The organism is Mesorhizobium sp. B3-2-1 (assembly GCF_006439515.1).
Taxonomy (GTDB): Bacteria; Pseudomonadota; Alphaproteobacteria; order Rhizobiales; family Rhizobiaceae; genus Mesorhizobium.
In genome coordinates, this window is record NZ_VFTI01000045.1 from 1 (window position 1) to 45643 (window position 45643).

The following is a 45643-nucleotide window of genomic DNA, read 5'->3' on the forward strand; positions in this document are numbered from 1 at the left end:
TGCCGACAACATCGCGCGGAGGCGCAACGAAGCCGCCTGTCCGCATCCATCCCGGCGCTTCCCGGCGACGGTCGCGCTATCGCCGACATCAGCCGCAAATCGAAATCCCCATAGACATCGACTGTGGCCCGCGGGTTCCTGCATGAGAGGCTTTCGTACGCCTGACGGCACCCGAAACCCTTCCCATGTCGGCCGTTTTCCGGCGTGTTGGACTTTGTCCAAGAGCGGACGTCCGTGGCAAGCTATGCGTCGATGCCAGAAATGTCGTGCCCCATCTCGCCCCTGATGAGGATAGGCGCAGCGTTTTTGTCGGAACCTCCATATGAATCTCCTAACGCTGTGCTGTAATCTTTGCTCTAAATATTCTCCCGCGTGTATATCTCGAACGGCAAGATGGCGGTCAAATTGCCACCATCGTTCGGGGCGGCAACGGCGCGGACCATACCGGTCAGCGCTTCGAGCGCGATTCGGGCGAGCGGGTGCGAGATGATGAAGGTCAGCGTGCCGTCAAGCAGCGCCGGGCGGGTCGACTCCATCAACTCATAGCCGACGACGACGATGCTGCCGGCGCGGCCGGTGGAGCGCAGGGCCGCGATAGTGCCGGTGATGCCACCACCGGCGACATAGAGGCCGGACAGATCCGGATTTTCGTTCAGTAGCTTCTCGGTCATCTCCTGTGCGATGGCGCTCGATTCGAAGGTCAGCAGCGGCTCCAGCAGCGTGAAATCAGGGGCGTGCTCGCGGAAATAGGAGCGGAAGCCGCTCTCGTTCATTTCCTGGCAGCGATAGCGGTGATTGCCGACAAGGATGCCGAGCTTGCCGGGCGCCCTGCAGACATGCTCGAACACCCAGGCTGCGGTGCGGCCGACCTTCCAGCCGTCCAGTCCGACGTAATGAATCTGACCCGTCGCCGATATCTGCGAGATCAGCGCAAACACCGGAACGTTGCGGGCCTGCAGCGCATCGACCGCCTGGGTGACAAGCGGATGGACGGCGGCGACGACGCCGACGGCGTCGCATTCGGCGCCGAGCGCCAGCAGGCGCGCTCCGACATTCTGCGGCGACAGGTCGTCGAGAAACTCGATTCGCAGCTCTATCTCGCAGTCGGGCATGGTCGGCGCCACCGCGCGCAGCGCCTCGGCGATGTTGCGGTAGAAGGCGCGGCCGGGCTGGTGCAGCAGGAAGCCAAAGCGGTAGTGCGGCCGGGCGGCCGCTATGCGGCTGCGCAGCGCGCCCATGCCGTAGAAGCCGATCTGCTCCGCCGCCAGCCTGACACGCTCGCGCGTGCCTTGGCGGACGGCGCCGGCGCCGCTCAGCACCCGGTTGACGGTGGCCACCGAAACATTCGCCTCGGCGGCCACATCCCTGATCGTCGGCCGCTTGTTCTGATCCATTTCGTCTCATCCGCCTGTAGCAATTGATACGAAGATATCATTTGTCGTGCCAGATTGACATGAATGACACAATTAGTTTGGAACAAACATTCTATTCTTGATTCATTTTGGATCAAGATGTTTATCTCGTCAAAAGCAAGCAAGGCGGACGCACCGCCAGCCCAGGGATAGCAGCAGCACAGCGCATACGGGTTTCGCCCATCGCTCTCAGGCGGTGTGAGGCAGCGCGCGCGTGCGGCCCGTCCCAAGGCGTTGCAGGTGCGGCATTGCGGGTGGAGGATTGCATGGACGATCTCAAATACGGCGTGCGCGACAAGCGCGGCGACTGGAAGCCGAACGGACGCATCGAGGCAGCGCCGTTGTGGAACTGGCCGCCCGGGCTGCCGAAGATCCTGGCGTGGCTGCCCGGTTATATCTGGCCGTGGAATGCTTTCCACATGGCCACGGCGCTGCTCTACTGGTTCTATATCGTCCCGAGCGTCGAGACGATGAAGACGATCAGCTGGGGCTGGGCGCTGTGGCTCTACGCCGTCAACGCGGCAGCGATCCTCGTCTTCTACGGCATCTTCGAGCTGCGCTACTACATCAAGCGAACCCAGGCGACGCGGTTCAAGTACAACCACAAATTCCCTGCCGACGCGCCCTCCGACGTGTTCTGGTTCCAGAGCCAGAACCTCGACAACTTCCTGCGCTCGTTCTTCATCACCATTCCGCTATGGACGGTGGTCGAAGTCGTCTTCCTGTGGTGCTTTGCCAATGGCTACGTGCCGTGGGTTGGCTGGCAAGATCACCCGGTCTACCTCGCCGCACTTGTGCTGGTCGCGCCGGCCATCCACGAGGTGCATTTCTTCTTCATCCACCGCCTGATCCACTGGGCCCCGCTCTATCGCTGGATCCATTCGGTCCACCACAACTCGATCAACCCGTCGCCGTGGTCATCGCTGTCGATGCATCCGGTGGAGGGGTTCCTCTATCACGCGGTCGCCTTCTGGCATCTGGTCATCCCGTCCAATCCGATTGTCGCGCTGTTCCAGCTGCATATCGCCGGCTTCGGTGCGGTCAACGGCCATCTCGGCTTCGATAAGCTGGAGGTGACCGAGGACACAGCGGTCGAGAGCCACGCTTACGCACACTACCTGCATCACAAATATTTCGAGGTGAACTACGGCGGTGACGGGCTGATCCCGCTCGATCGATGGTTCGGCACTTGGCACGACGGCACCAAGCAAGGCGACGCCATGATGGACGCCCGCTTCCAGAAAAAGAAGGAACGTATGAACGCCAAGGCCGCGGCGAACCATTGATCAAGCGACGCAACGCGCAACGGGAGAGGTGCGCGCCTGCGGATGAATTCGATTTTTTCTAAACCGTCTGACGACGGCAACCGGGAGGAAATGAAATGAAAACGATCACGAAACTGGTGACGGCGATCATGCTTGCGGGCGTGGCGGCGATATCGTCCACGGCAGCCATGGCCGATGGCGCGAAGATCTTCGTCATCGGCGGTAAGGCGGACGACCCGTTCTGGTCGAAGGTCAAGAAGGGCGCCGACGATGCCGGCAAGGTCGCCGAACTAACCGGCGGCTCGGTGACCTGGCTCGGTCCGCAGAACTATGACAATCTCGGTCCGGATGCGGCCAAGTTGATTCGCACCGCGCTCAGCCAGAAGCCGAGCGCCATTGTCGGCCCGGACTGGGTGCCCGAGGCCATGGACGATGCTTTCAAGGAAGTCGTTGCGGCAGGCGTGCCGCTCATCATCTACAATTCCGGCGGCATGGACGCGGCCAAGCGGCTCGGTGCCATGAACTATGTCGGCAATGAAGAATACGCCGCTGGCCTGGGCGGCGGCACCTATTACGGCAGCCATGGTTCCAAGAACGTGCTGTGCGTCAACACTTTGCCGGGCGCCACCAACACCGAAGACCGCTGCAAGGGCATTGCCGACGCCATCGCCAAGAGCGGCGGCAAATCGAGCCAGTTGCCGCTGCCGTCGTCGAGCTTCGGCAACCCGACAGCAGTCGCAGAGGCGATCAAGGCCGCCGTGCTGAAGGACAACACCATCGACGGTGTCATCACCATCAGCGCCGGCGACGCCAACAGTGCCGCCAACGCCATCAGCCAGGCCAATGCCGGCGAAAAGGTCAAGCTGGCTTCGTTCGACATGGATGAGACCGGCCTGCAGCGCATCAAGGCTGGCACGCAGATGTTCGCTGTCGACCAGCAGCCTTATCTGCAGGGCTTTCTCGCGGTGTCGCTGCTGAACGGCTTCGTCAATTATGGGCTCGACCTGCCGACCAAGCCGGTGCTGACCGGGCCGGGGATCGTGGACGCCGCCAATGTCGATGCGACGATGGCTGGTGCCGCGGCCGGCGCTCGCTAGCTTCTGCAGACAGAATGTCCGGCCCATCCGCGGGCCGGACATCATCTGCCACGCGCCGCCGACTACTGGCAGCGCCAGGCTCCCATTGTTCAAGCCAGGGACATTTCGATGACATCCCAAGCCCATGACCAACTCGCCGTGGTAGCGACTGCGCCCCCGCAATCTTCGATGCCCTGGATCGGCAGCCTCGTGCGCCGGCCCGAGGTCGGTTCGCTGATCGGCATGGTCGCCGTTCTGATCTTCTTCTCGATCTTCGGCGGCGCCAATTTCATGTCGGCCGGAGGTGCCGCGAGCTGGCTCAACGTCGCCTCGGAACTCGGCATCATCGCGCTTCCCATCGGGTTGCTGATGATCGCCGGGCACCTCGATCTCTCCGTCGGCTCGATGGTCCCCGCCAGTTCGATGACCATTGCCATCCTGTCGGGCCACTACGACCTGCCGATCATCGTCGGCATCCTCGCCGCGCTTGGCCTTGGGCTCGCCGTCGGCTTCATCAACGGCGTGCTGGTGATCCGCACCAAAGTGCCGTCCTTCGTCGTTACGCTCGCCACGCTGTTCGCATTGGCTGGCCTGACGCTCGGCCTCTCGGTCATCCTGTCCGGCAGCACCAGCGTCGCGCTGAAGAGTGGCTCCACCGCCAAGCTGCTGTTCGGCGACTATCTCGGCGGCAAGTTCGAGGTGACGCTGTTCTGGTGGATCGCCGCCGTTTTGATCGTCGGCTTCATCCTGAACTTCTCGCGCTTCGGCAACTGGATCCTGGCCATGGGCGGCGACGCGGTGAGCGCCCGCAATGCCGGCATCCCGACCGACCGGGTGACCATCGCGCTGTTCATGAGCAGCGGCCTGTGCGCCTCCTTCGTCGGCATGTCGCAGGCGATCCTCTACAACAGTGCCCAGGTGGCCGCCGGCCAGTCCTTCATCTTCAACTCGATCATCGCGGTGGTCATCGGCGGCGTGCTGCTCACCGGCGGCTACGGATCGGTGGTCGGCATCGTGCTCGGCACGCTGACCTTCGCCATCGTCAATCAGGGCATTTTCTACACCGGCTTCGACGCCAACTGGGCAAGCCTGATCATCGGCGTCCTGCTGCTGGCGGCCGTGCTGATGAACAACACTTTCCGCACCATGGCGTTGACCTACGCGCCGCGCACCAAACCGAGGGCACGCTGATGACCACGCCCCTGCTCAGGCTGACTGGAATCAACAAGTCGTTCGGCCCGATCGACGTGCTCCATGACATTTCGCTCGAGGTCAACAGAGGCGAGGTGCTGTGCCTGCTCGGCGACAATGGTGCCGGCAAGTCGACGCTGATCAAGATCCTCTCCGGTGTCCACAAGCCCACGTCGGGCACGATGGAGATGGACGGCAAATCCGTGGCCTTCGATAGCCCCCGCGACGCCGGTGACCATGGCATCGCCACCGTCCACCAGTTCGGCGGGACATTCCCGCTGATGAGCATCGGCCGCTCCTTCTTCGTCGGCGCCGAGCCGACGCGGCGCTGGGGGCCGCTGACCATCTACGACCGCAAACGGGCCAACGAGATCGCCGTCACCGAGATGCGCCAGCTCGGCATCACCCGCATCGACGACGGCGACCGCCTCGTCGGCGGACTGTCCGGTGGCGAACGCCAGGCGCTGGCCATCGCGCGCGCCGTCCACTTCGGCGCCAGCGTGCTGATCCTCGACGAGCCGACCGCGGCACTCGGTGTCAAGGAGGCGGCGCACGTGCTGCGCATCGTCCTGCAAGCGCGCCGCAAGGGCATCGCGGTCATCTTCATCACCCACAATGTCGTCCACGCGCTGACCGTCGGCGACCACTTCGCCGTCCTCATCAGAGGTTCCAAGGCCGCCGACTTCCGCAAGGGTGAGAAAAGCCGCGAGGCCGTTACCGACCTGATGGCCGGCGGCGAGCAGATGGCTGAACTCGAAGCCGAGATCGAGAGGTTCTCCGCAGCTGATGTCGGGTAAGCGCCGCGCGGCACGAGCAATGCGTGACCAGTGAAGACGCCCCTCCTTCCTCCCGGGCATCTTCCTGTGCGGCCGGCGGAATTCTGCCGGCCGCATTTTCGACCAACCAAAGAACAGACGGCAGAGTGACAATGGCAAAATGGATTGATGCGTGCGCGACCGATGACATCGATGAAGAGGACGTCATCCGCTTCGATCACGAGGCCCGGACATTCGCCATCTACCGCAGCCCCGACGATGCATTCTTCTGCACCGACGGGCTGTGCACGCATGAGAAGGTGCATCTCAGCGACGGGCTGGTTATGGAGCACAGGATCGAATGCCCGAAGCACAGCGGCGTGTTCGATTACCGGACCGGCGAAGCGCTACGCGCACCGGTCTGCGTGAACCTGAAAACCTACGCCACGAAGGTCGAGGACGGCCGCGTGTACATCGAGGTCTGACATGTCCGATACTTTTACACTGGCGGCTTGTGTCGAAATGCTGTGGCGCGACAAGCCGATGGAATGGCGCGTGCGGCGCCTCACCGAAATGGGTTTTCAGGTCGGCCTCTGGAACTGGCCCGAGCACGATCTCGCAATGCTGGAAAGATCCGGCGCGACTTTCTCGATCATGAACGGTTATTTGCGCGGCCGGCTGGCCGATGACGAAGGTGCTGCCGAACTGTTGAAGACGGCGAAGGAGACCGCGGCGGTCGGCAAACGCCTCGGCGTCGCGCGGCTCAATCTGCACGGCACCGGGCTGGGTGATGGCGGTCTGCCGGTCACGCCGTGCGAGATCGTCACCGGCGCCATGTGGCTCAAGGCGCGCGACACGCTGAACCGCATTGCCGACCTTGCCGAGACGGAAGGCGTGACCTTCACGCTGGAGAATCTGAACCTGCCGGTCGACCATCCCGGCGTGCCGTTTGGGCGCGCTGAGGACACACTGGCGCTGGTCTCGAGCGTCAACCGTTCGGGGCTCCGCCTCAATCTCGACCTCTATCACGCGCAGATCGGCGAAGGGAACCTGATCGAGCTGTGCCGGGCCTGCCTACCTTGGATCGGCGAGGTCCAGGTGGCCGATGTGCCCGGACGCATGGAGCCTGGCACCGGCGAGATCAATTACCGGGGTATCGCCCGTGCGCTGAAGGACATGGGCTATCGCGGACCGGTGGGCATGGAGGCATTCGCCTCCGGCAATCCCGAGGCGGCGCTGCAAGCCTTCCGCGAAGCTTTCACGATCTGAGGGAACAAAATGGTCACCAAGAGCACCCGGCCCACCGTCGCCGACATCCGCGCCATGAAGGGCCGCGGACAAAAGATTTCCATGCTGTACGTCACCTCGCTCGACGAGGCGGCGGCGGCGGATGCGGCCGGCGTCGACATGCTTTCGATCGAGGGCCGATTCTTCTCGCCCGAGATGCGCGAGGCGGCGGGCCGCTGCTTCGTACAGGTCGGGCTGCCTTACGGGCCATCCGGCAATCTGGTCACGGCGGAGGACTATCTGAAAACCGCCTACCACTTCATGCGCATCGGCGGCGACTGCTTCTACTGTGCCGCCTCGCTCGATATCCAGAAGACGCTCTGCGACAACGCCGTGCCTGTCGTTGCCCATGTTGGCCTGATCCCCTCGCAATGCACTTGGACCGGCGGTTTCAAGGCTGTCGGCAGGACGGCCGACAGCGCGCGTGCGGTGTGGGACCACGTCAAGCGGCTGGAAGCCATCGGCTGCTTCGGCGCCGAACTGGAAGTGGTGCCAGACCGCGTTGCCGAACTGATTACCAGGAGCACACCGATGATCATGCTGGGCATGGGCGCCGGGCCGCATGCCGACGCGCAGTATCTGTTCAGCGAGGACGTGCTCGGCCACACATCAGGCCACAAGCCGCGCCACGCCAAGACCTACCGCAACTTCGCCGCCGAATATGAGCGGCTGCAGCGCGAGCGCATCGCCGCCTATCGCGAGTTCACCTCCGACGTCCAGACCGGCGCCTATCCCGAGCCACAGCACGTGGTTCAGATCACTGATGACGAGTTCTCCACCTTCAGGACCGCTCTCAGGCTTTAGGAAGCCAAGATACTCAACAGGCCGCGAGATTCTCTTGAAGGTCAGCTATCTCCGCTACGGACACAAAGGCGGACAATCTGGTGTACGGATCAAAGCTCGTTTCAGACGGTCTGTCGTATATCGAAGTTCTAGCATGCCGTCCTTCAGGCTCTGCGTCCTCGTTCAAAATTGTAGGACTGCCTAAAAGCAAGGGCAAGCCCGACTTGGATGGCTGGGCTCTCCAAATCGGTCTGAACAGCGAGTCCGCAATGCTCGGTTTGCACTCGATCCCTTCCGTTCCCGGCGATGGTGGTCGTCCGATAGGATTAATTGCGCTCTCGCTAACATAAGATATACCAATCCTTGCGGGAGGCCCCCCGACCGCGATGGCCGGTGCGGTCCACGTCCCCAAAACCCCAAAACCGCCCCGGCCATTCCAGCGTTGTGTCCCATCCGGGGATTAAGCGTTTCGCCCCAGCCGTGCACTGGGACGGCAATGCCCTCCTCGCTCAGGACCGCATTTCGATGCCAAGTCGCTCCTACACCCAGATGTCAACTGTCGATATAGCTGCGCTCGAAACCCGCATATTCCGTCATGCCTCGTAGGTCGAGCACGCGAACACGGCCTTGCCGGAATTCGAGAAATTTACGCTCACGCAGTTCGCGCAGCATCCTGTTGACATGAATCGGAGTGAGGCCAAGGGCGTCCGCGAGATCGTACTGGGTCAACGGGCATTCATAGCTATCGCGGGTAACGGAGCCTATGAGTTCCAGGCGCGTTCTCAATTCGAGGAACAGATGTGCGGTCCGCGCCAAGGCACTGCGTCGACCAACATTGGTGAGATGTTCAGCGATGACGGCACCGTTGTGCCCAAGAGCCTCGACGATCAGGGAGAAAAGGTGGGGGGATTTCATGGCTGTGAGCGTAAATGTCTTGGTTGAGGCTACCAAGACGTTCAGGTCGGTTTGAGCAACAAACGTTTCAAGCGCGCCACCCCCGTTCGACCGGGACATGACGAGATCGCCTCTCAGGGCAAAATCCAGGATCTGTCGCTGCCCCCCTGCAAGTTCGTGCGACAGGCAACCCCACCCCGACTCGACGATGAATACGCGGTCATTGTCCTCACCCTGGCTGAAAATGACCGTCCCAGGTGGATAACGCTTCGGTGTGAACCCCAGCGTCTTCATGAGCGCCGAATCTTCGTCGGCAAGCCTGATATACGATGACCGCTTTTCGTTCCCGCCCAAAGACTGTGAAGCGTACAACATCTATAACCCCGCCCGATGTCTTCACTTTCTATCCCCTCGGATCGAATGTACATCAAAATTTGGCGTGATGGGTACCTGTGCGACGTCGCCACAGCTACGCAGCATGGGAAAGCAAAGAGTCGTACGGTCGCAACCGCAGCAGCTAGCTTTTATTTCTTGTGAAATTTTCTTGCATGGACTCGACTATTTCCGCGGCGATGAAGCTGCTGCGATTGTCCACTTGGCCGGCGGCATTTCGCAAGGTCCTTGATGCGTCCTTGAGCAACCCTCTTATCTGTCTTGCCGACAACAATTCCGATGCCTCAAGTTCAAGCAGCACCGATTCACTCACGTGCAACGCGGCAAGGGCAACAGCTCGAGGCCTGGTGGCAAGCAGTTTCAAGAGATCACTGGTGGGCCTAGTACGCGATTTCTTTTTTGCCATAATATGCTTCTCAACTGTCCGGACAAGACGGGTGTTTAGACACACAATCACCTTGCTTTCAGCGATTTAATCGCTATCCGCGGCGGCAACGAAATTGGAAAAGCTCAATCTCGGCGTCCCTTTAGACCTATTTTTAAGCATGCTATCCCGGTTCCGAGCGACGACACAGAGGCAAGCATACCGAATTAGCCGTAGCTTGCCCTTCCACCTTGGGACACCACGATGCCGCCATCACCGCAGACGTCGCATTGGAGAACGGTCGACAAGTCTTCTCTCGTAGAAACCCATGGTCACTTACCCAGCTGACGGGTCGCCGCTTGCCGACCGCGACGGGTCTCGTCACCTTTGATCGGACGGGCACGTCCATCGCTCGCCTGCCACGGTGTCGAATGCTTCCGGACCCCAGCCGGACGAATAGTGTGGTGAAGTTTAGCCTAAAGCCCGCGCGGGGACAGTCTTGCCCAGGTCCAAAGCTGGTATCGGGAAAGGTTCGACCTGACCTTCGGTCTTGTCCAAATACTGCATCAACGCGGTCACCAAGTGGTAGAAGATACTGGCGGGAACCTCCGTGGCCTGTGACCTTCCGCGCTCGTCAATCCTGTCGATCCACAAGCCAAGGGGGGCGGGATCGATATGCCATCGAAAGAGACGGGCGACACGGGCTTCTATCTCTGGTTTCAAATCAGGCCCGCCTATGCCGTCCAGGGCGATGGCTGCCTTGATGGCCTCGCATTGCGGCCAGCTGCGGGAGAGCCGGTCGATGGGCATTCCCTGTCGCGACACAGCCGCGTAAGCCAGACCCGTAGCCCGATTCAATCCGCTGGCGATCGCCGACGAATAGAGCTTCCGTGCATAACTGGCCAAGTCCTTTTGTCCGCTTTTTTTAGCGAAATCGATGAGGAGCGAGGCCCATTCGAAATGGTGGCCGGGTTCGGTCGATAGGCCTTTTTCGCCAGGCAGAGGTAGCCAGTCGACGTCGAAATTTTCTCCTACCGTCCAGCTTTCCTGATCGAAGAAATGGCATCTGAAGAGATCAACCACGCGAGCCGCCCGGCGCAGATAGGTGCGGTCGCCAGTGACGGCATGCCATGCAAGGAAAGCCTCCAGCATGTGCATGTGCGGGTTCGAAAACCGCATCCCGTTGGAGCCGGAGGTTTCCAGAAAGCCGTTCAGACGGTCGTCTTCGAGATGGGCGTCGAGGAAATGAAATGTCTCTTGTGCCAGTCGCAAGGCGTCCCGATGGCCGCATCGATGAGCATGGCAAAGTGCCAGGAGTACGCAGGAATGATCGTACGCGTCCTCCGCAGGGTCAGCCACGCTGCCATTGACATTAAGGGTGCGCACCCAGCCGCCACGGGTTGTGCGGCCATGTTTGGCAATGAAGTCTATGCCATGGGCGATCAGCTTGTCGGCCGGTCCGGCCCAACCGCGTTCCTTGGCTACGGCGAAGGCGTAGATCTGGCGAGCCATGGTGCGCATGCGCTTGGACTTGCCCAGCGGCCTTGTGTCGAAACCGAGAGCCTCGTGAAAGCCGCCGTATACATCATCGACCCCTGCGGTGGACCAAAGCGGCAGGGTTTCATTGAAGAGCCAATGTTCGACGCGCTTGCGCCACGAACCGCTGATGATGACTCGGTCTTCCGATGGCGTGTACTTCGTCTCAAGCCGCCCACTTTTTTCCAACTGCTCGACGACCTTCTTCACGTTCTGGCTGTGGCTGACAGGGGCGACGAACACCGCGTCCGGTGTCGCCACTACCGCCACCCCCTTCATTCCGATGACGGTCAGCAGCCTGCCTTGGCTTCTAAGGTAGGAGCTGTCGCAGTCCATGGCGACGATGTCGCCCATGACGACATTGCCGTTGCCGTCCGTCGGGCTGGCTTCGAGCAGCGATTGCCACGATCCAAGGTCGTCCCAGCGGAAGGAAGCCGTAACCATGGCAATATCGCGTGCATGCTCCATGACGGCATAGTCGATCGAGGTGGAGGGGACGGCCGAGTACAAGCCCTGGGGGAGACAGATACCTGAAAGGTCCGTGCGTGCAGTCTTGTGGGCCCGGTCTGCAGTTTCCCAGATGTCCGGTTGGAAATCGAGAAATGCCCGCCGCATGGTGTCGGCACGAAACAGGAAAATGCCGGCGTTCCAGTAGAATCGTCCTGACGCCAGGTATTCGAGCGCTGTCTCGGCATTCGGCTTTTCGACGAAGCACGAAACCGCAGCCACGCGATCGTCATTTGCGGCAACCTCGATGTAGCCGTATCCAGTTTCCGGATGCGTCGGCTTGATGCCGAAGACGACGATGCTCCCTGCAACGGCGGCAGGAACGCCCGACTCGACGGTCTCCCAGAATTGCGCGTCGGTCGATATCTGATGGTCGGAGGGAACCACGAGCACAAGCGCATCGCTGCCATGTTCCGAGATCGTCTGCAGGGTGGCTATGGCGACGGCCGCGGCGGTATTGCGACCGACAGGCTCGAAGATCGGTTTACCGCCGTTCAGGCCGAGCGAAGCAATGTCTGAGATAACGCGATCGGCATGTCGTTCGGAAGCGATCAGGTAGATCGGTGTCTGACTGTCGGGCCGCGCCTTGAGCCGTCGGACGGTCTTTGCGAGCATTGAGCCGTCGCCCGAAAGGTCGTGGAATTGCTTGGGATTGTCTTCGCGCGAAAGCGGCCACAGGCGCGAGCCCACGCCCCCGCTCATGACAAAACAAACCAGCTGGGATGCCATACTCGAGCCCCTTCTCAAGAAATCTCTGGCTGCAGGCTCCGACCTACGGATCTTGGCGCAGCGGCAGGTCGAGAGCACTGAACATCCGCCGGCGCCTTTTGGACGGAGCAGCGCACCAGAGCCGGACGTTCGGCTTGTCCGATGACGCCGTCACCGTGGCCACCGGCAAGGAGATGGCAGCGGCGGCGGGAAGCAGGCAGACAGCGAAGATGCCTTGCCGACGTCCTGGACGCAAGCCACCCAGGATCAGCCCGGCGATTGGGCGCCATCTTGGCGGCGATGAGATGGTTGCCGAAGTCGCGTCTACTGCCGTCCATCGCGGCGGCCAGCCCGACACCGCCGCGTGACGCAATTGACTTTGTTAAGGACACGTTCCGCTCCGAAATCGCACTCCGACATGAAGGAGGTCTTAGCATGCCGTAGGGCGCCGGCCTCGTCAGGAATTCGGGCAGTCCTGACGCCCAGACACGCACCCCTCATCCAATAGGAGATGCCAGTCGACCGCCGAAAGGATGCCTCGTCCAGGCGAGAGTGTTTTGTATTCTGGAACATGCGTTCCATTCGGGCGCTCACGTCAAGGATTGAGCCGCATAATGCCGTTTCCCGCATTGAGGTCCCCACCGCGCGAAGATGTCGATGAAAGGCGCCTTGGCCGGCTGGTCCGCCTTCTTCAGGCCATGCAAGTCGAAATCGAGAGGGAAGCGCAACTCCATCTATCAGAAGCGGACTGCGCCGCGTTTTCGGTGCAGGCGCTCGACAACGGCGAAAACCTCGAATTCATTTCCGCGAGGATCGACACGCTCACAAATAAGGTGATGTTGAATCACACACGGCAGGCCTCGCTGCAGCGGCAGCTGTCATTTTTGCGCAGGACTCAAGCGGAATTGCAGCGCCTTCTTCCCTCCCATAGGACGTAGTCGCATACGCCAATTGGCGGCGTTTACCTTCCGCACCGCCGGGTTAGTCTTTCGCGGCAATCTGGGATCGCGGGGCCGCAGCTTTCCATGCAGACATCGGCCGGACACCATGCTTCGCCTGCGTCAGGATGGCGCGTGTGCCAGAGTTTCCCGCACGCCTGCAGGAGAAGTTGAATGGACCGCATGTTGCCTCATCAATGGCCTGCGACAACGAACAAGCAGGGTGGCATCAGCCAGGAGTTTATTGGCTTCGCTGATATAACCGGATTTTCTCGGCGTTACCTCGGAACGATCATTGCCTGCCTTGGAGCTGCGCTCTTGGTAGCGTGGTTCTACAACTCGACCACCGACCCGGTCTTTACCGCCAGTGCGCAGATCCTGATCGAGCCGAAAGTGCCCCAACATCTACAGGAGGGCGGAGAAGTAAACCTGTCATTGGACACTGCGCAGGTGGAGAGCCAGATCGCGGTGATGCAGTCGGAAAAGATCGCTGCGATGGTCATCGAGCAGCTGAAACTCGTCGAAGATCCTAAGTTCAATCGTCCACACGCGCCGATTTTGCCGGAGGCATTCAGAAAGATAAAAATGGTCCTGGCTGATGCTTTGGGCGCCCAGAAAAGCGCCAGGCTGACGTCGCTGTGGGAGTATTTCGGCTTGGGCATGCCAGAACCCCCCACATCACTGACCGACTTTCAAAAATTCCGGCACACAATGTCGAGTTTCCGCGACGGCCTCGATATACGCAGGGTCGGTGTTTCCTACGCGATTGACATTTCCTTCACGTCCGTCGATCCCGAGGGCGCATCCAATATTGCCAACGCCACGGCCGACGCCTTCGTGCATGAACAGATCGAAACCAAAGCCGACGCGGCAAGGGAAGGCGGCGCGTGGCTCGAGAAGCGTCTTCAGCAGCTTCGCGCGCAAATGAACGCGGCCATGGCGAAGGCTCAGGAATTCCGTTCTCGGCACGACTACAGCGTCGGCAACGAGTCGCAAAATGAAGATGCCAATACCGCGGATGGCGTCAACGCCGTGCCGACGCTCGAAGAGCTCGAGGTGACTGCCGAAACCTATCAGAAGATGTACGAAAGCTTCCTCCAGGCCTACACCAACTCGGTGAGCCAGCAATCGTATCCGGTGGCCGACGCGAGGGTGATCACGGCCGCGACAGCGCCGCTTTATCCGAGCGCTCCAAGGCCGAAACTGATCCTTGCCTTCGCCGCGATTGCGGGGCTCATTGTCGGCATCGGGATTTCGTTTGTGAGGCACACGCTCGACTGGACTGTCAGGTCGCCGCGGCACATCAGGGAGAACCTGGGTATCGAGTGCGTCGGAGAGTTGCCTTTGACGAGCAAGCGAATGGAATCCGGCCACGTTGACGAGGTCAAGAGACATCCTTACTCACGATACAGCCAGTGCCTCAGGAAGGCACGGGCCGAGATCAGCCTTGCGGAAACCAACCATCAGGTCAAATTCCTCGGGTTGACCGCCGTGTCCAACGGCAGTCCCAAGAGTTCCGTGGCCAGCAATCTCGCCACGCTGTACTCGATGTCCGGTCTGAAGACGCTGGTGATCGACGCCGATGTCCGGCGATCGGTGACCACCATCCGGCTGCTCGGCCGTTCAGTTGCCTACGACAGACTGTGCCAGGACCCGATCCGGCTCAGCATCGTGCGCGCACCAGGCCGGTCGTTCGACCTGCTTCGCAGTTCCGTGGTGGAGGGCACCGACCTGTTGATGCCCCGCAATATGGAGGCGTTCCTCTCGGAGGTTACCGCTTTTGCTCTCGCCGATCACGAACTTGGCGCCTACGACGTTGTCATCGTAGACCTGCCCACACTGGCCTCGGGAGCCGACGAACTGATTGTCGGGTCCGTTCTGGACGGTGTCGTCATCGTTGCGGAATGGGGCAAGACGCATTCCGAAACGCTGCGGGACCTTGTCCGAGCGTTGCAGGCCAGCAGGGCGCATGTGCTTGGAGTCCTTCTGGCGAACGCTCGGACGATGACATCCAAACATCGCACGACATGAAAATGGCAGATGCGAAGTCGTCGAAAGCCTGGAAGACGTTCAGGATCATCCCTTGGCATTAGGGGTTGGTGTGGGGCGCGTACCGCTACCTCCTTTGCCTTTCTTGCCGACCCTCCCCGAGATTGGGAAAGTGTCAAAGTCAAACAACTCGAAACAATGATCGTCATGACAAACGCCTTCGAGAAGCAGTCACATCTCGCACCCCCGATTTGGGACCAGCCATCCGTTCCGGTGGCAGTCGACAACCGACCGGTCCTGCATGTTGTTTCCGCTCCCGACCACGACAGTGGCGGGGTGTTGTTGATCGACTCGTCGCCCACCATCAGGGCAGGTTCGATGAATCCTCCCGTGGGAGGTCTTCTGAAGCGAATTCTGGATTTGATCATAGCAGTCACGGCGCTTGTCATGGCAGCGCCGGTAATGATTGCTGTTGCCCTGCTCATCAGGACCACGACAGGGGGCTCGGCGGTGTTCCCGCACAGCCGGATCGGCTTCGGCGGAAGACCGTTCAACTGCTATAAGTTCCGTTCGATGGTCGGCAATTCGGAAGCCGTTTTGAAAGCCTGCCTCGAATCCAATCCCGACATCAAAATGGAGTGGGAAAAGACCCACAAGATCAGGAACGACCCGCGCGTGACGTTCCTCGGGCGAATGCTCCGAAGGTCAAGCCTCGATGAACTCCCCCAACTCTATAACATTATCCGCGGCGACATGAGTTGCGTGGGGCCGAGGCCCGTCGTGAAGGAAGAACTCGAGCTTTACGGCGACCACGTGGCGGACTATCTCCGCGCCAGGCCGGGACTGACCGGTCTTTGGCAGGTGAGCGGAAGAAGCAGCGTGGACTATGCCACACGCGTGGCGCTGGACAGCCAGTATGTTCGGAACTGGTCTGTCTGGTCCGACATCGTGATCCTGTTCAGGACCGTCTTCGCGGTGATGCGCTTCGACAGGACCTCCTAACGTCCTCACGCGTCACTCTGTGGTTCGCCTCCAGCGGACGGACAGAAACACGCCGATGATGTACGCGCCTGCCAACACGAATGCCAGGATAAGGAATTTGAGGACGCTCACATGGCCGGGAAATCCAAAGCCGTTCCAGGCCAAGCTTCCAATGGCAAGCAGGGCGGTCGCCGCGAGCAGGGCGGGAACCTTGAACCGCAGGCCTATCAGAGCGCCCGCAGCCGCCAGGGCGATTAGTGTCATGAGCACCGACATCTCCAGTGGCAGGACGGATCAACTCACTGCGGCACAAGGTTCCGTCCGGGGCCTGAGGGCCCATGTTGCTCACTGATATGCGGCCTCAAAGAGCAAGGCAAGTGCTCCGAGCATTGCGTAGACGGTCGGGTTGAGCGTCGAACCCTGCTTCATCTTCCTGATCTTTCCTGAATGGTTCGGCTAGCCGCGGTTTTCCGCGCCCGAGCCAAGTCGATCATGCGTAGGCGATCGAGAGCGTCACAGGATCTGACGCGGTGGGGATCGATCAGCCAACTACCTCAGTTGCCCTGGCGGATCGCGGGCTTGTTCAATTGATGCCCTGAACCGGGACCGTCTCGGCCTGAAGGCTCCCGCCTGCAGGTATGCTAGCCAAACCTGAGTCCGGCGCCGGGATCTCGACCTTCACTGTGTCGCCGGGGTTGACTGCTGTGGTTTCCTCGGCGGGAAGTTCGGCTGTGCTGCTATCCGTCGTCCTGACGATCTTGAAGATTGGCTTGGCACTTTCGGCGCGTTGCCTCAGAGCGAGCAGGGCAGGGACTGCAATCTCGGTTTCGTGCAGCAACTGCACCGCGGTATCGGCCTTGCTGGTGACTTCGTTAAGCTGCAGCTGGGTTTCGCGCAAGCTTTCAGCGACTTCGCTGGCGTGCCGGTTGCTGATGTCGAGAATCTCGATGTCCGTCTTGCTGATCTCCTGCCTCACGCGCAAGAGTGAGGTCTCGGCAGCGAGCCTGTCCCCTTGCATCTGCGCGACCGTCCCCTCAAGCGATAGCTCGCGTGGTGCAACGGCCAGTCCCTTCTCGACAAGCGTCGAAACACTCGCGAGTTCCTTCTGGACAAGCTCAATCTGTTTGTCGTGGAACGTCAGTTGCTGTCCCAGCGAGTCCAGTTCCTTTTCCAGGAATTCCCTGAGTTCATGGAGCGAACGCAGTTGTGTCGTCAGCGCGTCCTTGCGGATCGCAAAGATCTTGCGCTCCTGGTCCATTGTCGATGCAACGGTTTGGTTGGAGACCCTGTCGTTCAATTCGGCAGGAAAAGAGATCTCCTCGCTGCCGGCCAGTTCGGCTTCAAGGCGCGCCTTGCGGGCAAGAAGGCTGACATTGTTCAGCGCTAGTAATCCCACGTCGCCCTGGCCTGAGATGACTTCCCGCCCGAGCCGCGATATGTCGTCCTGGCGTATCGGCAAGCCGCCCGCGATCCCCACCGCCTGCAGCACGGTCAGTCCGGGCCGATAAGGAAACTCACCGGGCTGCTTGACGTTGCCGACGATGTAGAAAGGTCTGTACTGCACGATTTCTACAGCGACATCGGGCTGGCGGCCGAGCCCCATGTTCCGCATCAAGCGATCGCCGATGGCCCTGGCGAGGTCGCCGGGAGCGGTGCCCTGCGCGCGTATCTGGCCGACAAACGGAAGGAAGAGCGTGCCGTCGGCACCGACGACGAAAGCGTCGTTGAGAGCCGTCCATTCAAAAATCACATCACGTGACGCGCGCCATTCATAAACCTTGAGCCTGACCTTATCTTGGGGCCCGAGGAGATACTCGGCAGCCACCGAGGGCAAGGCGCCGGCGACCACCGCGGCGAGTGAGGCAGACGCGATCGTCAGGACCCATTTGCGCATTGTCTTCCCCTTCGTCAGATTTTCAAGATGTACTCGGGTTCGATTCGTCCAATCGCGACGTGCAGGATGGCGAGCAGGTTGCCCCTGAGCCTGCCCCTACGGTCGACATAGGGCTCGGGCCAAAGGCTCTTTGCCAGATTGGCCGCAATATTCCTGAGCATCAGGGGAAGCGCGAAAGATGCCGGCACGGACCCCTTCCTGATCAGATAGATCGCATTCGCAACCTGGGAGTAGCCGAATCGCTCTCCGCTGACGCGACCTGTCTTGATGCCCAGATGGACCCCCCTGATCGAGGTTACGCAGACCACGCGACCTTTCGATCTCAGTTGGCTGGTGAAGTCGATGTCCTCCTGCCAGCCATAGAGGACGAGGCGCTCGTCGAAACGCAAATCGCCTACAAGCGAGGAACGGACGGACATGTTACATCCGTATGCGCCCACATGGTCGATTGCCGAAGGTCCGGCACTGCTGGTGCCCTCTGCTGCCTGCAGCGCGGCTTCGGCATCTTCCCAGGTCAGGCCAGCATTGGCAGCCCCGTCCTTGATGACCCTGCCCATCACCACCGCCCATTCGTGATTGGTGATGAAGGCTTCTTCGATTTGTTTCAGGTATTCGGCCGATGGGACGAAATCGTCGTCGAAGAACGTGATGATGTCGAAACGCGCGAGCGACGGCGCAAGAGCCGTGTTCCGCTGCGCGGTCAGCCCCCTCGGTCCGAAAACACACGATACAGGAAAGGGGCAACTGGCTGGTAATTCAATATGCGTGGCGTCGGGCGCGGACAATATGACTTCGTCGGGAAGTCTGTTCTGGCTGCCCAAATAGCCGAGCAGGCGCGCGACCTGTGCGCTGCGGCCTAGGGTTGGGATAATCACTGCCAGTCTCATGCCAGGTCCATGTTTCGGTGCCCGTCGACCCTAGAACGGCGAACACACCTGGACAGCCTGCATAAAAGGTTAGGGACGAGTCTGGGTTACCTCGCAGCACAGGCTTTTGGCGTATTCCGGGCGGACGCGCCCCAACCAAAAGTACTAGGCCGTCCAGCGCCCGCAGCGTCCTGTAACCGATCGGACGACTTGCAGGAGCCATGGCATGGAAGAGAGACTGCCGGGATTGCGATTGCTGGCTGCGGCAAGGGGGATCCATGCTCCACGAACGTTCTTCCGACCTGGCAATCGCCGCCAAGCTCACGGTGCCAATCGAGAAACTGCCGGCCGCGCCGGGGATTGTCGACAGATATGCAAGAATAGCGGTCGTTCACGACTGGTGCCCGAACTTCCGGGGAGGGGAGCGGGTTCTTGCGCAAATCTGCAAGCAGTTTCCGAATGCCGAAGTCTTCACGCTTTTCGATTTTCTGCCAGCCGACGTCAAAGAGCAATATTTCCGGGATGTGGAATTTCATACGTCGGCAGCCAACCGGATTCCCATGGTGCGGAAATTCTACCGGTCTCTTTTCTTCTTTTGCCCTTTCCTGATCGAGCAGTTCGACGTGACAGGTTACGACGCGGTGATCTCCTCTTCGGCCGCGTTTTCGCGTGGCGTGATCACCAGGCCGGATCAACCGCATTTATGTTATGTGCACAGCCCGGTCCGCTATGCATGGGATGAGCAGTTCTCCTATCTTCAGCAGGGAAGGCTGGGCTTTGGTCCCAAGGGAATGCTCTATCGGTACATGCTGCACCGGCTGAGGACGTGGGATACCAGGACCGCGCATGGTCCGGACCTGATGTTGGCGAACTCGAACTATGTCCGTTCCCGCATCCAGCACATTTACGGGCGCGACGCGCGCGTCGTTTTCCCGCCGGTTTGCGTAGGAGAACTGCCGTGTGTGGAAGACAAGGATGACTACTACGTCTCGGCATCCTTCCTAGCCCCATACAAGCGAACCGACCTGGTGATCAGGGCCTTCAACGATATGCCATCGCGGCGGCTGGTCATCGTTGGCGAAGGACAGCAATCCGCCAGCTTGCGATCGCTGGCTGGGCCTAACATCACGTTTTCGGGTTTTCTACCCCGCAAGGAGTATGTCGAGACGCTGGCACGGGCAAAGGCCATGGTCTTTGCGGGCTGCGAGGACTTCGGCATCGCGTTGGCCGAGGCGCAAGCCTGTGGGACCCCGCTGATCGCGTTCGGCCGAGGCGGCGCGGTTGACATCGTGCGGCGCCTGGGGTCATCCGCCGAGCCGACGGGGGTGCTGTTCAAGGCGCAGACTATCGAGTCTCTCAAGGCAGCGGTCGTACGGTTCGAAGAAAACAGCCACGCTATCACCCCCCGTGCGTGCACCACCAATGCAGCACGCTTTTCCGAAGAGCACTTCGATCGCGCGATTCTGGAATCGATCGGGGCCGTCCAGTCACTTCACGACGTCATATGAGTTCGCGCATCCTGACGCGATTGGTTTGCGCGTCGCGGCCATCGGCGGCCGCCATGGCTTTGAGATAAAGCAACGCCGTCGCCCTCCAGCTGTATGCTGAGGCTCTTGCTTTTCCCTTTGCCACCATCTCCGTTCGCAACGCCTGAGAACGATGAAGTCGCATGAAGCTGTCGAACCATGCCTCCGGATTGTCGGGGGAGGCGTATAGTGCCGCGCTCGTGCAGACCTCAGGCAGGCTTGCGCGGTCTGAAACCACCACGGGGCAGCCGACAGCCATCGCCTCGAGGGCCGGCAGGCCGAAGCCTTCGGTAAGCGAGGGGAAAGCCAGGCACAGCGAGTCCGCAAGCAGAGCGGCCAACTCGCCATCGGAAACGCGGCCGAGCCAGTGGATGTTTCGCGCTTGTGTGCGCGCGGATCCTGACTTGTAGACGCGCGATTCCGACATGCCGACGATCGCTAGCCTGAGCCCGACTGCTCCGAGGCGGTCAGCCATGTTCAAGATGAGGTCTACGTTCTTGTGGGGTGCGGCACTTCCGATCATGACTATGGTGTCCCGCGAGGCCGCCAATTGGATTGGCGCCGAGTGTTCAGGCTTCCAACGCAAGACATGCTCATGGCCGTTAGAGGCCACGAAGGCCCTGTGCGCCGGGATCACGCCTTGGCGGATGAGTTCACCGAGCGAGAAAGCGGAGACAGTCGAAATACCCCATGCCGTCTTGCCGAGGCAAGGCAACAGCGTTCTGTAAAGGCATCTAAAGGCGAGGGAATAGCTCTGCGGCGCGTTCCAGACATTTGCGTCATGAATACAAACGATATGTTTGTGGGAAAGCAGAGGCCCCGTGTTGCAGAGGCTGAGCAGACCGCCGCCGTCGAGAGCGACGGGAAGTCGCGCTTGCTCCCAAACATGCCCGCGCGCGCCGCCGATCTCGCGGCGTTCGATGGACATGAGGGGGATGTCCCCAGATCCGGGCGGACAGAGCAGGCGGACCTGGAGATCGCTAGCAAGTGGCACCCGCTCCTCAATCAACGCGTCCAGCGAACGGACGATTTCATAGGCATAGCGTTGCACGCCGGTTGTCGGCTGGGAAAGAAAACGCCCATTGATTGTCCAACGTCGTGGCATGCCCTTACCCCCGAGACCCTCACTGTGGAGCGGCCATAGGGGCGCGGTCACTACGGCCATTCGGTCACCTGTTTGCGCGGGGGGCTCATCCGGCCGGGCGAGGGCGGCGTTGTACCTACCTCGAACGTTGGAGGGCCGTGCGCGACCGAGAATGCTAATCTGACCACAGGTGCAGCCGGACCGGAGAGGGTTATGGGTAATTCCGAATTCGAAGCGACGCAGTCGCCGTCATCAAGGCGGTTGAATGGCCGCGACAGCGGCACACAGCTGGCGGGATCCCTTGTCGAAGACGCCAACTACCTGATCAGTATACCCGAGCTCAGGTCAGCGGATCAAGGGGCGGCGAGGCGGCGCTGGACGATAAACGGAGACTTCACGACGCTTCGCCGTAATGGAGTAGCCCGTTATGCTCGCGAAGTGACCATGGCACTCGACGCCCTCATTTCGGAAGGGCATCCGCTTGGTCGCGATCTGGAAATGGATCTCGTGATCCCACGCCCGCTAACCGAACCCTTGCCCCTCAAGGCCATCACCGTACGGATCATTCCGGAATTCAACAGACCACGACTTCCTCAACTTTGGGTTCAGGCGCAGTTGCCCTGGCATGTGCCCGGGGGATTGCTGAGTTTCTGCAACCTCGCTCCCGTCATGCTGAGCCGTCAAATCGCTTGCATTCACGACATGCACACCAGGCTGATGCCGTTGAGCTATCCGAGGGGCTTCCGGTGGGCGCACCGCCTCATCCTGCCAGCGCTCGGCAGGCGGGCTGCTCGTATCACGACGGTCTCGCAGTTGGCGCGGAGTCACCTGATCAAGTTCGGAATAGCGCCGGAGGAAAATATTGTCGTCACCTACAACGGCAGCGACCATGCCAAGAGATGGGATGCCCGGAAATCGTCCCTGGCCGTGGATCGGCGTAGGCCATATGTCCTCTGCCTTGGCCGGGGGGACCAAGAATACAAGAACCTTGAGCTTCTCGCCCGGCTGGCCCCGCTCCTCGATGAGATGGGTCTGGATTTGTGGATGCCTGGTGACGTCGACGAAGCCACGGTCCTGCGATACGTTGCGAAACTGCCCGACAACATCGTCTTCCTTGGCCGCATCGACGACGACGACTTCAAGAAGGCGCTCGAGGGCGCTTTGTGCTTCCTGTTCCCCTCACGCATCGAGGGTTTCGGGCTTCCGGCGGTCGAAGCGATGGCGTCTGGCTGTCCCGTCATTGCATCGAGCTCGCCGTGCCTCCCGGAAATCTGTGGGGACTCTGCTCTTTACGTCGATCCTGACGACGTCCATGCGTGGGCCGAAAAGGTCCGCCACCTTTTGGTCACCCCGGCCTTGCGCGAGTGGCTGGTGACCAAGGGCAACGCCAGGGCAAGCAGTTATTCCTGGCGGTGGATCGCGTGGAAATACCTGGAACTGATGGTCCAGGTCGACGCCGATTTCGGGGAGCGGTCCTGTGGCAGGAGACCCTCCGAGGGGAACGACCTTGCTGAGTTTTCGAAGCCGGCGCAGGGCCGCGGTGATCGGAGGCATCGTGTCGCGCCGGGTGCCAACCCGCGCTCCATGGCCTAACGGAAACGATTGACCCCATATTCCTCAAATTGCTTAGAAATGCGCCATTTGGGTCAATTCTCAGGTCCGCTCGCCTCCGATAAATTGAGGTCGAAGCCGATCGAGGGCAAACAGGGCACCGTAGCGGCTTCATTGGATAGGGCGATGGTCTTCTTAACGCTCGGCACGGTTGGCCTGGCATCGATAACGTCCAGGGTCAACGCGGAATACTCTCCGGCCGCGGCCCGGACTGCTCAGGCAAGGAAGTTCTGGCACAATCCTCAGCTGTTGAGGCTGGTATCCGCCTATGCCATCGCCTACATCCACATGGCCGGGGTGGTGGGCGCCGCCCACATCGGTCCGGCTGTCTTGGAGATTTTCCGTTTCGGAACGGACCTGTTCGTGGTCCTGGCTGGTTTTCTTACCGCGCACGTGCTCGGGAACAATAGCACGTCCGCAGGCGCTTATTTGCGCACGAGGCTCATTCGCATCGTGCCTTTATACTGGGGCTTCACGGTTCTCGCATTTCTTGTCGAAAATTACGCGATGAATAACCATTCGACGCCGTTGTCTGCACTCTTCATGTCGCTTGCCTTCGTCCCCCACGGTTCCTACCCGATCCTGTATCCGACCTGGACCTTGCTGGTTATCGTCGAGTTCAGCTTGATTATCGCGGCTTTTCGAATTGTCAGCGTCAAAAACGGTGTCTTCTATTCTGCCGCCTTCGCCGTATTTCTTGCAGCCGCAGGCAAGCTATCGAGAATTGATAACCAAATTGTCGTATTTTACACCAATCCTATACTGATTGATTTTGCCCTCGGCATTCTCATCTTCAAGTTTGTCAGCTCTGGGCCGTTCCTTTTCAAAATGCCTCAGCGTCGCATCGTTGCTCTCGCCGCGGCGGCCGTCACCTTCGGCGCCATGGCTGCGGTCTTGCGTCCGTTCTTCTGGCCGGCGCTGCCTCGCGTCCTCGCCCTCGGCGTGCCGATGTCGCTTCTGTTGCTGGGGGTTGTTACTCTGGAGCAGCTTGGCATCTACAATGATTCGAAGCTTTTGAACTTTCTCGCCAAATGCACCTACTCGATCTACCTGACACACTGGTTCGTGGATCTCATATCCGAGAAGCTCGTTGTCGAAAGCGGAAATTCGGCATGGTTGGCCACGGTGCTGTTGTTCGTGACCCCCATGGCCGTAACCTGCGTTTCGGTGTTCGTTTATCTTTATGCCGAATTGCCTATGACCCGATATCTGTCCGATTGGTTCGCCGCACCGGGAACATCACCTTCAGCGGCAACGCCTAGATCGACGACGGGGCATCAAGGTGGCGCGCAGCCCCGATCTGAGCATCGGAGTCGTTTGTCATGAGAAAAATCCTGGGCCGAACGCCTCCTCTTAACCGAAGCCATCGACAGAAGCTGGGGTCGACTTCATGACCGGCAGCTCCGGCAGTGTCGCTTTTGAGGTAGGGTCAATTCAATATCGCGGTCCGAACACGAAAAAGACAACGTTATGAGACACCGCTCGGCACCAGCTCTGCCTCTCGTTGCCGTGGTAACGCCGGTATACAATGGAGGTGCGTATCTCGAAGCTACGATGAGATCCGTCCAGCGGCAGACCTATGATAACATTGTACACGTTCTCGTTGACAATTGCAGCTCGGACAACACGTCACAAATCATCGATCGCTTTCGGTCGGAGCGTTTTGAGCTGATTACTCTTCGCAATGACAGCGTCCTTCCGCTGCGAGAAAACTGGACTAAGGCGCTTTGCGCAGTTCCCACCGAGGCCTTTTATGTGAAGGTGCTCTGCGCAGACGACCTGATGCGCAGCGATTGCATCTCGCGCTTCGTTGAGATTGCTCAATCCGACGAAAAAATTGAGGTCGTTCTTTGCGACGATGTTTTCATGGACAGGGTCCATCGCGCGAATTTGCCGTTGAAACAAGGCATTTTTGGAGGAATTGAGATCGCGGCCAAGATGCTAGATGAAAGCATTAATTGGCTGCCGTACCATCACCTGTTTGTTCGCTTTCCTGACAACGCGCAAAGCCCGGTTTTCTTCAACGATGCCCCGATCCATTTTGATTTTTCTGCAGTCGTTCGCAGTGCCCTGCGTGGCAAGCTCGCCTATTTGCACGCGCCACTCGTCTACACGCGTTGGCACGCGAATTCGCTCACCAGCCAGCAACTCGGCGCGAACCAGTTGAAAACCTTACTTGAGCGTTTTGACATTTTATGTGCGTTTGGGGCTCAGTGCTGGGACGAGCCGACTTTCCGACGTAAAAAGGAATGTATGCGTGCCAGGATGATGCGCTTGGCCCTAAAATGGACAATGATGGGAAGGCTGGACGCGGCTCAGGAACTCTTGAAGGGCCTGAAAGAGCGGCAAGTCGCTCCGACCGCTGCGGATTGGGCCAAATCGTTGGTCGAATGGGTACCCTATTCGAATTGGAAGCGAAGCTGGCATCTTTCAACGGGTCCTGAGATTGACGAAGCCAAGTTCTGCTCCGAGATTTTTTAAACCGGAGGTCCGCTGACCGAACCGTCAACAGGAGTTGCTGGGTGGGTGAAGCCGCGGCCGATTGCGCGATCGACAATTTTTTTGATAGGCAATAACCGGCGCCTCAGCTTAATCTCAGAGGATCTTGGACAACAACTCCTGCTCGTGCTCCTTTACACGAAGCAATACCTTGTCGAGATGCTGCCGAACGATTGCGCGATAGCGCTCTTTGTTTTCTAACAATTCGGTGAGGTGCGTCTCCAGCAGCTCAAGGTTCAGATTTTCAACGGATTGACAGAACCCCCCAAGGCCGAAGTCAGTCATCACCGCATCGTTCTTTGCCTCGTATCCTATCGAGATCGTCGGCAGGGCAAGCTTCAAAGCGCAAACCACGTTGTGAAAACGTGTGGCGACAACGATGTCAGTGTCGCCAATTTGCCGCATGACGTCATGCAGGGAGTTGATTGGCTCCGCGACAAGCTGACGGGCCTGCCGAGTGGTTCGGGTGCCGTCGATCAGGTCATATCCGCTCGCCTTAGCAATTCGACCGACATCCCTCACTGCCCGCATATCCACGGTTTCGCCGATAATAAGGCGTACTCTGTAACCTCGATCTAGCAACGAGGTGACGAAGCGGCCCATCTTCTCGATGTAGGTTTGATAGATAGAGGTATCCGACCCTGAGCGCGCGCCGGCGCGCCAGCCATTGTAGTTCATAAGGCCAACCCCAACTGTCGTCAGTTTTCCTCCCGTGTCGTCTTGCACCGGCAATGGCGTAGGCAGCTTGAAAACAAGATCTGGATAGAGGTTATCTCTACTTGTATCGATGCCAAGGGAGGCTAAGAAGTCCTTGGAGATCTGATCGCGGAACGAACGGAAGTATGCCCAAGCTGCTGCAGACCGCAACATCCAGCGGCTGGTAGAGTTCAGGATTGGACCTGCGCCGGTTCCAATAAAGCAGAACTTCACCCCGGACAATCGCGCAGATGCAGCCCAGCGGAACAGACCGTAGGATGTTCCAAATGGACCTGAGCCGTAGTCGTTTAACGTTGACGTTCCTGGCACAATTATGATGTCGAATTGCCTGACATATTTGATTGCCCGGTACCAGTTCGCTAGTCTTCCAATTATTCTCAGGCTGACTTTATTGCAGAACCTCAGGAGCGTATTGGAAAACTCTGGAGCGCTGATTGGTGTTGTGGCAATCTGATGCGCTTTACCAATTGCATCTGGATCAACACAAACGCATGCGAGAGCCGCCTCCGGCCTAGCTTCCCGCAAGAAGAGCAAAAACGATTCCAACGACGCGTCATTCCCGAAATTACCTCCGCCAAACATTCCGAAAAGGCATATTCTCTGTGGGGCGCTGATGACCTGCGAGAATCCATTCCTGCGCGAGAGGACCATGATGTGTGCTCTCTAGCGGTGCATGGATGCGAGCGGCAGCATGGTACCGCGGCCGTGCACGCTCTGATTGAAAGGGTCGACAGAGGTCAGGACGCGCGAATGGCAAATCCGGCGGCTTCGGAATGCCTCGCAGTCCAAGCCTTTCGGGAGGGCGTGGCCCTGCTTTTTTTCCCGCTTGTTTTCGTCCACGAACATTCGCGTCCTTCCAGGCGCGGTTTGGATAGCCGCTGGCTATCCGACTTTTTCGTCGGCTATCGTGTTCACTTGTGCTCGCCTCACTCGGCCGGGCGGAGCGAGGCGCCCCGGAACCCGGAGATGGACTTGAATATCTCGTCAACCAAAGGATGTCTGGTAAGGACCAATGCCGCTCCCCATCCACCCAACGCCAACACCCCTGCTGCGAGCGCCAGCCCATGCGAAAGGGCGAAGCCTGTGCCCGACAAGAAAGCCACGCACAGCGGACCAGTCGCGCTCGCTAGGGCCACGACCGCGCTTCTCCATAACTCTGTGGCGATGTCCTTCAGTTTCAATCCCAGCCTGCGCCGAACGAAGCTCAGGGCAACGTATGCCTGGAAAGGAACAGTCACCAGCATACACCAGGCGGCCGCCTGCAATCCGCCGAAGACGCCAGCCATTGACAAGAGAATGCCGGAAATCGGGAAGACGATCAGGGCTCGGATAAACAAGTCGCGGATCGCACCGACCGCAACCAATACCGGGTAATTGAGCTCAAAACTGAAGGAGAAGAGAAGAGCAATCGCGACGACCTGAACGAGCGGCGCAGCCTCGATCCATTGTCGACCGAGCACGACGTCCACTACGGGATAGGCCAGCACTGAGAGCACGAGAAGAGCGGGCCAGTACAACGCGGTGACAATAGAAAGGGCCGCGAGATAGGGGCGCTTCAAATCGCTGCCTCGTCTGACCTCTGCCGAAAAGGCGGGCAATACGACCGCCACGGCCCCTCCGAGGAGGAGTTTGTCGGGTATTTGGCTGATCAAGAGGGTCCTGCTGAACAAGGCCGCGGCATTCGGTGACACGAGTCGGCCCAACAAGAGCAGGGGCAGCGCGTCAAATATGCGGAAGAGTATGGCGATGGAGCCGTTGTATCCGCCGAACGAGATCATTGCGCGCCAATTGGCCAGAGTTGGCTTAAACATCCAGAAATGCGGGCACAGGGCGAGTGCGAGGCATGCGGCAAGCCCACTGCCGATTAGCCACGCCCAAGCGAAGCTCATATAGCTGAAGCCCGCGAACGCCAAAGCGATTGTTGCCACAGACCCTGTCGCCCCGTTGGTGATGCTAATGGCAGCTACCTTGCCGAAGGCCATTTCCCGGCGCAGGAGAGCATTGACCAGGACGACCAAGGCGTCGAGGAAGAGGCAGGCTGAAATAACTCGAAAATAGGGAAGGAGGTTCGGCTCCGCGTAGACTGAGGCCAGAACAGGGGACGCGGCTAAAAGAACGGTGACGGCAATTCCGGTAAGGACGAACATCACCGTAAAGGCCCCCCGGATATCCTCGCGGCTGAGTTCCCCGCGCTGGATCAGGAAGGTTGAACTGGAGAACTCCCTGACAGACAGGACTATCGCCAGGATTGCCATCCCGATCACCGACACGCCGATTTCCTGTGGTGTCAATATGCGCGAAACCACCGCGGTCGTAGCGAAATTCGATACGAGCAGGACATAACGTTCGCCCGTGCTCATCAGAAGTGCGCGTTTTACAGAAGGCATACATTTCCTTTCCCGGTAGCGGCGAGGGCCACCTTCGTCACGCCAAATAGTCCGACAAACCCGGTTAAAGGTCAGTACCTTCAAAGTAAGGAATGATCACAGACGAAAGGGGTAACGGGATGGCAGCCGGAGTTCTCGAGCGTTGTTCCAGATCAGCTAAGGGCTGGTCCGATTTGGGTAAAATAGGGGGTATGAGCTTCAGCACCGGCCTTGAGTTGGTGGCGACCTCCGAAAGGGGTATCGCAAACGCGTTGGTTACCCGTATGGGTAGATTGCTTCCGGCGGCCGCACTGCTGACTATCCATGTGCCCGACCGGGAGAACTGTCGCCATGTCCTTTCGTTTCGCAGTCGCTGCGGTTTGCCTGCTGGCGTTTGTCTCGTCTGCCTCCGCCAATTTCCTTTGGGGCATTAACGGCCATCCAATAGTTGCTTATCCGGGTATCCCGATCGAAAGGCAGCTCGACTTCATCAAGGATCTCGGCCTGAAGTCATACAGGGTCGATGTTACGGGCGAGGGCGACATGGATATGCTCGCCAATCTTGTCTCCGCCGGAAAGGTGAGAGGCATCGAGATCCTGCCTGTCCTCACGCCTGCCGGCATCGATATGGACAAGGATAGCCCGGAAGAACTTTACCGCAGGACCCGGAAACTTGCGATTGCACTTGGCTCAAGGTTCAAGGACGACATCCGTGTCTGGGAACTCGGCAACGAGATGGAGAACTACGCAATCATAAAGCCTTGTGAGAAGCGCGATGATGGCGCGCAATATCCATGTGGTTGGGGGCCTGCAGGTGGAACGGGAACGCTCGATTATTACGGCCCGCGCTGGGTGAAAGTGAGTGCTGTCCTCAAGGGCTTGTCCGAAGGGATGATTGCTGTCGATCCAACCATCAGAAAGGCGATCGGCACCGCCGGATGGGGCCACGTCGGCGCGTTCGCGCGGATGAAGCAGGACGGGATCGTTTGGGATATCTCAGTCTGGCATATGTACGGCGACGATCCGGAATGGGCTTTCCGGGAGATGTCGGGCTACGGCAAGCCGATATGGGTCACCGAATTCAACAATCCTTACGGAAGCCAGCGCGGCGAGAAGCAGCAGGCCGACGGCATCAAGCAGACAATGACGAGACTCCAAGACTTCACCAAGAAGTACAGGGTCGAGGCCGCGCACATCTACGAACTGTTTGATGAGGCCTACTGGGCCCCAAGCTTCGAAGCTAATATGGGATTGGTGAGGCTCGTCCCGGCCCCCGACGGTAAATGGAGGGTCGGCGAGCCTAAGCCTGCCTATAAGACGGTGCGTGACTTCACCCGCGGCCCGCAGCCGGCGCCCAGGCCGTACCGGGAATGCGATCCAGAGACCTTGGCTGCAAACAAGTCCCTCTATGTGAGGCAGGCAAGTTTCGTCTATTGCCTCATTCTAGGTCACGATGGCGACACGGCCAGCGTGGAGCGTTGGTCGGCAGCTCTTGGAAGCGGAAATAGCAAGCTTGCTGATATGATCGTGGAAATGATGGACACGGACGATTTCGAAAGCAGATATGCCACGATCGGCCTGACGGACCGCGTTTATATCGGTTTTCTCTACCTGCTGCTTCTTGACCGCCCCGCAGACAACTACGGCCTTGAAACCTATACGCGACAGCTGCGCGCGGGCACCATGACTCGCAAGGACGCAGCCTTCGGCATTGTCACCTCATCGGAGTTTAACTCCAGGCACGCCGCCACCCATGACGTCTCCGCGGCGCCGACACCTGGGTGAGCATGAAGGACGAGCCGGAGCGGGTGAGCACAATGCGATTGATGTCTGTTCTCATGACCTGCGTTTTTTTGGTGGCTATGGAGACCGGAAGCTTAGCCTGCGAACGCGACAAGGGGACGCGTTTCCCCTTGCGGATCGAATCTGGAAAGAGCTTTCCGGTCGACAAGAACGGGCATCCATTCTTGATGCATGGTGACTCGGCCTGGTCCCTCATTGCAGATCTGAAGGATGACGAGGCAGACCTCTATCTTGAGGACCGCAAGGCTCGTGGTTTCAATACGGTGCTGGTCAACCTCCTAGAGCACCGGTTTTCCCGAAACGCGCCCGCAAACGCATATGGCGAGAGGCCATTCGCTGGCAACGACGATTTCGCCGTTCCGAATGAGGCGTATTTTGCCCATGCGGACCGCGTCCTGCAGAAGGCTTGCGACCTCGGTTTCCTGGTGCTGCTTGCCCCGGCGTATCTTGGCTATGGCGGTGGTATTGACGGTTGGTATCAGCAAATGGCGGCTGCAGGGCCACGAAGGCTTGCTTCGTACGGCCATTTCGTCGGACATCGCTACCGGCATTTCGACAACATCATTTGGGTCAACGGTGGTGACGACAATCCTGCGGACAAGGATCTAGTCAGGGCTATCGCCAAAGGCATCGTTGACGAGGATCCGGGCTCTCTTAGCACCATCCATGGCGCTCCCGAAACGGCACCGCTTGACTCATGGACTCACGAACCCTGGCTGAACGTGAACAACATCTACACGTACGGACCTGTCTACACGGCCGCGATCAGGGAGTACGACAGGGGTATGCCTTTCTTCCTGATTGAGAGCGCCTATGAGTTCGAAAGTGGTACCGACGAGTACCGGGTCCGCATTCAGGCTTACCAGGCGATCCTCTCGGGCGCATTCGGACACCTCTACGGCAACAACCCGATATGGCATTTCGGGGGGCCCGGTCTCCATCGGCAAACGATGGGGTGGAAAGACGCCCTCGGCAGTCCTGGCGCAAAAAGCATGGAAATGCTTATCGCCTTCGTCTCTTCGATAAAGTGGTGGCTGCTCGAACCCGACGCCAGGAACAGCTTCCTGGTCGGCGGCATGAACCAGGGCATGGAAAGGGCGGTCGCCGCGACCGCCCGGGACGGATCCTATGCTGTCGTCTACATGCCCGGCAATGACCGCATCATAGTGGACCTGGCGCGGCTTTCGGCGGCTTTTGTCCGCGCTCGCTGGCGCGATCCCACGAGCGGGGAAGTTACCGATGTTGAAGGTTCCCCATTCAAGGCGGAGCGCACGGTTTTCAAGCTGCCAGGGCTAAATAGCCGCCGATACCCGGACTGGATTCTGGAGCTCTTAGCTCAAGGCCCTGTAGCGAAAAGTCAATGAACGCGCAATTGCCTGCAGCCACGTAACGCAAGCCCAAGACGTGCGCCGATTCCACTGAAAGGATTAGACGAACACCACTGCAAAAGAGGTAAGCGCCGGCAACGCTTCCTCGAACGGGGCATCCTGGGTGTCCATTGGCGTTCTCCCCCATTCCTTCAAGCCCAAGTAGCCTCCTGGAGATCGATATCGGCTTGAGAAGAGGTGCGCGATGAAAGTCATGGTAACCGGCCATCAAGGCTATATCGGATCGGTGATGGTGCCGATGTTGCTTCGTGCTGGGCATTCGGTGACGGGCTATGACAGCGATCTTTACCGGCGCTGCACCTTTGCCGCTGGTGGAGAGCGGGCTTCAATTCCATCCATCCAAAAGGACGTCAGGGACGTGCATGCGCGCGACCTCGAAGGGTTCGATGCGGTCATCCACCTTGCGGCGCTTTCCAATGACCCACTGTCCGACCTTGATCCGGACATCACCTATGAAATCAACCATAAGGGCAGCGTCCGCTTTGCCAAGGCAGCCAAGGACGCCGGCGTGTCACGCTTCCTTTTCGCCTCGTCGTGCAGCAATTACGGACAGGCGGGGGACGGGATGGTCGATGAAACGGGCGAACTGAATCCGGTCACGCCCTATGGCTGGTCGAAGGTCCTTTCAGAACGGGATATTTCCGAACTGGCCAGCAGCAGCTTTTCTCCCACTTATTTCCGCCCCGCCACGGCCTACGGCCTCTCGCCGCGGCTCCGCTTCGATATCGTGCTAAACAATCTGGTCGCGTGGGCGGTCACCAAAGGCGTCATCCTCCTGAAGTCCGATGGAACGCCGTGGCGGCCGATCGTCCATATCGAGGACATTTCCAGGGCGTTCATTGCCGGGCTAGAGGCGCCCCGCGGGGCCATTCACAACGAAGCCTTCAATGTCGGACGGACGGACCACAATTACAGGATCCGGGACATCGCCGAGATCGTCGCCGAGATCGTGCCCGATTGCCGGCTTGAATTGGCGCCCGACGCCGGACCCGACAAACGCTCCTATCGCGTCAACTTCGACAAGATCACGCTTGCCCTTCCTGCTTTCAGGCCGCAATGGGATGCGCGCAAGGGTGCCGAGCAACTCTACCAGGCGTACCGGAAGTCGAATGTCACGCTTGAGGAGTTCGAGGGGCCGCGCTTCCAGCGTATCGGCCATATCAGGCATCTATTGACCAACGGACTTCTGGACGAGCGGATGCGGGTCGCTGGAGCCTCCAAGACATTGGAGGCGGCGCTCGGATAGGCTGGATGGAACACGTGAACCCCGACGGGATCGGTCCGCCGCCGGCAACCGGAGTCGGTCACGAAATTTATGCCCTGGCCGAACGTCTGTTTCCTATCTGCAGGAGCATCACCGGAAGCGGCGTGCGAGAAACGCTGGATGTATTGTCGGGGCACATCGATTTGGAACGGCACGAAGTGCCCACCGGGACGCAGGTGTTCGACTGGACCGTTCCAAAGGAGTGGAACATACGCTCGGCAATCATCAAAGGCCCGGACGGACAGACGGTCGTCGATTTTGCGGACTCCAACCTGCATGTTGTCAACTACAGCTTGCCCTTCAAGGGGATCCTGACACTCGACGAATTGAAGCCGCATATTCATACCCTGCCCGAACAGCCGCAGGTGATCCCCTACCGCACCTGCTATTACACCCCGACCTGGGGCTTCTGCGCAGCCCACGACCGTGTGGCCAACATGCCCGACGGCCTCTACGGTGTGGAGATCGACGCCGAACTCGAGGACGGCAGTCTCACATACGGCGAATACCTGCACCGCGGGCAGACAGAGCGGGAATTCCTCCTTTCGGCGCACATTTGCCATCCCTCACTTGCCAACGACAACTGTTCGGGCTTGGCCCTGCTGGCAATGCTGGCGAGAAGCCTCAAGGCAAGGAAGACACGATACAGCTACCGCTTCCTGTTCGCCCCGGGCACGATCGGCGCGCTCGCGTGGTTGTCGCGCAACGAGGACCGTACATGTCTCATCGACCACGGCCTCGTGCTGTCATGCGTTGGTGACGCAGGAAGCCCGGCATACAAGCGCAGTCGCCGCGGCGACGCCTTCATTGACCGAGCCATGTCCCACGTGCTGGGGCGTCGACGCGGGGCAAAGCTGATGGATTTCTCCCCATACGGTTATGACGAGAGGCAATATTGTTCGCCGGGCTTCAATCTTCCGGTCGGCATGTTCCAGCGAAGCGTCCACGGCACATTTCCCGAATACCACACGTCGGCCGACAATCTCGACTTCATCAGGCCAGAGCATCTCGAGGATTCCTACCGCATCTTGATGGAGGTGATCGACATTGTCGAAGAGGACTGGAGGCCGTTGAACCGCTTGCCCAAGGGGGAGCCGCAGCTCGGCAAGCGCGGCCTTTATGCAGCGGTGGGAGGGCAGAAGTCGTCGGGCGCGACGTCGATGTCCCTGCTTTGGGTGCTGAACCTCGCCGACGGGCAGCATTCGCTCCTCTCCATGGCAGAGCGCTCGAACCTGCCCTTCAAGGAACTGGCCGCCGCTGCGAAACTGCTGTGGGAACATGATCTCCTGGCAGCCTTATGAGGCCGTTGCGGTTCGCCGTCTGACAAGGGGCCAGGCTTTGTCCCTTTCCGACATGGCCGTCGGCATCAAGGGCCAGCCGATCGAAAAGGTAGGGTCATTGTAGTGGACGCCGGTCGACGCGTTGGGCGTATAGAACTGTGATATGAGATACGAGACCTCGGTGCCGTCGGTAAGGGTCTGGAGGCCGTGGGCGAACCCGGCAGGGATATAGAGCTGCTTCATGTTTTCGGAAGTCAGCTCGAAACCAAGCCACTTGTAGCGTGTCGGCGAATTCGGTCGCAGGTCCACGACGACGTCAAAAATCGCGCCGCGGACACAGGAGACCAGCTTGACCTCTGCGTAAGGCTCCTCCTGGTAGTGCAGCCCCCTGAGAGTTCCCTTTTTGATCGAATGAGCCCGGCTGTGCTGGACAAAGCGCGTCGCCAGACCACAATCGGCCATCTCCTTCTCACAGAAAAGGCGGGTGAAAGAACCACGGTCGTCAACCATGGGAGTAGGCTCGATCAGCCAGACCCCTTGAAGCTCCGTTTCGGTAAACTGCATGCGTTGAATCCCCCGGCGCCGCGCGAGACTGCCGGCGTCAATTGTCAGCGTCGCCAGCCCACGCTGTAAGGGCTACCTAAGCCTTAGGTGGCCTCTCCGATAGCGGTAAGTGCCGACGACAGCTGACTACCCGTTCGGCGAGCCTGGCGTCGGCATCGCCGCCGCCGGCTCGCTATAAGGATTAATGCACCCGACGGATTGGCAAATCGAACCGGAGAGGGCTGGATCCTAACCTGCCGTCATCTGCCTACGGAGGCGCGGCAGGCATGGGTTCTGCGTAGCGCACTGCGTCTCCGTTAGGCAGCGAACAGGAGCGGGGAATGAACATTCAGGCTATCGAAACGGTTCGCGGTCACAGTGCGGCAAGCCGGAATGTCGGTTGCAGGCTCTGCGGGTCGCGCCTGCGCCACACATTGGTCGATCTAGGCATGTCTCCACCGTGCGAAAGCTTCCTGCAGGCCGAGCAGCTTGACCAAATGGAAGCCTACTATCCGCTCAACGTGCTTGTCTGCGACACTTGCTACCTGGTCCAGCTCAAGGAGTATCTGAGCCCCGAGACCATTTTCAGCGAATATGCCTATTTCTCTTCGTTCTCCACCAGCTGGGTGGCCCATTCGAAAGTGTATTGCGAGGCGATCACCAGACGGCTTGGGCTTGGCTGTGACAGTCTTGCGGTGGAGCTCGCAAGCAACGATGGTTACCTGCTGCAGCACTTTTTGCCACTGGGCGTTCCTGTACTGGGCGTCGAACCGGCAGCCAATGTTGCGCGCGCCGCGATCGAGAAAGGCGTGGCCACCCGGGTCGACTTCTTCGGGGTTCGGCTGGCAAATCAAATGGTGGGCGAAGGACATTGCGCCGACCTGATCATCGGCAACAACGTGCTGGCACAGGTGCCGGACCTCAATGACTTCGTCGCTGGGATGAAAATCCTACTCAAACCTCAGGGCGTGGTCACGCTCGAATTTCCACATATCGAGCGGCTGATGGCGGAGAACCAGTTCGACACGATTTATCATGAGCATTTCTCATATTTCTCGCTGCTGACGGTCGAGCTGATGGCGGCGCGCCACGGATTGCGGCTGATCGACGTCGAGGAGTTGCCCACCCATGGCGGCTCGCTGCGCGTCTATCTCGCCCATGAGGGCAGTCGCTGGGGCAAGGATGACAGGGTGGACAGACTTCTCGACCGAGAAAAGCGCCACGGGCTAACGGAGATGGTCACCTATGCCTCCTTCGGTCACAAGGCGCAGCGTGCCAAGCGCGACCTCTTGGCGTTCCTTATCTCGGCCAAAAACGAAGGGAGGAAGATTTGTGGCTACGGCGCTCCAGGCAAGGGCAACACGCTGCTCAATTACTGCGCTATCGGCACCGACTTCCTTGACTTCACGGTCGACCGCAATCCTTACAAGCATGGTCGCTTCACCCCGGGGATGCATATCCCGATCAAATCCGTCGATGCCATCGACGAAGTCCGGCCAGATTACATCCTGATCCTCCCGTGGAACCTGAAGGACGAGATCATCGAACAGATGCGCCATGTCGCCGCCTGGGGTGCAAGGTTTGTGGTCCCAATTCCGTTTGTGGCGGTGATCGATCCATCGGAGTTAGGCAGATGAAAGTCGTCCTTTTCTGCGGCGGTCGCGGGACCCGGATCCGCGACTATTCCGACAGTATACCCAAGCCGATGATCCCGCTTGGCCACCAGCCGATCCTGCGCCACGTTATGCAGTGGTACAGCGACTATGGACATGACGAATTCGTTTTGTGCCTGGGCTACAAAGCCAATGTCATCAAGGATTTCTTCCTCAACACACGGCCGCAGACCTTTTCCGATTGCGTGGTCACGCAGGGAGGTCAAGACGTGAAACTGCTGGGAGATCAAGTCAAGGACTGGAGCATTACCCTGCTTGATACGGGGGTCTGGCGTAACATCGGCGAACGCCTCTGGGCGGCAAGGGACCAAGTCAAGAACGAGAAGATGTTCCTGGCCAACTACTCCGATGGTCTGACCAACGTCGATCTCGACGACGTGGTCGCGAAGTTCGAAGCCAGCGGTAAGATCGGCTGTTTTCTCGCGGTGCGCGCACCGCTGACATACCATTTGGCCGATATCGCGGAAGACGGTCGCGTGCGTGAGTTCCGTACAACCGATACCTCGGAGATCTGGATCAACGGCGGCTACTTCTTGTTCCGCCCGCAAATCTTCGACTATATGCGCGATGGCGAGGAACTCGTTCTGGAGCCTTTCAGGCGACTGATCGACGACAACATGCTCATGGCGTACAAGCACGATGGCTTCTGGCGATCGATGGATACGCTGCGCGATTGGCAATCGCTCGAAGACATGGTCGAACGGGGCGATATGCCCTGGAATAGAAAAGTTACCGCCGAAAAAACCAGGCGCGGTTTGGTAATGGCTGGTTCATGAGAGGACTTGGTCTCGCACGTCGCGGGGAGGAACTCTCGATCCTCTGCCTCGGCGCCCATTCCGACGACATCGAGATCGGCGCCGGGGGCACTATCCTCGGTCTGATCGCGTCGGGGGTGAAACTGGACGTCCACTGGTGTGTGCTGAGCGCCGGCGGCCAGCGGTCGGTCGAGGCCAGCGCTTCGGCCGAAGCGTTCCTGAAAGGATCGAAGTCGTCGGTCATCGACATCGCGGATTTCGAAGACAGCTATTTCCCGGCCCATAGCCGGGCGATAAAGCAATGGTTGATAGATCTAAGATCCCGCGTCCATGCCGACCTGGTGCTGACCCACGCGAGGTTCGATGCCCATCAAGATCATCGGGAGGTCAATCAACTGACCTGGAATGTCTTTCGCGATCATCTCGTGATCGAATACGAGATTCCCAAATGGGATGGCGATCTTGGCCAGCCAAATGCGTACGTGCCGCTCTCTGCCGCAGTGCTGGATCGCAAGATCGACCTCCTGCAAGAGCACTTCGGCACGCAGCGCTCCAAGGACTGGTTCGACCGTGACACATTCGCGGGGCTCGCGAGATTGCGCGGGATGGAGTGCAGGGCCCCCGAACATTTCGCCGAGGCGTTTACACTCAGAAAAGCCAGACTTCTTTAGCGGATTTTCCGCCACGATTTGCTTGTGGATTTGTCTGAACCAAGGGGCACATGGTTCCTGGAGAAGGGCTTCGGACCGCGCTGTGCCTTCAGGAAACATCCCGACCTTGTTGGCGATCTTCGGGACGAAAAAGAGAATAAAAAGCGGTGGTGCATGGGTTAAAATCAGGCGTCGGCCGGTGCGGTGTGCTCACCTAGTGATTGCTGATCAAGAAGGTTGGACAGCTCCGTTACGAGACGCGCCATTTCGAACGGCTTTGAAATCATGATGCTGTTTGGAACGCCGTGTTTACCCCAATTCCTGGCGCTTTCGCCACTGACATAGATGACCGGCATCGCAGGAACGGCGTGGCGCAAATGCCTGGCGATTTCCCATCCCAGCTTTCCACTGCCTAGACGAACGTCGGTAACCAGAGCGCAGATCCTTGGTGGGTCTGCATCGAACATCTCAATAGCAAGCTCCGCATTTTTCGCACTGACGATCACGAAACCCGCATCCTCCAAGCCGGATACAATATCCATGCGGACCAGCACGTGATCTTCCACGATCAGAATTGCGCCGTCACCTAGGCCTAATTCTTTTGGGATAGCACGCTCTGCCAGATCTGGGCTGACCAGCGTCATGAAGTCGACAAGAGCCGGTGGCTTTCTGAATTGCCGTTTGGTCTCACTGCTCGCTGCCCGAGGGTTCTGGGGACCGCCGGTATCTGGGCCTGCGCATCGCCATTGTTGAAGCGACGGAAGACGACCTGCGAGGGGCGGCCGACCAAAAATTGGCTTGCTCCCGAATCCAGGGCCTGTGCGTACACGGCCAGGGCACCATCGACGGCTTCTATGGTTTTCATGACGGCCGCGTCGTCGTGCGTGTAGCTGACGACGAGAGATGGCATGAGGACACCACGCTTGATCGTCTCCTGCAGGAACAGGGAACGGTATGTCTGCGAGGGCTTGCCGTCCTGGTCAAGCGTGGCGTAGGCGAGACAACTGGGACGGCCGACAACTTTGAAGTGCCGATCCACTCCATGGCGTCTGGAAACCTCTGTGATAGCTTCCTTCAATTTCGTTCCCTGACGGTGCAGGTGTTCGATGACGGATTGGTCCCGATAAACCCGCACGGTCGCGATGGCCGCGGCAAGCGCGTGGGTTTCCGCGCCATGCGTGGTCGACAGCAGAAACACGCGGGGGCGATCCGTATGCTCGAGCCCGCCGAGCCGCATATATTCGCGTTTGCCTGCCAGGGCGGAGACCGAAAATCCATTGCCAAGAGCCTTGCCGAATGTCGACAAGTCCGGTTCGATGCCATAGAGCCTTTGTGCTCCCGCTGCATGCCACCTGAACCCGGTGATCATTTCGTCGAGTATGAACAGCGCGCCGTTTTCTCGGCAAAGACGCTGGACATTATGCAGGAAGCCGTCCGCCGGATCGTCGCCTCGGGAAGGTTCCAAGATCAGGGCGGCCACCTTGCCCGGGTGCTTGTCGAACAAATCCTTCACGCTAGCGATGTCGTTGAACCGGAAAGTGAGGGTCAGGTTTCGAACCGCTTCTGGAATTCCTGCATTCATCGGTGTGGTCCCGATGAACCAATCGTCTGTGGAAAAGAAGGGATGGTCGGCGCAGCATGCGACGAGATCACGACCCGTATACGCGCGGGCAAGGCGGACGGCCCCTGAAGTCGCGTCCGATCCGTCCTTGCAGAATTTTACCATCTGGGCGCCGACGAGTTCAAGGAACGTTTCGGCGCAGTCAACTTCGATCCTTGCGGGGCGCGTGAAGTTGGCTCCGCCGGCGAGCGCCGCCTCCACCGCCCTGAGCACAGTTGGGTAGGCATGCCCCAGCCCGACGGAACGGTTGCCCATGCCGTATTCGATGTATTGGTTCCCATCGACATCCCAGACGTGGCACCCCAGACCACGTTCGATAAAGCCCGGCGCTAGAACGGGATACTGATCCGCGCCCTTCGCGTAGGTGTGGCTGCCGCCCGGGATCAGCTCACGGGCACGTTCTTGAAGGCGTCCCGATTTGCGAAAACAGAGGCTTTGCTCAGGCATGCGGACTGCTCCAGTTCGATGGAAAGTCTAGATGTCTGGCGCTGGATTTTCGCGTTCTCCATAAGGTCACCCCTTTAGCACTTATGGTGGATGGAATATAGCGGATGGAAGACGCGGTCCTGCGGTCTGGTGCAGCAAACGCGCCAACTGCCTGTGCGGCGCCGGTTCACCACGGCGTGAAATTGCCATTTTGATTTGTACCCCGATGGCCTCTGGCGGGGGTCTGACAAACAGCATTGAGGCGCTAGCGAATGCGCTCGCGCAACGTTTCCTCATGCCGGGATCAGCTAATCCAACGCAGCTTGGTTGAAGTAGGGTCAATGCTAGGAACCTGGCAGAACAGTTCGCGTGTCCGAAACGCTCATGAGCATGGCGCAGCGGCTGCCGCGAACTACGATCACTGACCCGCGGACATCCAGGAAGTTCCAGTCGATGCTGCCAAATAGCCGTCCCCTACGTGATCACGCATTCACGGGAACGAACCTTATGGTAAACAGCTAGGAGCGGCCGATTCCTCAGGATGTAGCCGCTCAGGATGAAGCCCGCCCGGGTCGCTACCGTGGCGGGCTTTTCGTCGACCGTGACGTGCTTGGTGCGTTTGCTACGACGGCGATCGTACAATTGAAAGGAAGGCCGCTTGTGATTGCGATCACCTTTCGGCCGGAGCTCCTTCCGCGAAGAGATCATTGACCTTGTATGCGACTTCCGTGCGGTTGGTCGCCTTGAGCTTCTTCATGATGTTGCGGATGTGCACCTTCACCGTGCTTTCGCGCAGGTTCAGTTCAAAGGCGATGATCTTGTTGGCCTTGCCGCGTCGGAGCGCCTGCGCGACCTCAGCCTGCCTGAGCGTGAACATGCCGGTCAAGGGCGCGTCACGGCTGCCTGAATCTATAAGGTGCCGCATAGACAGAACGCTACTTGCCGGAACGAAGATGCCTCCGGCTGCCGCCAGATTGATTGCCTCGACACAGACGTCGATCCCCACAGAGGTTGGAATGTAGCCGCGTGCGCCACATTCGAGAGCCGTCAGTATCTGTGCAAGGTCTTCTGTGTCCGCCAAAATCACCACGGGCACCGACTTGAATTCGGACGAAATTCGCCTGATCTGGTCCGCGATACCCTGGTCGGTGACTTTCCGGCCACCCAGGTTGAAGAGAATGGCTGCAAGCGTCATCCCCTCTTTCACGCGCCATTCTGCAATCGATCCCATGGCCTCGACGGCCATGCCGAGTTCGTGATCTTCCAAAGCCGATGCGAGACATTCGCGGTCGAGCGCCCTTCCGTCCAGGATGAGCAGACATTCCCTCCCTGCTGGTTGATGGACCATTCCCGTTCTGCCGGACGGGATTTCTGCCTGATCTGCCGAAGTGTTATGCAGTCCTAATATGGAACCCATACTTTTGCCCACCCTTTTCCACGCAATCCGCCTTGCGGCCAAATAGCTCCTCAACCTTCAGTTCCTTCAGAATTGAAAATTTAGTGCCCACCGTTTTGGGAGGTTCAGCTGGAATAGCCCAGCCTTGCACCCACTGCTGTTCCCTATTCCCAACCCCAACTAGAACAACCTGAGCTTATGGGCTATTTATCAGCCGGCGCTAACATAGATTAACATTTCGTTAAATTTTCGAATCTGCGAAAAACACTGATGGCGAACCCCGCCGCGGGCGCTAGGGTTTGGGTAAACATGTGCGCTGGCCAGTCGATCGTCCCTGTGGAGCGTCTGAATACCGCACGACGTATGCAACGCTCTGAACGTGAACTCATCCGGCGATGGCTGCCTCGGCGGTCCTCATCCAATAGGCGTAGCCGAGGGCCGCTTCCCTCTCCCGGCAAGTCAAAAGCCGCGTATCTCCAAAAGCTCGGTTGACTGCACAGGCGCCGGCACTGTCATCTAAGCGCCTGCTTCGCGCAACGATCAACGAAAGGAAAGGACCGGGTAGGGAAGCTCCCTGGCGCTCCTTGGACGATGCGGCAAATGCCAGCTCGATTAATTGGGAATGGCAAGGTCACCGCCAGCATCCCGTGCGGACATGTGGCTCCGAAGCAGCACACGGCCCCGCCGCACTTACCCATACAGAGTTCCGCGATGTTAAGCTCGGGCTCAGGCAATCCCCTGGGGATCGCTCTCGGTCAGCCAATATGAGTCCAGAACGGGTCCGCCATTCTGGATCTCGGCTTCGAAGGCGTCGATCAGCCTTTTGGCGGCCTTGCTGGCGATATGGCTCTCAGGGTAGTTGGCCTTCACGGCCCGTGCACACTCGTAAACTTCCTTGAGTTGCCTAACCTGCTTGAGCCCTAACGCGCGATATACTCCCTGGCTGGTCATATCGCCTCTCCTCCTGTTGTGGAACTCTCCGCTCCCCGGCCTTCTATGCGTCTGCATTGACACAGGTTTTCTGGCTGAAAGCAAAAACTGCGTGCGACTGTAGTAAGATCGTCGGCTTCCCGGGTCGAGGCGTTCTTTAGGGGGCCTGCCGGAACCAAGGCTTAGCCATTCGCGGGAGGGTACGACCCGCTTCCCGCTCCTTCGCCGATCTGTTCTGTTCTCCCATCGTGATCAGGTGCATGTTTAGTGCGACTTTGAAGGGGCCATTCGACCATTCAGCCCTCAGCGCTTTTGGGCGCACCATCACCTTGATTATCAAGACCTCGCAAGGGACGTGGGGACGAGCATTCGCGCGACCTACCTTCGCCGGTGGAAGGCTACCCCCTTTGACTCACTTGCCCGGGGCATTCAGCTGTCGAAAGATCAGCGATCGGACAGCTCGTTGTATCCGCGTCACCGGGCCAACTAAGCGGGAACTCGTCGGCATGCAGGTGTCTCTGCCGGGACTGCTAATATGCGCGGCTATTTTGGTCACGTCCTACTATTCAAGGGGAATGCTGATCATCGGCTTGATCGCTTCCCAGGCTTTCGGCGCGACGGCCGTCATGACACTGACCTTTCTGGGCGGGTCATCTCCGTTGATCTATACCATGTTCGCGGCCTTGCTCGTCACGGCCGTCGCCGCAAGACGCCGTATATGGCTTGATCTTGGAATCGTGTTCGGAAGCATCCGGCCGGTCTGGATCCTGACAAGCCTAATGCTGTACGCAATCATCGGATCATGGTTGTTTCCGAGGTTCTTTGCCGGACAGACCGCCGTATTCGTGCAGTCCAAGACCCGCGGCATAGTCATAGAAGATTCTTTGGCGCCGGTTTCCGGCAACATTTCTCAGACCGCGTATTTCATTCTTGGTGGACTCACCGCTATAGCGCTTTGCGCGCTGCTGCTGCACTCAGACCGGATCGAGCAGGTCCGGCGCGGCTTCTTCTTGTGGTGCGGCCTCCACGCGGGGATGGGAGTCTTCGATTTCATCAGCAAGAACGTGGGCGCGGGAGACCTGCTGGCCCCGATTAGAACCGCCAACTACGCGATCATATCGAACGCGACGGAGGCAGGATTCGTGCGGATCACCGGACCTTTTTCGGAGGCCTCGTCATTCGCCAGCGTTTCCCTCGCCTGTCTGGCATTCTGCTACAGCTACTGGAGAAAGACGAAATCACCGCTGGCCAAATGGCTATCTGCCATCCTGCTCTTCCTGACCATTCTGTCGACTTCGTCGACCGCTTACGTAGGGCTGACACTGCTATGCATCCCGGTTGCTTTGTCGATGCTGGCCTCGGTCCTGAGGGGAAAAGTCGAGAGCGAAGAGATACTGATAATGGCTCTCATGGTGGTGGGCGGGGCCGCCATATTGGGCATAAGTCTTTACAAGGCCGAGGCGTTTGACCCGTTCGTCAGGCTGATCAACAGCACCATCATCAACAAAGCGGATTCCGGGTCGGGCCATGAACGCACGTATTGGAATGTGAAGAGCCTGCAGTCGTTTCTCGATACCAGCGGACTGGGCGTGGGGTTCGGCAGCTCAAGAGCATCGAGTTGGCCGATTGCTGTCCTGTCCCAGTTGGGCTTGTTCGGGTCGCTTATGATGGGTGTCCTCCTGTGTGTCCTGGCTAGGGGGGCGGTTCGGGAATGGGTGGATCCAGAAACAGATGCCGTCGTGGCGAGCGTCAGGAATGCGGCCCTTGCAAGCATAATTGCCATGTCGGTGTCGGGCGGCAGCGCTGATCCAGGCATCCTCTTTTTCATCGCACTTGCAGTCGTTTGCGCCACGAGAGCCAGCGCTCGGCGCACCATGGCCGCATTGGAACGATCTGCCCCGGCGTCCGGCCATGGCGGGGCCAACGTCGTGTACTCCGGTTCCGCCGCATTGGCTTCGCGACGGCAAAGGTTGCTAGCGATGAGTCAGGGCCCGGTCATGTTCAAAATGGACGGCGATGTCGAGTGATCGGCGATCCCCGGGCGCGAACGCCCTTGGCTGGGGCGCCGGTCGGCCCGGCAACGAGCAGGAGGGCTGCCGCCAGACCTTTCGGAGCGTGCAAGCTGTGCCGAAGAATTGAAGCAAGGTCGTGCCCGCAAACAACACGCACCATCCTGCTTACCGTTAGGGCCTTCTGTTGCCAAAAAGGATGCTTGGCCGCAGGGCGGCAAAGCTGCCAGGGAAGCGACCAATACGGGCATGTCCGTGAGTGGAAGGCCGAGCTATTAGGGCGGGAAACGGGCAGCGTCAGCGTCAACCGCGACATCGAAGTGATGAGCGCCCGACGCCACAAGCTTGTCTAAGCTCACCTGCGCATCGCACGGCTATATCGTTCCAGGGCAACCCGTTCGTGCGAAGTTGACCCGGGTTTTGGGAATTTTCAGAAGACTTTTATATTGCAATCAATATTTGCTTCCATGACGGGGCGACGGCTTTCGTCGGACACAATTACCGAAAGTTTGCTTTGCAACTCGCCCTGAACTTCGTCCTGCGCCATAGCGACTAGCATTCTGACTGCGTCTACCCGGGCCTCAAGCGCACCAACGTAGTGGGTGCCCTCCGTGTCGGGAAAATGGGATTTGCCGTCCCGGACATCGAAAAAAAACAGTGGCATTTTGCCTCCGCGCTTAACAACAAACCGATCGTCAGAGCAGAGGGTTTTGCATCTTGCTCAAGGCTGCTTAGGGCATTCTCCCGCAACATTCTAGCAACCGCAGATGGTCAACCGGAGACGGTTGTGGAGAACTCAAATCGCATCGATCACAAAATATTAAAGCATGATTGGCCGGCAGAAAACACCACGTAGCGCGACAGCTGTCGCGATTCCAAAAGCAGTGTCGGCCTGCCGCTGAGGGCGCCAAACTGTACAGCAGGCCATCGAAAACCCCCGACACCCTTGCTCGACGGCTGTCGCGACAGGCTCAACCAAACTGATAGATAGGCCCGAGGAATGGTTCCGGTAAGCTACCGCCTCGACAACCGCATTATGTCGTTTGCATCCGTTCGGAGTTTCCTGTCGTGCCTCTGAATTTCATTGCCGAAGCCCGGCCCAACACGTTCGCGTTTGAATCCTCTGCGCTGATCAAGGCATGCGGCTTTCGAGAATATGATGCGCGCTGGTGGTTTGGACAGGTCGCGCCCGAACTTAACCTGATCGGCGTTCAGGCGCTGGGTATGGGGCTGGGCACGATGATCCGCCGTCTCGGCGTTGGA

The 45643-nt window shown here is 59.2% G+C and carries 38 protein-coding genes and 1 pseudogene; 23 read left to right on the top strand and 16 right to left on the bottom strand.

Translation table 11 applies throughout. From position 1 onward, the window contains the following. Positions 1 to 356: 356 nt before the first annotated feature. Entirely contained in the window at positions 357 to 1394 is a 1038-nt protein-coding gene (locus tag FJW08_RS30100) for a LacI family DNA-binding transcriptional regulator (protein ID WP_140813478.1), read from the bottom strand. A 284-nt stretch (positions 1395 to 1678) separates the two neighbouring features. Between FJW08_RS30100 and FJW08_RS30105 the strand changes: the two genes are divergently transcribed. The 7 genes from FJW08_RS30105 (at position 1679) to FJW08_RS30135 (ending at position 7790) form a co-directional block, all read left to right on the top strand. Then, positions 1679 to 2698, top strand: coding sequence for a sterol desaturase family protein (locus FJW08_RS30105; protein ID WP_140813479.1), 1020 nt, complete (start codon positions 1679 to 1681; stop codon positions 2696 to 2698). A 95-nt stretch (positions 2699 to 2793) separates the two neighbouring features. Beyond that, positions 2794 to 3774 (top strand): sugar ABC transporter substrate-binding protein, encoded by a 981-nt coding sequence (locus tag FJW08_RS30110; RefSeq protein ID WP_140813480.1) that lies wholly within the window; start codon positions 2794 to 2796, stop codon positions 3772 to 3774. 168 nt (positions 3775 to 3942) lie between these two features. Continuing rightward, positions 3943 to 4944, top strand: coding sequence for an ABC transporter permease (locus tag FJW08_RS30115; protein WP_140813501.1), 1002 nt, complete (start codon positions 3943 to 3945; stop codon positions 4942 to 4944). Beyond that, a complete protein-coding gene (locus FJW08_RS30120) occupies positions 4944 to 5741 on the top strand; it encodes an ATP-binding cassette domain-containing protein (protein WP_140813481.1) in 798 nt (265 codons plus the stop codon). The genes FJW08_RS30115 and FJW08_RS30120 overlap by 1 nt, the downstream gene beginning before the upstream one ends. A gap of 131 nt (positions 5742 to 5872) precedes the next feature. Continuing rightward, positions 5873 to 6184, top strand: a complete 312-nt coding sequence (locus tag FJW08_RS30125; protein ID WP_140764643.1) for a MocE family 2Fe-2S type ferredoxin — start codon at positions 5873 to 5875, stop codon at positions 6182 to 6184. Between the two features lies 1 nt (position 6185). Further along, a complete protein-coding gene (locus FJW08_RS30130) occupies positions 6186 to 6968 on the top strand; it encodes a hydroxypyruvate isomerase family protein (RefSeq protein ID WP_140813482.1) in 783 nt (260 codons plus the stop codon). Positions 6969 to 6977: 9 nt separating this feature from the next. Continuing rightward, complete coding sequence (locus tag FJW08_RS30135) at positions 6978 to 7790, top strand: 3-methyl-2-oxobutanoate hydroxymethyltransferase (protein WP_140813483.1); 813 nt, start codon at positions 6978 to 6980, stop codon at positions 7788 to 7790. A 531-nt stretch (positions 7791 to 8321) separates the two neighbouring features. Here FJW08_RS30135 and FJW08_RS30140 read toward each other — a convergent pair. The 3 genes from FJW08_RS30140 to FJW08_RS30150 all read right to left on the bottom strand — a co-directional run bounded on the left by FJW08_RS30140 (position 8322) and on the right by FJW08_RS30150 (position 12192). After that, positions 8322 to 8957, bottom strand: coding sequence for a Crp/Fnr family transcriptional regulator (locus FJW08_RS30140; protein WP_224615442.1), 636 nt, complete (start codon positions 8955 to 8957; stop codon positions 8322 to 8324). A 223-nt stretch (positions 8958 to 9180) separates the two neighbouring features. Further along, positions 9181 to 9462: a hypothetical protein gene (locus tag FJW08_RS30145; protein ID WP_140764631.1), complete on the bottom strand. Its 282-nt coding sequence runs from the start codon at positions 9460 to 9462 to the stop codon at positions 9181 to 9183. 429 nt (positions 9463 to 9891) lie between these two features. Next, the gene (locus tag FJW08_RS30150) at positions 9892 to 12192 is read right to left on the bottom strand and encodes a mannose-1-phosphate guanylyltransferase/mannose-6-phosphate isomerase (protein ID WP_140764628.1); all 2301 of its coding nucleotides are present in this window, start codon (positions 12190 to 12192) and stop codon (positions 9892 to 9894) included. Between the two features lie 593 nt (positions 12193 to 12785). Here FJW08_RS30150 and FJW08_RS30155 point away from each other — a divergent pair. The 3 genes from FJW08_RS30155 to FJW08_RS30165 all read left to right on the top strand — a co-directional run bounded on the left by FJW08_RS30155 (position 12786) and on the right by FJW08_RS30165 (position 16100). Beyond that, positions 12786 to 13109 (top strand): hypothetical protein, encoded by a 324-nt coding sequence (locus FJW08_RS30155; protein ID WP_140813485.1) that lies wholly within the window; start codon positions 12786 to 12788, stop codon positions 13107 to 13109. Positions 13110 to 13283: 174 nt separating this feature from the next. Beyond that, on the top strand, positions 13284 to 15140 hold the full coding sequence (locus FJW08_RS30160) for a GNVR domain-containing protein (protein ID WP_140813486.1): 1857 nt from the start codon (positions 13284 to 13286) through the stop codon (positions 15138 to 15140). 156 nt (positions 15141 to 15296) lie between these two features. Beyond that, on the top strand, positions 15297 to 16100 hold the full coding sequence (locus tag FJW08_RS30165) for a sugar transferase (protein ID WP_140764616.1): 804 nt from the start codon (positions 15297 to 15299) through the stop codon (positions 16098 to 16100). Positions 16101 to 16112: 12 nt separating this feature from the next. Here FJW08_RS30165 and FJW08_RS30170 read toward each other — a convergent pair whose 3' ends face one another. The 3 genes from FJW08_RS30170 to FJW08_RS30180 all read right to left on the bottom strand — a co-directional run bounded on the left by FJW08_RS30170 (position 16113) and on the right by FJW08_RS30180 (position 18860). Next, positions 16113 to 16343 carry a hypothetical protein gene (locus FJW08_RS30170; RefSeq protein WP_140764613.1) on the bottom strand — a complete coding sequence of 77 codons (231 nt, stop codon included), beginning with the start codon at positions 16341 to 16343 and terminating at the stop codon, positions 16113 to 16115. 319 nt (positions 16344 to 16662) lie between these two features. Continuing rightward, positions 16663 to 17973, bottom strand: a complete 1311-nt coding sequence (locus tag FJW08_RS30175) for a polysaccharide biosynthesis/export family protein (protein ID WP_140764610.1) — start codon at positions 17971 to 17973, stop codon at positions 16663 to 16665. A 14-nt stretch (positions 17974 to 17987) separates the two neighbouring features. After that, a complete protein-coding gene (locus tag FJW08_RS30180) occupies positions 17988 to 18860 on the bottom strand; it encodes a glycosyltransferase family 2 protein (RefSeq protein WP_140764607.1) in 873 nt (290 codons plus the stop codon). A gap of 257 nt (positions 18861 to 19117) precedes the next feature. On the opposite strand from FJW08_RS30180, the gene FJW08_RS30185 reads away from it, so the two are divergent. Continuing rightward, positions 19118 to 20347 carry a glycosyltransferase gene (locus FJW08_RS30185; RefSeq protein WP_140813487.1) on the top strand — a complete coding sequence of 410 codons (1230 nt, stop codon included), beginning with the start codon at positions 19118 to 19120 and terminating at the stop codon, positions 20345 to 20347. Here the strand turns inward: FJW08_RS30185 and FJW08_RS30190 are convergent. Further along, positions 20340 to 21470, bottom strand: coding sequence for a glycosyltransferase family 1 protein (locus FJW08_RS30190; protein WP_140813488.1), 1131 nt, complete (start codon positions 21468 to 21470; stop codon positions 20340 to 20342). The genes FJW08_RS30185 and FJW08_RS30190 overlap by 8 nt on opposite strands. Positions 21471 to 21662: 192 nt before the next feature. Here FJW08_RS30190 and FJW08_RS30195 point away from each other — a divergent pair, with 192 nt between their 5' ends. From FJW08_RS30195 to FJW08_RS30205, 3 genes are all read left to right on the top strand, one after another. Then, positions 21663 to 23042 (top strand): glycosyltransferase family 1 protein, encoded by a 1380-nt coding sequence (locus FJW08_RS30195; RefSeq protein WP_140813489.1) that lies wholly within the window; start codon positions 21663 to 21665, stop codon positions 23040 to 23042. A gap of 144 nt (positions 23043 to 23186) precedes the next feature. After that, on the top strand, positions 23187 to 24386 hold the full coding sequence (locus tag FJW08_RS30200) for an acyltransferase (RefSeq protein ID WP_181183093.1): 1200 nt from the start codon (positions 23187 to 23189) through the stop codon (positions 24384 to 24386). Between the two features lie 144 nt (positions 24387 to 24530). Then, the gene (locus FJW08_RS30205; RefSeq protein WP_140813491.1) at positions 24531 to 25541 is read left to right on the top strand and encodes a glycosyltransferase family A protein; all 1011 of its coding nucleotides are present in this window, start codon (positions 24531 to 24533) and stop codon (positions 25539 to 25541) included. A gap of 114 nt (positions 25542 to 25655) precedes the next feature. Here the strand turns inward: FJW08_RS30205 and FJW08_RS30210 are convergent, their stop codons facing one another. Together FJW08_RS30210 and FJW08_RS30215 are read right to left on the bottom strand one after the other, a co-directional pair. Next, complete coding sequence (locus FJW08_RS30210) at positions 25656 to 26927, bottom strand: polysaccharide pyruvyl transferase family protein (protein WP_140813492.1); 1272 nt, start codon at positions 26925 to 26927, stop codon at positions 25656 to 25658. A 275-nt stretch (positions 26928 to 27202) separates the two neighbouring features. Then, complete coding sequence (locus tag FJW08_RS30215; RefSeq protein WP_246682661.1) at positions 27203 to 28636, bottom strand: oligosaccharide flippase family protein; 1434 nt, start codon at positions 28634 to 28636, stop codon at positions 27203 to 27205. 357 nt (positions 28637 to 28993) lie between these two features. Here FJW08_RS30215 and FJW08_RS30220 point away from each other — a divergent pair, with 357 nt between their 5' ends. From FJW08_RS30220 to FJW08_RS30235, 4 genes are all read left to right on the top strand, one after another. Further along, positions 28994 to 30427, top strand: coding sequence for a DUF4214 domain-containing protein (locus FJW08_RS30220; RefSeq protein WP_140813494.1), 1434 nt, complete (start codon positions 28994 to 28996; stop codon positions 30425 to 30427). A gap of 2 nt (positions 30428 to 30429) precedes the next feature. Further along, the gene (locus FJW08_RS30225) at positions 30430 to 31809 is read left to right on the top strand and encodes a DUF4038 domain-containing protein (RefSeq protein WP_246682663.1); all 1380 of its coding nucleotides are present in this window, start codon (positions 30430 to 30432) and stop codon (positions 31807 to 31809) included. Between the two features lie 208 nt (positions 31810 to 32017). Then, positions 32018 to 33079 carry an NAD(P)-dependent oxidoreductase gene (locus tag FJW08_RS30230; RefSeq protein WP_140813496.1) on the top strand — a complete coding sequence of 354 codons (1062 nt, stop codon included), beginning with the start codon at positions 32018 to 32020 and terminating at the stop codon, positions 33077 to 33079. Positions 33080 to 33084: 5 nt separating this feature from the next. Beyond that, positions 33085 to 34398 (top strand): DUF4910 domain-containing protein, encoded by a 1314-nt coding sequence (locus tag FJW08_RS30235; RefSeq protein WP_140813497.1) that lies wholly within the window; start codon positions 33085 to 33087, stop codon positions 34396 to 34398. Here the strand turns inward: FJW08_RS30235 and rfbC are convergent. Then, a complete protein-coding gene (gene rfbC, locus FJW08_RS30240) occupies positions 34393 to 34941 on the bottom strand; it encodes a dTDP-4-dehydrorhamnose 3,5-epimerase (protein WP_140813498.1) in 549 nt (182 codons plus the stop codon). The genes FJW08_RS30235 and rfbC overlap by 6 nt on opposite strands. A gap of 320 nt (positions 34942 to 35261) precedes the next feature. Here rfbC and FJW08_RS30245 point away from each other — a divergent pair, with 320 nt between their 5' ends. From FJW08_RS30245 to FJW08_RS30255, 3 genes are read left to right on the top strand one after another with little or no spacing between them, the layout of a single operon-like run. Further along, positions 35262 to 36557 (top strand): class I SAM-dependent methyltransferase, encoded by a 1296-nt coding sequence (locus FJW08_RS30245; protein WP_140813499.1) that lies wholly within the window; start codon positions 35262 to 35264, stop codon positions 36555 to 36557. Further along, positions 36554 to 37369: a sugar phosphate nucleotidyltransferase gene (locus tag FJW08_RS30250; RefSeq protein WP_140764566.1), complete on the top strand. Its 816-nt coding sequence runs from the start codon at positions 36554 to 36556 to the stop codon at positions 37367 to 37369. Before FJW08_RS30245 ends, FJW08_RS30250 begins: the two co-directional genes overlap by 4 nt. Next, positions 37366 to 38019, top strand: a complete 654-nt coding sequence (locus tag FJW08_RS30255) for a PIG-L deacetylase family protein (RefSeq protein ID WP_140764563.1) — start codon at positions 37366 to 37368, stop codon at positions 38017 to 38019. Before FJW08_RS30250 ends, FJW08_RS30255 begins: the two co-directional genes overlap by 4 nt. 164 nt (positions 38020 to 38183) lie before the next feature. Here FJW08_RS30255 and FJW08_RS30260 read toward each other — a convergent pair whose 3' ends face one another. The 4 genes from FJW08_RS30260 to FJW08_RS30275 form a co-directional block, all read right to left on the bottom strand. Then, the gene (locus FJW08_RS30260) at positions 38184 to 38642 is read right to left on the bottom strand and encodes a response regulator (RefSeq protein ID WP_140813500.1); all 459 of its coding nucleotides are present in this window, start codon (positions 38640 to 38642) and stop codon (positions 38184 to 38186) included. Further along, positions 38639 to 40066: a glutamate-1-semialdehyde 2,1-aminomutase gene (locus FJW08_RS30265; RefSeq protein ID WP_140764560.1), complete on the bottom strand. Its 1428-nt coding sequence runs from the start codon at positions 40064 to 40066 to the stop codon at positions 38639 to 38641. Before FJW08_RS30265 ends, FJW08_RS30260 begins: the two co-directional genes overlap by 4 nt. A 649-nt stretch (positions 40067 to 40715) precedes the next feature. After that, complete coding sequence (locus FJW08_RS30270; RefSeq protein ID WP_140765875.1) at positions 40716 to 41393, bottom strand: response regulator transcription factor; 678 nt, start codon at positions 41391 to 41393, stop codon at positions 40716 to 40718. A gap of 774 nt (positions 41394 to 42167) precedes the next feature. Next, the gene (locus FJW08_RS30275; protein ID WP_140765873.1) at positions 42168 to 42392 is read right to left on the bottom strand and encodes a hypothetical protein; all 225 of its coding nucleotides are present in this window, start codon (positions 42390 to 42392) and stop codon (positions 42168 to 42170) included. Between the two features lie 554 nt (positions 42393 to 42946). Here FJW08_RS30275 and FJW08_RS30280 point away from each other — a divergent pair. Continuing rightward, positions 42947 to 44398 carry a hypothetical protein gene (locus tag FJW08_RS30280; protein WP_246682662.1) on the top strand — a complete coding sequence of 484 codons (1452 nt, stop codon included), beginning with the start codon at positions 42947 to 42949 and terminating at the stop codon, positions 44396 to 44398. A gap of 412 nt (positions 44399 to 44810) precedes the next feature. On the opposite strand, the gene FJW08_RS30285 is transcribed toward FJW08_RS30280, so the two are convergent. Beyond that, complete coding sequence (locus FJW08_RS30285) at positions 44811 to 45044, bottom strand: hypothetical protein (RefSeq protein ID WP_140765871.1); 234 nt, start codon at positions 45042 to 45044, stop codon at positions 44811 to 44813. Positions 45045 to 45448: 404 nt separating this feature from the next. On the opposite strand from FJW08_RS30285, the pseudogene FJW08_RS30290 reads away from it, so the two are divergent. After that, positions 45449 to 45643, top strand: a pseudogene (locus FJW08_RS30290) (phosphomannomutase/phosphoglucomutase); the annotation flags it as partial.

Coding starts and splice junctions, on each gene's coding strand:
- FJW08_RS30155 (WP_140813485.1), top strand. CDS start 12,786: ATGCCGTTTCCCGCATTGAGGTCCCCACCGCGCGAAGATGTCGATGAA.
- FJW08_RS30255 (WP_140764563.1), top strand. CDS start 37,366: ATGAGAGGACTTGGTCTCGCACGTCGCGGGGAGGAACTCTCGATCCTC.
- FJW08_RS30115 (WP_140813501.1), top strand. CDS start 3,943: ATGCCCTGGATCGGCAGCCTCGTGCGCCGGCCCGAGGTCGGTTCGCTG.
- FJW08_RS30130 (WP_140813482.1), top strand. CDS start 6,186: ATGTCCGATACTTTTACACTGGCGGCTTGTGTCGAAATGCTGTGGCGC.
- FJW08_RS30205 (WP_140813491.1), top strand. CDS start 24,531: ATGAGACACCGCTCGGCACCAGCTCTGCCTCTCGTTGCCGTGGTAACG.
- FJW08_RS30270 (WP_140765875.1), bottom strand. CDS start 41,393: ATGGTCCATCAACCAGCAGGGAGGGAATGTCTGCTCATCCTGGACGGA.
- FJW08_RS30190 (WP_140813488.1), bottom strand. CDS start 21,470: ATGCCACGACGTTGGACAATCAATGGGCGTTTTCTTTCCCAGCCGACA.
- FJW08_RS30175 (WP_140764610.1), bottom strand. CDS start 17,973: ATGCGCAAATGGGTCCTGACGATCGCGTCTGCCTCACTCGCCGCGGTG.
- FJW08_RS30285 (WP_140765871.1), bottom strand. CDS start 45,044: ATGCCACTGTTTTTTTTCGATGTCCGGGACGGCAAATCCCATTTTCCC.
- rfbC (WP_140813498.1), bottom strand. CDS start 34,941: ATGCAGTTTACCGAAACGGAGCTTCAAGGGGTCTGGCTGATCGAGCCT.
- FJW08_RS30215 (WP_246682661.1), bottom strand. CDS start 28,636: ATGAGCACGGGCGAACGTTATGTCCTGCTCGTATCGAATTTCGCTACG.
- FJW08_RS30185 (WP_140813487.1), top strand. CDS start 19,118: ATGCTCCACGAACGTTCTTCCGACCTGGCAATCGCCGCCAAGCTCACG.
- FJW08_RS30200 (WP_181183093.1), top strand. CDS start 23,187: ATGGTCTTCTTAACGCTCGGCACGGTTGGCCTGGCATCGATAACGTCC.
- FJW08_RS30250 (WP_140764566.1), top strand. CDS start 36,554: ATGAAAGTCGTCCTTTTCTGCGGCGGTCGCGGGACCCGGATCCGCGAC.
- FJW08_RS30140 (WP_224615442.1), bottom strand. CDS start 8,957: ATGAAGACGCTGGGGTTCACACCGAAGCGTTATCCACCTGGGACGGTC.
- FJW08_RS30165 (WP_140764616.1), top strand. CDS start 15,297: ATGATCGTCATGACAAACGCCTTCGAGAAGCAGTCACATCTCGCACCC.
- FJW08_RS30275 (WP_140765873.1), bottom strand. CDS start 42,392: ATGACCAGCCAGGGAGTATATCGCGCGTTAGGGCTCAAGCAGGTTAGG.
- FJW08_RS30150 (WP_140764628.1), bottom strand. CDS start 12,192: ATGGCATCCCAGCTGGTTTGTTTTGTCATGAGCGGGGGCGTGGGCTCG.
- FJW08_RS30135 (WP_140813483.1), top strand. CDS start 6,978: ATGGTCACCAAGAGCACCCGGCCCACCGTCGCCGACATCCGCGCCATG.
- FJW08_RS30195 (WP_140813489.1), top strand. CDS start 21,663: ATGGGTAATTCCGAATTCGAAGCGACGCAGTCGCCGTCATCAAGGCGG.
- FJW08_RS30125 (WP_140764643.1), top strand. CDS start 5,873: ATGGCAAAATGGATTGATGCGTGCGCGACCGATGACATCGATGAAGAG.
- FJW08_RS30245 (WP_140813499.1), top strand. CDS start 35,262: ATGAACATTCAGGCTATCGAAACGGTTCGCGGTCACAGTGCGGCAAGC.
- FJW08_RS30160 (WP_140813486.1), top strand. CDS start 13,284: ATGGACCGCATGTTGCCTCATCAATGGCCTGCGACAACGAACAAGCAG.
- FJW08_RS30265 (WP_140764560.1), bottom strand. CDS start 40,066: ATGCCTGAGCAAAGCCTCTGTTTTCGCAAATCGGGACGCCTTCAAGAA.
- FJW08_RS30210 (WP_140813492.1), bottom strand. CDS start 26,927: ATGGTCCTCTCGCGCAGGAATGGATTCTCGCAGGTCATCAGCGCCCCA.
- FJW08_RS30280 (WP_246682662.1), top strand. CDS start 42,947: ATGCTGATCATCGGCTTGATCGCTTCCCAGGCTTTCGGCGCGACGGCC.
- FJW08_RS30100 (WP_140813478.1), bottom strand. CDS start 1,394: ATGGATCAGAACAAGCGGCCGACGATCAGGGATGTGGCCGCCGAGGCG.
- FJW08_RS30170 (WP_140764613.1), bottom strand. CDS start 16,343: ATGACACTAATCGCCCTGGCGGCTGCGGGCGCTCTGATAGGCCTGCGG.
- FJW08_RS30260 (WP_140813500.1), bottom strand. CDS start 38,642: ATGACGCTGGTCAGCCCAGATCTGGCAGAGCGTGCTATCCCAAAAGAA.
- FJW08_RS30105 (WP_140813479.1), top strand. CDS start 1,679: ATGGACGATCTCAAATACGGCGTGCGCGACAAGCGCGGCGACTGGAAG.
- FJW08_RS30235 (WP_140813497.1), top strand. CDS start 33,085: ATGGAACACGTGAACCCCGACGGGATCGGTCCGCCGCCGGCAACCGGA.
- FJW08_RS30225 (WP_246682663.1), top strand. CDS start 30,430: ATGAAGGACGAGCCGGAGCGGGTGAGCACAATGCGATTGATGTCTGTT.
- FJW08_RS30110 (WP_140813480.1), top strand. CDS start 2,794: ATGAAAACGATCACGAAACTGGTGACGGCGATCATGCTTGCGGGCGTG.
- FJW08_RS30120 (WP_140813481.1), top strand. CDS start 4,944: ATGACCACGCCCCTGCTCAGGCTGACTGGAATCAACAAGTCGTTCGGC.
- FJW08_RS30180 (WP_140764607.1), bottom strand. CDS start 18,860: ATGAGACTGGCAGTGATTATCCCAACCCTAGGCCGCAGCGCACAGGTC.
- FJW08_RS30145 (WP_140764631.1), bottom strand. CDS start 9,462: ATGGCAAAAAAGAAATCGCGTACTAGGCCCACCAGTGATCTCTTGAAA.
- FJW08_RS30230 (WP_140813496.1), top strand. CDS start 32,018: ATGAAAGTCATGGTAACCGGCCATCAAGGCTATATCGGATCGGTGATG.
- FJW08_RS30220 (WP_140813494.1), top strand. CDS start 28,994: ATGTCCTTTCGTTTCGCAGTCGCTGCGGTTTGCCTGCTGGCGTTTGTC.